We start from the raw sequence: 55464 nt of genomic DNA, 5'->3' as shown, positions 1-55464 counted from the left end.
TGTCCTGGGCGTTCTGGTTGATGCGCTGTTGCAGAATGGCCAGGCGCTGCTTCTTCACGTCCATGGGCACATCATCGGGCAGGTCTGCCGCCGGGGTGCCGGGGCGGGCGCTGTAGATAAAGCTGAAGGACATGTCGAAGCCGATCTCGTGGATCAGATCCATGGTGTCTTCGAAATCCCGGTCGGTTTCACCGGGGAAGCCGATGATGAAATCCGAGCTAAAGGAAATGTCCGGACGAATGCGCTTGAGCTTGCGTAGCTTGCTCTTGTACTCCAGCACCATGTGGTTGCGCTTCATCATGGCGAGAATACGGTCAGAGCCGGACTGCACTGGCAGGTGCAGGTGGCTGACCAGCTCGGGGACTTCTTCGTATACCTGAATCAGCGCATCAGAAAACTCCACCGGGTGGCTGGTGGTGTAACGGATGCGGTCGATACCGTCGATATCGCGGATCAACAGGATCAGGTCGGCCAGGTCCAGGGTTTCACCGTTGGCCCCCTGGCCCCGATAGGCGTTCACATTCTGGCCCAGCAGATTCACCTCGCGCACGCCCATTTCCGCCAGATGCTCAATCTCGTCGAGCACGGGTTGCACCGGGCGGCTGACCTCTTCACCACGGGTGTAGGGCACCACGCAGAAAGTACAGTACTTTGAGCAGCCTTCCATGATGGACACGAAAGCGGTGGGGCCATCGACGCTGGGTTCAGGCAGATTGTCGAACTTTTCGATCTCCGGGAAGGTCACATCAATGGCCAGCTCACGGGTGCTGGCGGCCTTGGTGATGAGACCGGGCAGGCGATGCAGGGTCTGGGGGCCAAAAACCACGTCTACGTAGGGGGCACGTTCGCGGATGGCTTCCCCTTCCTGGCTGGCCACACAGCCGCCCACGCCGATGATCATGTCGGGGTTGGCGTCCTTGAGCTTTTTCCAGCGCCCCAGTTGGTGAAACACCTTTTCCTGGGCCTTCTCACGGATGGAGCAGGTGTTGAGCAGCAGCACATCCGCTTCGTCGGGATTGTCGGTTTGCTCAAGGCTGTGGCTGGATTCGAGCAGGTCCACCATGCGGGTGGAATCGTACTCGTTCATCTGGCAGCCGTGGGTCTGGATAAAAAGCTTGCGTGCCAAGGGGCACCTCCATCACGGGGCAGCGAGCCGGTTTGGCTTGCCTAACCGTTGAATAGCGTCAAAATAGGCGCGGATTATACCAACCGGAGCGATCATGCGAAAACTGCCGTACATCCTGTCATTGTTAGTGCTGATTCTACTCGCAGGGTGCGACAAGCCGGAAAGCGATCTTCCCGTTAATACTCGTCTGGGTGGTGAGTTTTCACTTACTGACCAGGATGGAAAGCCGTTTTCACAGGATAATCTCAAAGGCCAGGTGTCTATCCTTTTCTTCGGATACACCCATTGTCCGGACATCTGCCCGGCGGTGTTGGCACGTGTAGCTCAGGTCTATCGGAACCTGGATGAGGCCGGGCTGGCGGATCGGGTGCAGCCGGTGTTTATTACTTTCGACCCGGAACGGGATACAGCCGAGCACCTGAAGGAGTACCTGCCCTGGTTCAAGGCTGAGATGGTCGGTCTGACGGGCTCTCTGGCAGAGATACGACAAGTCGCTGAGCAATACGGGGTGGTTTTTATCAAAGGAGATGAGGAAGAGAATTACCTCTTCACCCACAGCGACTATATCTACCTGCTGGATGACCAGGCGCGAGTACGCAAACTCTACCCGGCGGATTTCAATATTGATGAGGTGGCTGCGGATGCAGAAAGTCTTCTCTAAAGGGGCCGTTCTGGCCGGCGCGATGCTTTGGGCGGCAACCGCTCAGGCAGAGCTTGTGCTCGATGAGGCCTGGTTACGGGCGGTACCGCCGGTGTCCCCCTCCATGGCGGGTTATGTAACGGTGACCAACACCGGCGATGCGGCGGTGGTGATCACCGGTGCCCGGAGCGACTTTGCCGGTCACGTCATGCTGCACGACATGTCTATGCAGGAGGATGGCACCCGTGCCATGCGTCATTTGCACGAGGTGATGGTCCCCGCAGGGGGGAGTGTGTCCTTTGCCCCCGGAGGCATGCACCTTATGTTGATGCATCTTTCCAGGGTGCCTGCAGAGGGGGAGCGTGCCAGCCTGTGCCTTGAGCTCAGGAATGATACGTCTGTCTGCGCGGACTTTACGGTCAGCAGAACGTCCCCATTTGAGGCTTGATGGTGACAGCGTGATCGGCATAATGTCGCCTTTTTGTCGTATTTCCAAGTAAGGAAAACGACGTATATCGATGGGGTGATTATGAAGAGAGCATTTTCTGCCGCGCTGATGTTTGGCCTGGTGACCGGACCAGTCTGGGCTGAAACGCCGGATAGCGACGTTGAGCAGCGGCTCAAGGCATATGAGCAGCGACTCGAACAGCTGGAACAACAACAGCTGGAAGGGGCACTGGATGAGGAAGAGCGGATCACCATCAATGGGTTCCTGTCTGCCGGGATGAGCATTGCTGATGCGCCGACCGAAACTGGCGATGCCACCTATATTGACGGCTCTGGCGATAAATGGAGCCATGATTCTCTTACCCGCGCTGGCGTGCAGTTCAACGCCAAAATCAATGACAAAGCGCAGGCCGTGGTACAGCTGTTTGCATCGGGTGAAGAAGATTTCGATGCGGAAATCCAGTGGGCATATCTGGATTACGCCCTGACGGACACTGTCAGCGCCAAGGCTGGCCGCATTGTGGCCCCCTTCTATATGCATTCCCAGTACGTGGATGTAGGTTACGCCTACCCGTGGGTAACCCCTCCGGCAGAGGTGTACCTGCTGGCCCCGGTCAAAACCATGGAAGGTATGGAACTTGCTTGGTCCTTTGCCACCGGGCCGGTGTACCACCGTGTCTCTGGTTTCTGGGGCTCCAGTACCGTTGATGCTGGTGCCCGGGCAGGGAACGCCCAGTTTCAGGCGGATGATATCAGCGGCGTCAATCTGACCAGTCGCTGGAGCGACTGGACATTCCGGGCTGCGTACTCTGGGGCGGCTCTGAGTGTGCCTCAGGATGATCTTGCGGCGGTGGGTACTCCTCCTACTCTGAGTATCGATGATGTTTATACCTACTTCGCTGGAGTAGGTCTGCAATATGACGATGGCAGCTGGTTTTTCTCAAGTGAAATGGCGCGAGTGAGCTTCAGTAACTGGTATCCCACCAGTGAAAGTGGCTACGTGAGCGTGGGGAAGTATCTTGGTAAATGGATGCCTTTGGTCACTTGGTCTGCGATTTATCCCAAGGCGCTGGATGATGAATTGCCGCAGCAGCTGAATGACTTTCTTGCCGAAAGACAGAAGAGCTGGACTGCTGGTTTACGTTACTCGCTGACGGAATCGGTCGCCCTCAAAGGGGAGTACAGCTATTACTACGATTTCGCAGATGAAGAGGTGACGACTACTGGCTTCTTCGTGACAGATGGTACGCCTCTGAAAGAGGACAATCCCACTGTCGTTCGCCTGTCTGTCGATCTGGTTTTTTAAGGGGGAAGAAAGGTGAAAAAAGGATTATTAGCCAGTTTCCTGATCATGGCAGGAACACTTTTCAGCTCCCTGGTAGTTGCGGGTCCCGTGGTGGTGGTTAGTCAGGAAAGTGCGATTGACTCACTCTCACAGAACCAGGTACGCCAGATTTTCAATGGCCAGCTGCGCCGGGTTTCCGGGATATCCGTAAAGCCGCTCGACCTGCCGAACGGCAGCGCTTCTCGCGATGCGTTCTATCAGCAAGTCACTGGCAAGTCTGCAGAGCAGATGAAAAGTTACTGGGCCCGGATGATCTTTACCGGTCGTGGTATGCCGCCTCGTGAAGTTTCCAGTGAGCGTGAACTGGGAATGTTGGTGGGGAGTGATCCCGGTTTCATCGGGTATGTGGAGGAGTCCCGCGTGCCTGCCGGCCTGCGGCTGGTGTTTCGCCCCTGAGATTCACTCCTGAAAAAAAGCCCGCACTTGTGCGGGCTTTTTTGTATTGGGGGCCGGATGCATGATCGAAGGCGTGATGGCTTTGGGCGAGTCTCCTACCGGGCTGTAGGCCATTCACCACTGTTGCAACGCCCGGAGGCGCCCTAGACTGGGTGCATGAAACGCACCCTTTTCTTTTTTATCCTGACTTGCGTGTCGGTAGCGCACGGCGACTGCAGGGATCTTGCTGCGCCCAGAGCGGTGGAATCCCCGGTCGCCGACCAATGGACCCTGGGCTCGCTTAACCTGTGGCGGCTTCGGGATACCGTCCGTGATAGCAAGCTCGATGACCCGATTTCCTCTGCGTTGCTGGAGCGTCGTCTTGAGGCGATTGCGGACACGGTGGTGCAGTCATTGAAAGCGCCCCATCTTCTGGCGGTGCAGGAGGTGGAAAATCGTGAGCTACTGGAGGCATTGGTCGTCCGGCTGGCAAAACGTGGCTGGTATTACCGGGCTGTCCTGCTGGAAGGAAATGATCCTTCCGGGATGGATGTGGGGTTGCTGTATCGGCGGCCAATCCAGGTGGGTTCGGTGGAAGGCTTGTTTGCCGATGACGCTTTTCAGGAGCATGCCCTGTACTCGCGCCCGCCATTGCGCGTATCGCTTACGGCACCCGTGAGTGCGCAGTTGGTGGTGGTGCATTTACGTAGTGCACGGGATCTGCAGGCCCCGCGCGTGTTGGAGAAGCGCGCGAAACAGGCTGAGCGGTTGGCAATGTGGGTACAGTCACAGACTGAGCCCGTCATTGTGGCTGGGGACTTTAATTCGAGTTGGGGAACAGGCGCGTTTTCTGACAGCTACCACCGCTTTGCTTCGGCTGGGCTATTCAATCTCTGGGAGTGGATCCCGTCTGCCGAACGCTACAGCTACCGGTATCGCTGCCGTCCACAGGCGATCGATCACATCTGGATTTCCCCTGGCCTGAAGCAGCGAGTGCAAAGGGTGTCAGTCAGTCGAGGGCATGCGGGCCGTTATCGAGCGTTGTACGGTTCCGACGGCGTGTCGCCGGTGTCAGACCACGACGCACTGGTGGTGTATTTTGAGACTGAGCAGTAAAGCTTTGGGAAGGTTTGTAGCGGAAGAAAATAAAAAGACGCCGCGGGGTTGCTTGCGTGTTTGCGAGGACCAGGGAGAGCCCCGCGGCGTTGAAACTGTGGGCAGCCGAGGCTGCCCTGTCGTGCCTTCGATATTCAGAGACTTAGATATCGAAAGAGTAACCTACTACGAACAGCGGATCCTGATCGTCGAAGTCGTTATCGCTGTCAACAACTTTGGAAACAGTGAAGGTCAGGTTCTCAACCGGAGAGTAGCTCAGGTCAACGTGGGTGTAGTCCTGATCGTCGGCATCGAACATGAAGGTACCGGCGGTGACACCAAAGTTCTCGTACTCGTAGCCCAGAGTCAGGTACACGTCATCCCCGAAGTTCTCTTCGTCAGAGTCGCTCAGGTCATTAGCGCTGATGTAACCGGTAACGGTGAAGCCGGCCATGCCTACGCTGGCAATCAGTTCTGCCAGCTCACCTGCGCCCACGTCGGCTTCAGGGTAGACATAGGTCCAGTAGGAGATGTCATAGCTCAGGCCGCCAGCTTCGCCGCCGAAACCTGCGTAAAAATCAGTCTCGGTAGAGGTGGTGCCAAAACCGGAAACGCTCGCAGTTTCTTCGACCAGGTCGATGTCACCCTCGCCAGTAAATGCAACAGGAGTACCTGCAGAAGAAACCCAGGTGCCCGCATAGAAGCCCGCTTCAGTGGTGAAATCCAGGCTGCCGGAAACGTTGGCAGTACCAGCGGATACGTCCTGACCACGCCACAGGTACATGCTGGCAATGCCCAGGCTGCCGCTGACTTCTGCAGCAGCGATGGCCGGAGCCATAACGCTTGCTGCGGCAACAGCTGAAGCAATGACGGTTTTCTTCAGACCAAATACGTTTTTCATGTGCAACCCTCTTAACAAGTCTAATTTGTTCAATGTGCGCTGGTGGCGCACCGCCTATCAGGCTCGCAAGAGATAATGCAGAGAGTGTGCCAGTTTTTATAATTATAAATAAAACAATGAGTTGGGTTTCTGGTGGGGGAGGATGAGCGCCGTCATCCTTTGGCAATATCAGAATCGGTGCACCGCTATGGTGCTGTGCACCGATCGAGAGCGTTGATTATGGGCATTCCCAGTCAACTTGCACTGCATCGGCGCTCTTACCGTTGCTGTCAGTCAAGGAGAGCCCGCATTGGGAGTGGCTGTAGTCAAACTTGGCTTGATAATGCTCGCCAGCCACGGCTTCAAACTGCAGGGCAATCTTGCAGCGGTCACGGGACATGCCTGCACCGCTTTGCTGGTTGTAGCTCACGCCTATACGGGCCTGGCTTGACGCCTTCAGCGTGGTGCTGACCTCGACACTTTTCTTCATGGTCTCCAGCAGATCGTTCATGGCATCGCCCCCAATGGGTTTCTGCGCGATGGAGTACTCTGTGGCCTGAAAACCTTCACCGGGAACACAGATGGAAGGTTGGGCTGGGGTGTTGTTGCTGCTGAATGTGATGTCGGCAATGTCATCACCATAGGGCGGCTGATAGCTGAAATGCTGGCAGCCAGCGAGCGCCATGGCGCAAGTGATGAAAGCAAGGCGTTTCATAGGAGGTTCCCGTTTTCAAAGTTGGTCCAAGTGTAAGGCAGTGGTGGGTCAGACCCAACCCGTGCCGCAAAGCTTAACCTAATGCAAAAGCGGCGCCAGAGCGGTCAGACCTGCGGCGGAAACCAGAACTGGATAGCCTCACGGGTCAATGCTGCGCGCTGGTTGGCGCTGGGAAGCCAGTTGCCTGCGTTGGCGGTCATGCCGGTGAGAAATTCGAAAAGGGGAAGGTGCTGGCGAAGCACCCGATGGTGACGGTGGGAGATGACCGGATTGAAGTAGCCGAAGAAGTCCAGCATCTGTCTTGGGTTCTTGCGGACCCACAGCCACGACCCCATCTCGAGAGTGAAGGGGAGAAAAGTATGCTCAGGGATTTTTTCCTGAGCATCGTCGTAGAGGTAATCCCACAGGTCACCATGGGTAGTGTAATTCACGGATTGGGGCTCGATCAGATAAGGGTGGTGGTGGGGATAGGTGGTTTCGAATATCTGTTTGAGTCGAAATACCTCACCGATATGCGGGATGGGACGATGACTGCGTGCATAGCAGCACCAGATCCGGTCCCGTCGGCCAAAGCCACTGTGGCAATCGATACTCATGGAAAAGGGAGCCGGGAACAGCTTCTCCTGAACCACCCGAATCATCGCCTGGGCTTCGGGTTCCATTGGCGCGCCGCTTTTGCCCCGGTACCAAGGCAGGTGGCGGCTGATACGATGGCCACCGACCAGAAACGGCACCTTCCCCATGGCATCGATGGGCGCATTGCGCATGAGATCTACCCCATTGGGGTTGCTGCGGGTACGTTGCCAGATGCCGCCGGGATTGATCATGGGCATGAAGACCAGGCGGACCTGCTCCAGCCTGCGATGTAGCTGGTCATCCCACTGCAGGCGATGTATCAGGCTGTGCAGCCAGGACATCAGGACCTGACTCCCGATACGTTCCACGCCGTGCACGCCACCAAAGAAACCAATCACCGGCACCCTCGGAGAGGTTGAGCCCATCTCGATGACCTTGACCGGCAAGGACAGTTCGCCCATGGGAACCTGGTGCACCGTCTCTACTCGCAGGTACCGCTCGCCTTCACGGATGAGTGATTCCAGATGGAGGAGCTCCGGGAGGTGGCGTTGCAGCAGGTAGAGGCGATCTTCCATAGGTGGGGGGAGGGCAGGGCGGAAAGTGTCAGGCAGATTACCGCACGCAAGTAACAGAAATGTGACGTCACCGGTCGGAAGTGCAGCCGCATACAACGCAGGAGGTATCCATGCCCGAACCTGCAACCCGCTTTTCACCAACCTGTCAGCGCGCTGTCATCCTCCAGGCCTAGCGTGGCGATAACGGGATTGATCAGATACCAGGAACGTCTGCGATGACACTCACTCTGGATTCTGCGTTTACCTTGCGAACCGGCGATATCCTGTTGTTCTCCGGGCGTGGTTTTACCAGCGAGGTAATTCGGGTGTTTACCCGAAGCCCCTGGAGCCATATCGGTATGGTGGTGTTCCTGCCGGAGAGTCGGGAACCTCTGGTGCTGGAATCGACCACCTTGGGTGAATCGGTCGACGTGCGACTGGGGAAGCCGGTGGCGGGTGTGTCGTTGGTGTCGTTGTCGACCAAGCTGAAGGATTATCCTGGCTCGGTGGTATTACGGCGGCGACATGGTCCGGATCTGTCCGATTCCCAGGAGAAGCTGCTGCAGCGCCTGCTCAGACGGCTGATGCATCGCCCCTACAAAAATTATCTGTTATGCAATGCCATTGATGTGCTGACGGCCTACCAGCGAAAACCGGACCAGCGAGGGTGGTTCTGTTCCGAACTGGTGGCAGAGTTGTATCGCCGACTGGGGTGGCTACCCCGGGATACCCGGTCCAGCACCCTGGTGCCGGGTCATTTTGGCTCCCGGCACATGCGATTGCTGAATGGCAAGCTGGGGCAGGCCCAATGGCTGAAGCGCGGGAAAGGTTGCGAGCAGCTCAAAGCCAGCGCCGGGTTCTGCGACAGTAATCCTGCCACGCCTCGCCAAATTTTTCGGAATGAAAGGCTTCTTCCGCTGCAATCACATGGGAATGAATGACCCAGACGACGGGGGCCAGCATCAGCAGCATGCCTGCACTGTGTTGGCTCAGTGCCATGGCGGCTGCCAAACAGGTAAAGCCCAGATAGATGGGATTACGGCTGAGCGTGAATACCCCGCTGGTAAGCAGTGTGCTGGCAGCACGGTGGGGCATGACTGTTGTTTTGGCCATGCGCAGCTGCACCACAGCCGAGAGCACCAGCAGTGCGCCAATGACAGCGAGCGCCAGCATTAGCCAGACATCGCCAGTGAAGCGAATCGCTGGAAAGTGGATGGCGCGGTCAAGCCCATAGCCCATGAGCAGTCCGCCAAGATAGAGGGCGGGCGGGGGCATCATTACCTGGGGATGTTCAAGTGACATGAGCGGAATACAGGTTGCCTTTTGGAAGTTCCAGTGTAGCGGAGCGAGAGGGACGACTGAATGGCGTCCTGAATCGGTCAGCAAAAACTTTTCGGAGGTTCCTATTGATCGATTTAAAAAAACTGGGGTATGGTAATTCCAATCCCGCCAAAGCGGGAGTGATCGCGATCAAAAGCTGTAACAGCTAAATGCAACTGAACCGCCAAAAGGCTTAAAACCAGGGCGGCAGGGGGCACGCGTCACTCTCGCAATTTCAGACCCGACGCTCGCCTTAATGCCGCCAAACCAACGCAACCGTACCGTCTAACGGCACAGGGGATACGCATGGAAGAGCGCGCGGCCAGACTTCACAGCCTTTCCACTAACCACTACGCGAGCGCCAGCCAGAACGACAGCACCATCGAACTAGAACAGAAAAAAACCTACGTCATCGATACCAACGTCCTGATCCACGACCCTAACTCCTTATTGAACTTTGAAGAACACCGCGTGGTGATCCCCATGACGGTGCTGGAAGAGCTGGACAAGCTGAAAAGCGGCAAGTCACATACGGCGGCAGACTGCCGGGCAGCCATTCGGCAGATCGACAAGGTATTGGGTCATGCCTCCCCTGAGCAAGTTGAAGCAGGTATCCCCATCCCCCGTGGGCCAGATAACTCAACCCAGGGCACCCTTACCGTGCTGATGTCGTCCCTGGACGATGTGAAGGCGCCATTGCCCGACCATCTCAACGACAATCGTATTATCAATGATGTATTCGGCATGAAGGCTCAGGCTCCTGATGAGCGCTTCATCCTGGTCACAAAGGACATCAATATGCGCCTCAAGGCGCGGGCCTGTGGTATCGAATCAGAGGACTACCATAACGATCAGCTGGTCACGGACATCAAGCAGCTGACCCGGGGCTATTTCGAAGTGCCAGGTTCCTTTTGGGATCAGGTGACGCAAGTAGAGACTGAACAGGACGGAGCCGATACCCTGCATTACCTGTCCCACGGTTTGCTGGTCAGTGAAATTCTTGGCGAGGAGGTTTACCCCAACCAGTACATCATTGATGAGCAGGGCTTCGTTGGCCGTGTCATGCACATCGAGAATGGTGTTGTTACGCTCAAACATTACAAGGCTGACAGTATGCTGGAGCAGGAGGCATGGGGGTTGAAACCCATGAACATTCAGCAGGCTATTGCCTTGCAGTTGCTGTTGGACCCGGATGTGCATCTGGTTAATCTCACCGGAGCCGCCGGTTCCGGCAAAACCATTCTGGCGCTGGCTGCGGCCATCGAAATGACAGTGGAGCAGAAACGCTTCAACAAGATTATTGCCACCCGCTCCACTCCGCCGCTGGCAGAAGATCACGGCTTCTTGCCGGGCACGGAAGAAGAGAAGATGGATCCTTGGCTGGGGGCGATCAATGACAATATCGAGGCGCTGCACCTGAACGACGAGAATCCTTCGGGCAGTATTCAATATGTGAAAGAGCGAGCCAATATCCAGTTCAAGGCCATGAACTACATCCGTGGCCGCAGCTTTCAGAAATCCCTGATCCTTATTGATGAAAGCCAGAACCTGACTCCCCATCAGATGAAGGCGATCATTACCCGGGCCGGGGAAGGATCGAAAGTGGTCTGTCTCGGTAATCTGGCTCAGATCGACACCCCGTATCTATCCCCCACCAGCTCCGGACTGACCTACATGACTGAACGCTTCAAGCGCTTTGTCCATGGCGGGTCGGTGCAGCTCAATGGGGTGCCGCGTTCGTTGCTGGCGGAATATGCGGAGTCGTTCCTCTAGTTAACAGTTAATAGTGAACAGTTAACAGCGAAACATTCGCGGTAGTCTTTATCTTTTTTCCAACGAAAGAGGCCGCGCCCAAACTTTGGGCGCGGCCTTTTTGTTTTCAGATCACAGCAATGCTGGTTCGCGTCGCTGTTAACTGTTCACTATTAACTGTTAACTGACTCCAACGCTTTTTTGCACGCTTCCGACTCGTAAAAATCATCCAGCGACCAGGTAATAAACGGTTCCAGTACGCCTTGTTCAACCAATATGGATGCGCCTTTGGCGAGGGCGGGGGCGGTGAATTCACGAATTTTATCTTCGCTGATCTGCATGCCTGAAAGGATGTCCGCCAGCGTTTTTTCGCACAGGGCATCCACTGCTGCCTTGATGCCAACACTGATCAGACGACGGGTGTAATCGAGCCGGGCGCTTTCATCGCCAATCTGGCAACCTTGCTCCACCAGATCCTTGACGGTGCCATTCGGGATCTGTGCAAGATAGTCGGCGGGTTTAAGCGGTGCCACGCGGCGATAACCATCGCGGGCCAGTTGTTCGATACGCTCGTTAGTCAGCTGTTTGTTGAGCCATTGCTCGCCGGTCCTCAGGGTTTCGCGAATATTCTTTTGCAAATAGCCGCGAATGGATTCCTCCATGCCTCCCATGGCCTTGCCGACCACGCTCTTGCGGCCGATCTTCATCATGCTGCTGACGCCGGGCAGTTTGGCCAAGGCGTTTTCTTCCAGCAGGAAATTCTTGATGCCGGTGTACAGCATCTCGCTGACCATTTCGCTGACAAGAGGATGATTCATGCCTGCGTGAATCGCTTTCTCTCGCAGAGCCTTGAGTTGCAGAGACTTCTCCAGCACCGCCTCGAAGTGTGCTTCGCTGAGTAACTCTCCGACAGTGGCGTCATCGTTCTCGGCTGCCTGCAGTACGGCTTCGGTGGTTTGTACGATGACGTCTTGCAGCCCCTGGGCACTGTTGGCCTCCACTACCCACTGTTCTACTACCTGGCTCAGGCTTTCGCTGTCTACCAGTTTGCCAATCGGCGTATCACCCAGGCTGGCGCTGGCTTGCGACATGAGCGTTTGCCAGTGATCAGGGTTTTGCAATTGTTGGGTCAGGTGGGTCTTGTGGGCATCGCGCAGGGCGCTAATCAGTTCAGAAGACGACATGGTGACAAGCCTCGTTTTTATTGATTCAGAGCAATGCTCGTTGTTGCGTCAAATTGTTCAATGGCGGCGTAGTTTGAGTGTTGACCATCTTGCCCGGTAATCGGGCCTTGGTCATTGACTGTATATTGCGTTATCCATGGGGATCTGTATGCAACTGCGAGGACAAGTTAAAGGGGCGCTACTGCTAACGGGTATGTTGCTGGGAAGTCCATTGTTGGCTCACGAAGCGGGTGATTTCATTGTGCGAGCTGGTGCAATCAAGGTGGATCCAGATGCCAGCAGCGATGCCTTCAATCCGGCGTTGCCTGCTGTCGGAGGCCTGGAAGTCGATGTTGATGATGACACCCAGCTGGGACTGACATTCGCGTATATGGTGAATGATTCCTTTGCTGTCGAGCTGGTGGGTGCCACCCCGTTTACCCATGATATTTTGCTCGATACCGGGGGTGGCGTTGTCATCGGTGAAACCAGTCACCTGCCTCCAACACTACTGGCTCAATACTATGCGCCGCAAATGGGCCCCATGCGGGCTTATGTCGGAGCGGGTTTGAACTACACGATCTTCTTTGATGACAGTATCGATGATGATGTGGTCAGCCCGTTGCTGGGTGGTGCCGACGCTGATGTAAAACTCAGTAATTCCCTGGGTTTTGCTTGGGAAGTGGGGGCGGATTTCGACCTCACTGACAACTGGCTTTTCAATGTCAGTGTCTGGAACATTGATATTGATACTGAAGCAAGGCTGTACGTGAATGATGCCCGGGTGGACAAGATCGATGTGGAGATTGATCCGTGGGTGTATATGGTGGGGCTGGGTTACCGGTTCTAGTGGCGCAGGACGCTTGAGGTCTGACGCCGGCTGCGAAGCCGCTGTAGGGGCTAGCCTGAGCGAGGAGTGAGTTTCGAGTTGCGAGAAGCGAGTTTCGAAAGGCAAAACCATAGATCATGGAAATAGGTTTGGATCTTGATCTTCGAGACGCGCTTCTGGAATTCTTGCCTCGCTTGGGCCCGGATCGCTTGCTGGCAGCCTTCTACAGCAGGTTCTGGCAAGTGTTTTTTACCGATGCAAAAAGGCCCGCCCGGTTTTCCCGGCGGGCCTTCTTTGTCTCAGGCCTCAGGCGTTTCCAGTGTGTCCGGGAACTGTTGTTTGAACACCTCATAGCCGCCATCCAGGCTGACGGCCTGAAAACCTTGCTCCGTCAGCCAGTCCGCCGCGCCCTGGCTGCTGTTGCCATGGTAACAGTAGACTACCAGCGGCAACCCCTTGTCGGTGTCAGCAAGGAATTGGTCAACGTTGGCGTTGGTAAGGTGTACGGCGTCTCGCAGGTGGCCGGCGGCGTAGCTGTGCGGGTCACGAATGTCCACAAACAGCGATTCACCGGCATCAAAGCGAGCCTTGCCTTCCTGGGCACTAATTCGCTCAGGCATTGCTGGTTTCCTTTTCCTGCAGCAAATCGGCTGGCGGGTACTCGCATTCCAGTTTCATGCTGATGGCATTTTCCAGCTCGGGAAGCAGGAAGGCGTCATCTTCACAGGCAAAGCTGATGGACATGCCGCTGGCGCCAGCACGGCCGGTACGGCCAATACGGTGGACGTAGTCTTCCGGATCTTCCGGCAGGTTGTAATTCACCACATGGGAGACGCCATCAATGTGGATGCCTCGCCCGGCTACGTCGGTGGCGATCAGTACCTGCAGATCCCCGGAGCGGAAACGCTCCAGGGTTTTCATCCGTTGGTTCTGCGGTACATCCCCGGAGATCATCGATACCTTCAGGCCTTTCTTGTGCAGACGATCGTTGATGCGGCGCGTGATATCCCGACGGTTGGCAAAGACAATGACTTTGTCCATCTTCATGCCGGTGATCAGGTTGTACAGCAGCTTGAATTTGTCATCGGTGTTGGTGATGTAGACCTTCTGCTCCACCCGTTCGGTAGTGACCTGAGCAGGCTCGATTTCCACCACTTCAGCATCCTGAGTCCAGCGGCGGGCCAGGTTCATCACGTCTTCGTTAAAGGTGGCGGAGAACAGCAAGGTCTGCCGGTGTTTGCTACGGGGGGTCATGCTGACGATGCGTTTCACGTCGGGAATGAATCCCATGTCCAGCATGCGGTCAGCTTCATCCAATACCAGGAATTCTACCCGGTCGAGCCACAGGTCGCGGCGCTTGGCAAAATCCAGTAGACGACCCGGTGTTGCCACCAGAATATCGATTTCGCGGCTCTGCAGGCGTTCCTGTTGGCGGTTGAAGTTCATTCCCCCCACTACACTCATGACCTGCAGATTGGTGTGCTTGGTCAGCCCCTTGGCATCTTTCTCGATCTGCATCGCCAGTTCACGGGTCGGCGCAACGATCAGGGCGCGAGGCTCGCCGGCATAACGGGGCACCTCCAGCGGGTTTTTCAGCAAGTCATTGATGACCGTCAGCAGGAAGGCTGCGGTCTTGCCGGTGCCGGTCTGTGCCCGGCCAATGGCGTCAGCGCCTGCCAGGGTGTGCTCCAGCACCTCAGCCTGAATGGGGGTGCAGTACTGGAAACCAAGATCGGCGATGCCGCGCATCAGGCGCAGATCCAGATCAAAGTCGTGGAAGCGGCGTTCGCCGTCTTTTTCAGGCACCTGGAACTGATCCAGGGTCCAGGCATTAGCCTTGTCTTTTTGCATGTATTCGCTCAGTCTGAATGCGAGTGGTTGTTGTACTTTGTCTGCATTTCGGCAGAGATGGCGTTCTGCGGCACCGGGTTATATTTTGTGTGTCGGGTGCCCGGATCCTCGCCATAACCACGCATTGTAGAAAAAATAGCCAGCGCTGTCAGAGGATCTTTAGCGATGAACGTCTTGCGTGGATGCATTGTAGTGTTTTGGCTGGGGGTACTGTTAGCCATTTTCATGGATTTACCGGCCCCATTTGATCGCATGCTGCTGATTGCCGGGGCAGTCATTGCTATTTTGCATGTGCTGGAACTGGTCGGCTTTGCCTTCTGGATACGCCGGCACGGTGTGTTTCACTGGCGCGATGCCTTGATGACCATGCTGTTCGGGGTGCTGTTTTTGAAACCGAGGATGCACGCGGTACGCAGGGCTGCGCGGGCCTAGTCAGTTATTGGGCGTTTGCTTGCGGCGTTCAGCAACGGGCGTAGATCACCCGAACACCAATACCTTGTTGTTGGCGGGTAGATCGTATTCAGCCACCAGTTTTCGCTGCTGGCGGGAAAACAACTCCTCGATCCACTCCTGATCCCGGATTCCCCGTTGCGGATCAATGTCTTTCAGCCACTCGTCAAAACGGGCGTTGGAGCCGCTGGTAAAGTGGCCGGCCACCTTGAAAGGGCCGTACACCACAAAACACCCCTTGTCTTTCAGGTGCTCACAACCCGCAGTGATGAACCTAACAACCTCTTCCCTGGACATGATATGCAGGGTGTTGGCGGTATACAGGTAGTCGAATTGCTGATCAGGCCAGCGCCCGCTGACGTCCAGTTCAAGGGGAGGCAGGGCACGGCTTTCGGGTTCCTGCAGCCACTGGCGCACGCCGGGTAGATTGTCAGCTACATCGGAGGGTTGCCAGTTCAGGTGAGGGAGCTGCGCTGACAACCAGGCAGCATGCTGCCCGGTGCCTGCGCCGATTTCCAGTAGCGTCCCACCGACCTGGCAGTGTTGCTGCAACACCGCCAGAATTGGGCCTTTGTTGTTTTCACAGGCCTGTGAGAAGGGGCGCTCGCCGGTCATCCGTTACTTGCTCATGTACTTCTGGCCCATGGCGATCAGCTTTTGGTAGCTGGTCGGAAGCAGGCGCTGCATGGTGTCGACGGCGACGGCATCGGAGCCGATCAGTACACGGCGCTTGTTACCGCGCACACCCTTGAGGATGGTGCTAGCGGCTTCTTCCGGGGTGGTGCGGAACAGTTTTTCGAAATCCTGAATGGATTTCTCCTTGTTGGCACCGGTGATGCGCTCTACACCGTCGGTCATCCGTGCTGCTTTGGCAATGTTGGTCTTGATGCCACCTGGGTGAACGGAAGTGCAGGATACCGGGCTGCCTTCCATCTCCAGCTCGATACGCAGAGATTCGGTGAAGCCGCGCACCGCGAATTTGGCGGCGTTGTAGGCGGATTGGGTGGGGATACCCACCAGGCCGAAGATCGAGGAGATGTTGATGATGTGGCCTTCGCCGGCCTGCTTCAGGTAAGGCAAGAATGCCTTGGTGCCGTACACCACGCCCCAGAAGTTGATGTTCATCAACCACTCGAAATCGTCGTAGTTCATGTCTTCCACGGTGGCACCCAGCGCCACGCCGGCGTTATTGAAGATCAGGTTAGCGTAGCCGAAATGATTGACCACATCGTCAGCAAAATCGTAGAACGCCTGGCGATCAGCCACATCCAGTACGCGAGTCATCAGGCGGTCTTCCGCCAGCCCCAGATCCTTGGCGGTTTGTTTCAGGCCAGCCTCATTGATATCAGACAGGGCGAGTTTGGCACCGGAGGCTGCCAGTTCCTTGGCCAGGGCACGACCGATGCCAGAGCCGGCACCGGTGATAACAGCAACTTTGTCTTTGAAATTCTTCATGATGACTCCTTGATCCTCTCCCGAAAGAGACAGCGTAAAAGGTGTTTCAAACTGGATGCCCGGGAATGGCGCTGACTTGCCAGACATTCACCCTGATGGTAGGTGGCAGCACCTTGCCGGGTGCAGCTGTCAGCGTGCTTTCCTGAGCATTTCATTCAGGTTGGCAAGGAGTGTAGACACTTTGTCACTGCAGAATGGGCCAATCCTGTCGGACAGGGGGAGGGTGGGGGTGGCAGTAACGCCGGCGTCTGCCGGCGCTAGGGTATTCTGATCAGGCCAAGGCCTGGGGGCAGGGCTCTGTCAGTGGTGAGGCAATAGCAGCATGACTGCGCTCCATCAGGCTCAGCAGTTCACTTTCGTCATGGCCTGTCACGGCAAGCGGGGCGTGCAGAGTCAGCGTTGCCTGGTGACCCGGCTGCAGGCGAATGGTACCTGGAGGCAGGATATCGAAGGTGCCGGTGAGGGTAACGGGCAGTACGGGCAACTGCAGTTCCTGGGCCATCTTGAAGGCCCCTTTCTTGAAGGGCTTGAGTTGTCCGTCTCGACTGCGGGTACCCTCCGGGAAAAACACCACGCTGGCGCCATTGTTCAATCTGGCTCGTGCGGCATTGAGGCTGGCAATGGCGGCCTGGCTGTCTGAGCGATTGATAAAGATGTGGCCGAGCTTCTCGCAGCAGATACCAATGATCGGCACCTTGCGCAGCTCATGCTTCATGACCCAGCGAAAATCCATTCCCAGATAGCCATACAGCACAAAAATATCGAACTGGCTCAGGTGGTTTGCCACGATCACGTAGCTCTGTTCGGGTTGCAGGTGATGCTGGCCGTAGATGTCCACGCGTACGCCACTATACAGAAGGCACAGTCTGGCCCAGGGGACGGCAGTATAGCGAGCGACACGATCTGCGGGGAGGAAAGGCACCAAGGCAAGACAGATCACGCCACACACCAGTGTGGTGATTGCCATCAGCGGCACAAAGACCAGCCAGCTATATATGAAGAAAAGCAACCGGGACATGAATGGCCCCCTCCATTTTCCAGTAAGAAGCTATGGTAGCGGAGGGTTGGCCGAAAATGACAGATGGAAACTTACTTTGTTACGTTTTCATGATTTTGGCTGGCCAGCGATATTGGTGGTGCTGTCAGGCCGGCCGGGGCCACGGAGCAGATCCAGATAGTCGTAATACTGATTCTGGTATTCCGGTTTAAGGATGATCCGGCGTAAACGCTCCAGAGTGAAGTAGGGGGCGTCGCGCAGCAGAATATTGGCGATCCAGGCAGGAATATAGCCGCCGGGGTCGAGAATCAGTTCGTAGGTCATTTCGACCTGATCATCCCCCAAGCGTCTAAAACCCAGCTTGCCCCACATCTCCGGGAAGCGGATGTAGTCATTATTGGGCGGAAGGGCGTCGGGTTGGTTAATCAGTTCAATCATCACTGACTCCTCCTCCGTCGTCACTTTCTGCTGCACGTCGGCTTGCAGAACGGCTTCACGGTCAGCCAGTGGCCAAGGCAGTTGAGTGGTGAACCGGAGGCTGCGATCCAGAGGGCCTCGACGATCAAACTCTTCTGCACTGTCGACGAAATGCAGCCATTTGGGGTAGCTGCCGTAATCGTTGAGCACTGCGGCCAGGGCGAATTCATCTTTCAGTTCAAATCTGGTGACACCGCGAAAGGTTTTCAGGCGGGATTCATCCCGATGCTTCATGTACACCTGAATCTCATTACGGTCGCTGACCAGTTTCCAGTCCGTGTCATTCTCGTCAGCAAAGGCAGGGGATAGCAGCAGCACGCAAAGCAATGCGAGCCCGATTCGCAACACGCGTTCCATGGTCGGGAGGGATGTCCTTAATGTTATTTTTGGCATATCAACTGAGATCATTATGACACCAATCATCACACTGTGAACATATTGTGATCACTTTCTGTGATCTCCGTTTCCCGGTTCAGATAGTCGGCCCCGTTCCTGTGGGTTAACGGCAGGCAATTTTATGAACCCACCTATCAGCTCTGGGGGCGTCTCAAATGGGTGACCCAAGGTAGAAAATGGGTAACGCCCGGTCTGGTTTAACGCGCCCATTCGTGGACAATAGGCGCTCCAAATAGACACCGTATTGTTGTAGACAAGAATGAAGCGTTTTTTCCATTTGTTGGTGGGGGCTGCGTTGGTGGCTGGCTATTTTGCCGCATCACCTGCGCATATCTGGGAACCTGTGCCTGATATGGAGGTGCCTGCGCCGAGTACGGCACCGGAACATGATCACTGGCTGACCGAATTTGCCTCAGATGCGGATACGCCACTGGTGCATGCGCCGGCCATGGTTGAGCTGCCTGACGGACAACTGCGGGCCTTCTGGTTTGCTGGCACCCGTGAAGGTGCTGCAGATGTGAATATTCACAGCGCCGTATTTGACCCGGCAGCAGGCACCTGGTCTGACGAGGCCGTAGTGGTTACCCGCGAACAGATCAGTGACGGCTGGGGGCGGCATGTGCGCAAGCTGGGCAATGCGGTTCCGGTGCTGGATGATGACGGGCGTATGCGCTTGTTCGTGGTGGCCGTCAGCTTTGGCGGCTGGGCCGCCAGCCGCGTGGTGGTCATGGAATCCTTTGATCAGGGTGCCAGCTGGCGTTTCGATCGGCCTCTGGTTACTTCTCCGCTGCTCAATATCAGTACCCTGGTGAAGACCCCGCCGCTGCGCTACAGCGATGGCTCCATCGGCTTGCCTGTCTACCACGAGATGATCGGCAAGTTTGGCGAAATCCTGCGCCTGGATGCCAATAGTCAGGTGCTGGGCCGGGCTCGGATTGGGCATGGTCGCAAAGCCATTCAGCCCTTGGTACTGGTGGATTCCCCGCAAAGTGCGGTGGCGTTTCTCCGCAATGAAAATGAACCCAACAACGGTTACCTGTTCCAGTCCGTCAGCCGTGACGGTGGTTGGCACTGGGATGCGTTGAGCTATTCCCCCCTGGAGAACCCCAGTGCAGCGTTGGGTGGCGTGGCGATGGGACCGGGGCACTGGCTGGTGGTGGCGAACTGCAACCGGGAAGAGCGGGACGACCTGTGTGTGCGTGAAACCCGTGATGGTGGTGAACAGTGGCAGACACGCTGGGTGTTGCATGACCGGGCTGAGTGGCGTGACCAGACTCTGGACGTTGATGACTACGGGGCATTGATTCAGGAAGAGATGACCGAAGGTTCCCCCGTCGAGAACCCGCAACAGTTACTGGAAAGGGTGATACACAATAAATGTGACAAGCGCCGGGGATGCCGCTTTCAGTATGACTATCCCTACATGGTACGCGCCCGAAACGGAGACCTGCATATCCTTTATACCTGGAATAAAAGCGCTATCCGCCACGCCTGGTTAAAAGCGCAGGGGGAGAATGAGGTGAAGGAATCACTGCCGGAAGGAGCTGCCAATAATGACCATTGATCTATTTATTGCAGCACTGGTGCTGGTGGCAGTGCAGTTACGCATTTCGGCAGCGCTGATGCCAATGCGCGCCCGTATCGTATTGGCTCTGGTGGTCTTTATCTGGTCACTGTTGCCCTATCCATGGGGGCCTGCAGCCTGGGTGCTCAGCTATCTGTCCAGTTTCAGCGTGACCTCAGGTCTGCTGGCGGTATTGGCCATCAAGCACCGGATTACCGGCATCTACTGGTTGCCTGTCAGCCAGCTCAGGGGAGCCTGTGTATTGCTGGTGGTGCTGGCGCTGTGGTTCTATCCCGGCAGCATGGGCTTCGTGTACCAGGATCCCTACGCGCTGGGCTATGGTGACTTTGCATTCAGCACAGCATTGTTGCTGGTGGGCATGGTGGCCTGGGTGATGCGCGCCTATGCCTCCTGCCTGATTCTGGTGGCCGCGCAATTTGCGTTCCGTCTGGATCTGCTGGCAACGGACAATCTGTGGGACTATCTGATCGATCCCTGGCTGGTGTTCTGGGCCGCAGGCTGGTTGATCCGGGATCGCTTGCTGCAATCCCGGAGCGCTGCGGATCAGTCAGCGGAAGACGGTGCCGGCCACAAGGATGCGGCAAGATAACCCACCGCAAACATCAGCAGATTACCGATCAAACCGGTGTAGTAGAGATCAAAGGGGGCGCTGACGGCATCCGGCAGCAGCCCCTTGTTGGTCAGCACCGTCCAGCTGGTAAAAACCAGTGTGCAGGCAATACCGCACCAGGCCGCTCTGGCATCGCCACGTTGGCTGAAGAAGCCCAGCAAATACAGACCCAGCATGCCGCCACCGAGCAGGGAAACCAGAATGGTGGAAGTATCCTGCAGGGTTTTAGTCTCGGCATTGTTGAGCCACAGCGCGCCGCCGATCATGAATACGGTTACCACTACGGCAATAGCCCAGGCCACGCGCAGATAATGCCGGTCGCTCTCACCCGGGCGGAGGTGGCGACGATACAAGTCCACCACGCTCACCGTTGTCACAGAGTTGATGCTGGAATCCAGCGAGCTCATGGCGGCGGCCAGGGCGGCGGCGATCACCAGCCCGGCAATACCTGCAGGGAGATAAGCCGTAATGAAATGCGGCATCAGGGTTTCTGCCCGAGCGTCCCCTTGCAGGATGGCGCTGGCCTGTACGTCTGGATAGACCTGAAAAAATACCCACAGGGCGGTGCCCAGAAACATGTAGAACGCCCAGATCGGCAGGGCAGTAAACAAGTACACCCACAAGCCACGGCGGGCTTCCTGAGTGGATTGCGATGCACAATAACGCTGCACGGTGTTCTGGTTGCTGGAGTATTCGGTAAGCCAATTGGTCAGCCCGATCAACAGCATCATGGTGGCGGTTTTCTCGCTAAGAGAGAACGACCAGGAGGTCTCGCCGGGGGCACCATTTTCCCAGGGGGCGAGGGCAAACTTGCCTGCAGTACCAGCAAGTTCGAAGACCTGATTCAGCCCGCCGGGCAGGGCATCCAGAATGACCCACAAACAGACCACACCGCCCAGCAGCAAAATCACGGTCTGCAAGACGTCAGTCCAGATTACCGCATCGATTCCGCCAATAACGGTGTAGAGGCCGACAAACAGGCCGCCAAGAATAATCGCGGTGGTGGGCGCTACGCCGGTGACCTCCTGGATCAGTAGTGACAACAGCCACAGGATCATGGCCAGGCGCACCAGTTGGGCAACCAGAAAGGCGATTGCACCGTAGACCCGGATGGAAGGGCCGTAACGCATTTCCAGAAATTCGTAGGCGCTGGTCATGTTGCCGCGCCGGAAAAAGGGGAGGAATACGAATGCTGCCACCAGGATGGCAGGCAACAAAGCCAGATTGGGCAGATAACGGAGCCAGTCTGTCTTGAAGGCATCTGCCGGATAGGCAAGGAAAGTGATGGAGCTGATGGAGGTTCCCACCAGTGACAGGCCGATTACCCAGCCACGAAAGCGGCGACCGCCCACGAAATATTCTTCGGTGCTGGTGTTCTTGCGGGAAAAGTAGATGCCGATGCCAAGCACGACACAAAGATAGCCGGCCAGGACGATCCAGTCTGCGATTGCCAGTTTCATTGTTGTTATTCCGGTTCAGACAACAGGGCAGGCAACATGTCGCGGGTGCAGCATGTTGCCTGCTGCGAGATGCGTTTATTGTTCGATGTAAACGTTATCCGCCTGTTCGCCGCGATCAGACATGCGAGTATCGAATCGCACCTTGGTGCCGGTGCGCAGGCTGCGGCGACCACCGTTCTGCACGGCCTTGAAGTGAACAAACAGCTCTTCGCCCTTGTCGGTCAGGATGAAGCCAAAGCCCTTGTTCGGGTTGAACCACTTCACTTCACCGCGCTGCTGGCCATTACCACCAGGAAGCGGAAGTGGCAGTTTGCTGGGAATCAGCTTGCCGAAGGGGATCAGCGGTAGCAGGTAGAGTGCCGCGGGTAGCCACATCCACCATTGGTCGCCGAACACGCGGTTGCCGTGGCTGGCCACCAGACCGGCCAAATAGAAGAATACTGCCACGTGCAGAGGCAGGCGCTCGGCGCTGTCGCGCAGACACACCAGGTTGACGGCGGCAGCGAGCAGCAGGCCAAGGCCGGTTTGCTGACTGTGTACATTGGAAATTTGTACAAAAGCCAGGTTCTCGTGAATGGTGACGATGGCCATTTCAGGCGCGAACAGCAGCCAGGCACCGGGAATGGCAAGCAAAAGCGCCGCAACAGCATAAAACGCGGTCAAAGGTTTAGAAAGATTCATGGAATTGACGTTACCTTGTAGATATTGAGAGTTAACTAAACGTGATACAAAACCCACCGGGATAGAGGCGGGGTTGCTCGATCAGGGCATTAAAAGAGGCAAAACAAGCCGCAAAGCGCCCTGTACGACCGTGCAACTCGCGCATTGTACCCAAGCCTGTGCGGAAACTCATGTGGAGAGCCATTGTCTGATTATCCCTTTCTCGCTATCCCCTACCTGACGGCTCTGGAAGACAGTGGGGCGGTGGTCGCCGAGCGTGGCTGGCAGCCGCGACATCTCGAGCTGGAACAGGGCTGGATGCCGTTGTATCTGCGTAACCAGTCCCGCGGTGAGTATGTGTTCGATTTCAGCTGGGCCGAGGCATATCAGCGCCATGGTCTGGCGTACTACCCGAAGCTGGTGACGGCGGTCCCCTTTACGCCAGTGGCCGGGCCGCGATGGCGAGGCTCGCCAGACCCCGCCCTGTTGTGGGAAGGGGTTCGACAGCAGATGGCTGAAACGGGTGCCAGCGGTTGGCACCTGCTGTTCCCCGATCAGGATTGCCGTGAGGCGCTGGCTGATCTGCCTCTGGTGGCGAGGCAGGCGTGCCATTTTCGTTGGTTTAACCGCGACTATGCCGACTTTGATGACTACCTGGGCCGTTTTCAATCCCGCAAACGGAAGAACCTGCGCAAGGAGCGGCAGCGGGTGGTGGAGCAGGGTGTCAACGTGGAACGGATCAGCGGCTCAGCCATTCGCCGTGAGCAATGGCGGATTTTCTACCAGTGCTATGCCAGTACTTACCTGAAACGGGGGCAGTTCCCCTATCTTGATGAGGGCTTCTTTCTGCAACTGGCACAGACCATGGCGTCTCAAATCATGTTGGTACTAGCCTACCGGGGGGAGCAGCCGCTGGCGGCGGCGCTGTACTTCCAGGATTCGCAACAGCTGTATGGGCGCTACTGGGGTTGTCTTGAGGAGGTGGACGGCCTTCATTTCGAGCTGTGTTACTACCAGGGCATTGAACATGCCATAGAGAACGGTTTGCAGGTGTTTGATCCCGGGGTGCAGGGTGAGCACAAGATTCTGCGCGGGTTTGAGCCGGTGATTACCTGGTCTCTGCATCACCTGCGGGAACCCGCTTTTCAGAACGCCATCGCGGATTTTTGTCGGGAAGAGGCGGCGCAGGTACATCGTTATCGGGAGGAGGCGATGACATTGTTGCCGTTCAGAAAGGATGGGGGGTGATCAGTTTCGAGTTACGAGTACCGAGTTTCGAAAACCAAAAGACAACAACCAAGGGCGAGGTTTGAGGTTTTGCCTTTCGCAACTCGGTACTCGAAACTCGCTTCTGGAACCCTTGTCTTGCTAAGGCGAGCTGAGCTCCTACGGGGAGTATGGCGAGCAGATGAATGGCGCGAAAAGGCGTCAGGCTCCTACGCCGCCACCTGCTCATCACGCTGGTAAAGGATCGACATGGTGATGAGGTCGCAGGGGTCGGCGCGGGGGTGTTCCGGAGACTTTGGCCCCAGCTCACTGGTTACATCGTCCATCTCACTGGCTTGCGGGTCGTTGAGATCGGCCAGAAACTCCCACACCCGGCCATCACCATCCACCAGTGTGCCGGTATAGACGCCTTCATCAAAAAGGCAAACGCTGGAGAACACCGTGTGGTCCAGATCAAGCCCTTGCTGGTTGACCCACTGGGCGAGGGCAGGGTTCAGGTCGCCACTGCGCACCTGACGCGTGAGATGATCCACGGCAGCCCAAGCGTTACGGGTACTGGCTTTATTGAGTTCCATGCTGCTCACCCTTGCTCCGTGTTGCTACCCTCTTTATGCCTCAAGTATGCCTCTTTGCCGAGGGGCAGAGGAATACGCAGGCCAATCTCTCTCATCGATCCTGACGTGAGAGTTGGCATTATTGTGATTGTACAAACGTGCCACCCCTAGAGGTTGACGCTGAAAGTAGTGTAAGTGATCTCCTACTTTTGAAGCGGGTTCATGCAGGGAACAGCGACTAACGGTTGTGAAAAAGCGGCGGAAGGGGGCATTCCAGCAGGCTGCCCAAAGCCCGCAAAAGCTCCCGCTCTGCGGTTTTCAGCTTGCCATCGGCCAGGGCCAGATCGACAGCACAATCGATTACAGGGCCCTTTAGGAGTGGTGAAAGGTCGGCCAGCCGGTCCACGGCCTGAAACAGCTTGTCGCTACTGCAGTGACTCAGGGGAAGCAAGCTGCGGCCTGCGGGTAGCAGGCTTCCCGCATGCTGACGGAAAAGCGCTTCGGCTTTTGATTGCGGGGCACCGCCTGCCCAGACTAATACCGAGAACAGTTGCTGCAGTTCCTGGGCTACCGCGCCAAGGCGGTGGAAGCGGGTGTGGCGGTTTCGCCCTGCCTTTTCATCCAGCTGCTGGCGAGCCAGCGCAAGTAACGTCCACTCGAACAGGCTGAATTGTTTGTCCGCGTGGCACAGGGCGTTGAGTTGATCCAGAAATTGCCGGCGAGTAGCGGCCGGCAGGCTCTTCAGGCTGGGTAGTGCCATGTCGATCAAAGGCAGCCGGGTTTCCGGTCCAAGTTCGGCCAGCGCACGCGTGAGTGATTGCAATGCTTCGGAATCGTCCAGCTGACAATGCGCAAGCTGTGCGGCACTGTCGTAGTGGCTGCCAGCCAGTACCAGGGCGAACAACATTTGCCGGGCCCCTTCGGGTGTGTGTGTTTGCTCTCTCACTGTATCGGGCAGTGTTTGCAGTAGCTGCTGGGCATAATCCATGTCGCCCAGTTGCACCGTGCCGACCTGCCGGGAAGGCCTGTAGGTTTCCACGGCGGGGGCGTTGGCAGCGAAGCCACTCACGCCTTCCGGGGTTGGCGGTGCTGGTTGCGCCGGGGATGCTTGGGCCGACTGTCTGGCCCGGGTTCTTGCCCGGGCAACCCAGTCCGGCCCCAGTGCTTCCAGGCGCTCATCCAGCGATGGATGGGTGGCCAGCAACTGTTTGAGTTTCATGGGGATGGAGGGCGCAAAACTCATGTGGCTCATGTCTTCCGCGTGGGGGGAGGCAAGGTAGGAGCCTCCGTCGTTGCGGATGTGAATCAGCGCGCCGGCCAGCCCGGCCGGATTGCGGGTGAACTGCACAGCAGAGGCGTCGGCCAGCAATTCACGCTGACGGCTGATGGCGGCCTTGATCAACCGGCCAAAGAACAGCCCCACATAGCCGATCACAATGAGGGCGAGGCCGAGCACGGGTAGTCCATTCCCTTTGCTGCGGGACGACGAGTAGGAGCGATGAGATCGGCGGGAACTATCCAGCAGATATTCGCCAATTTTACCCACTGCCAAAATGCCGGCCAGTACCGCCACCATTCGCAAGTTGATGCGGATATCCGCATTGAGAATATGGCTGAACTCATGTCCCATCACTGCCTGCAGTTCATCCCTGGAAAAACGATCAAGGGCTCCGCGGGTGACAGCGATGACCGCCTCTGAGGGGCGGAAGCCGGCGGCGAATGCGTTAATGGTGCTTTCCTGATCCATCACATAAACCTGTGGGACAGGGATGCCGGAGGCGATACTCATTTCCTCCACCACATTCAGCAACTGACGTTCCGCCTTGTCGCTGGTGCCGGTGTTGATCAGCCTGCCACCGAGCATTTCTGCAAGGGCGGTGCCGCCTTTGCGCAGTTGCCAACTTTTCAGCAGGCAGCCAAACACAATCACGGCGAAGGTGAGCAGGGCGGTCCAGTAAATGATCGGGTTAAACAGGATATGCCCGCCTTCGGTAGAAGGCCGCACACCGGATAAACCAAGCGTTAGTACAACAGCGGCAGTGGCGCTGGCCACCACTGCAAGGATGGCAAGGCAAAAATAAAGCACCAATAGTCCGGTACGGCGCTTTGCTTTCTGTTGATGCTGGAAAAAATCCATGGGTCAGCCGACCCTAAAAGCTGACTTTGGTGGCCTGCCTTGCGGCTTCATTTTCGATTTTCAGCAGCTGGGCTTCCTGGAAGCTGCCGAACAGCCCGCCAATAAAGTTCTGTGGGAACTGTTCACGGTAGGTGTTGTAGTTCATCACTGCATCATTGAATGCCTGACGGGCAAAACCAATCCGGTTTTCGGTGCTGGTCAGCTCTTCCATTAGCTGGGACATCGTGTCGTTGGCTTTCAAATCCGGATAGTTCTCGCTCAGGGCGAAAAAGTTGGCCAGAGAACCGGAAAGCAGGGATTCCGCCTTGCCCAGCTGGGCGACGGCATTGGCATCATCGGGGTGTGCCGCTGCAGCCTGCTTGGCACTCACGGCTTGATTGCGAGCTTCGATCACCTGAGTGAGCGTTTCTTTTTCATGGCTCATGTAAGCCTTGGCCGTTTCCACCAGATTGGGGATTAGATCGTGGCGGCGCTGCAGCTGTACATCGATCTGGGCAAAACCGTTCTTGAAGCGGTTCTTGAGTGCGATCAAACGGTTATAGATAGCGATGATGTAAACGACGATGGCGACGATAACGCCCAAAAAAATCAGCATGCCCATGACGGGTAATCCTTCCCCAAGCGAAAAATGTTGTGGGTATAACCTACTGCAAAAGTACGAATGGGGAAAGGCGGTTCTGCGTTGCTGGCCCGGGGGTATTCAGCACTTTTCCGGGAGTGTAGGTATGGCCGAGCCTCGAAGGAAGCAGTTTCGAGTTGCGAGTCACGAGTTTCGAAAATCTGAAAATCCGGGTTTGGAAGCGGGTTTGGGGCTTTGAATTTCGAAACTCGTTACTCGCAACTCGCTTCTTCAGTACTTGATGCCCCACTTACGATACAGGAAGCCCATAATCCAGGCGGGGCCGATCATCAGGTATTGGATGTCTTCGAAGAAGGAGGGTTTCTTGCCTTCCACCTTGTGCCCCCAGAATTGACCGATCCAGGCCAGCACAAATACCACCAGGGAGAATAGCCAGATGGTGATGCCAGCGCGCTCCAGCAGTGACAGGGCCACCAGGCACATCAGGCTGAACGCCAGCATGCCCACGGCAATGGGTAGCGACAGGCGGGCGTAATATAAGGTGACCCCTACCAGTGCCAGACAGGCCCAGAAGCCGTTAAACACGGGGGCAGGAATGGCCCACAGGAAGCCGACGATGGTAAAGAAAATGACGGGTACACAGATAAAGTGCACCTTCTTGTTGGTGGGATTTTGGTGACTCTCGCCATAGGCGTCGAGCCAGTCATCCATGCTGCGGGTTGCCATGTTTCTCTCCCTTTTTTGGCCGTTAAGGAGAGTATTGCACTGCTGCTTCAGATCGTGAAGGTTTGTCGCGAGTTACGAGTTACGAGTTACGAGTTACGAAAAGCGAATGCCTGCGTGTCTTTTGACTTTCGCAACTCGAAACTCGTATCTCGAAACTGTGCTTTTTACGCCCCTAGCCAGACCGCCACGTCAGTGGGCTTGATCGGCAGGTAGTGGTCCACCAGCAGGGCGGTGAACAGTGCGAACAGGTAGGTGATGGAGTAACCGAAGGTTTTCATGGGCAGCTTCGGATCATCGGAAAAGCGCAGGCGCACCGCATGGTAAAGGAACACCAGGCCCAGAATCAGGGCTGCGAGCAGGTAGATCAGGTCGCTCATTCCGGTGAGATAAGGCAGCAGCGTGCAAATGAACAGCAGGATGGTGTAGTACAGCACCGATTCACGGGTAAACGGGATGCCGTGCGTCACCGGCAGCATGGGAATGTCTGCCTTGGCGTATTCGTCCTTGCGGTGAATGGCCAGCGCCCAGAAATGTGGTGGGGTCCAGACGAAAATAATCAGCACCAGCAGCCAGGCGTAGGGGTGCACATCACCGGTTACCGCAGCCCAGCCCAACAGGGGGGGGATGGCACCGGCGATACCGCCGATCACAATGTTCTGTGGGGTGGCCCGCTTCAGGTACAGGGTATAGATGAAGGCGTAGCCTACGAAGCCGAACAGGGTCAGCCAGGCGGTGAGCGGGTTGACCAGGAAATACAGCATCACCATGGAAGCACCGGCAAGCAGTACCGCGAAGGTAATGGCCGCTTTGGGGCTCAGCTTGCCAGCGACCAACGGGCGCTTTTCGGTACGGGTCATGATCGCATCAATCTTCTGATCCATGATCTGGTTGATGGCGGCTGAAGACATCATCGCCAGTGTCAGACCAATAAATGCAGGAACGAAGATATCCAGCGGTACCATGCCGGGCGGGTCTGTGGCGAGGAACATGCCAGCTACCGCAGTCACCATCAGCAGCATCACAACGCCGGGTTTGGTCAGGGCCAGATAATCACGCCAGGTAGTGGTTTCGCTCATGACTGGGCTCCTTCCTTTCGCGGGCTGCGCATACCGCATTTCACGTTGATGGCACGGATAAACAGCACCAGAACGGCGAGCAGTATGACAGCCACAAAATTATGGGCTACCGCCACATCCAATGGCACGGCAAAAACAACGTTGCTGATGCCCAGCGCGAGTTGCAGGGTTAATAGCCCAAGCAGAATCAGGGCAAAGTTGCGGAAGAATACGCTGCGGGCGCGTATCAGGATCTTGGCGACCAGAGCCAAAACCAACAGGGTGACCAGAATGGCACCAAAACGATGCATGACATGAATGGTAGTACGGGCTTCATTGTCGAGAACGCCGTACTCGTAGTCGGGCTGGTCGTGTTCATGTCCCCAGAAAATAAACGCTTCATCGAAATCCAGCCGCTCCTGCCAGCCTTCTTCGCAAATGGGGAGTTCGGTACAGGCTACCGCAGCATAGTTGCTGGCGGTCCAGCCGCCGAGCGCAATTTGCAGGATAACGGCGGCAAGTGTCAGGGAAGCCAGTGGTTTGAGCATCCTCACATCGCAGTCATTCAGGAAGCTGGGCCAGCGAAATACCCTGGCCGTAAGCAGAACCAACAGGGTAAAGGTGGTGAAGCCACCCAGTAGATGCAGCATCACGATGGTGGGTTGCAGGCCCATTGTCACCGTCCACATGCCCAGTATGCCCTGGAAAATCACCAGTGCGACCAGAAACAGGGGGAGCTTCAGCGGTTGCTTTTCCCGTTTGCGGTTAACAAAGGACAGTGCCGCAATAATGATGATGACCAGGCCCAAAGTGGAAGCAAAGTAACGGTGGACCATCTCCGGGACGGTTTTGTGTGCCTCGCGAAGGCTGCCGGGCTCGGTTTCATTGGTGGTGTTGACGTGGTCGATGGCCTTGCGGACGTCCAGATGGCCGTAGCAACCCGGCCAGTCGGGGCAGCCAAGACCAGCGTCGGACAGGCGCGTCCAGGCGCCCAGAGTGATAACGCCCGCAGCCAGAATGACGGCAAAAATACAGAAGCCGCGCAGCCAGCGCTGCGATGCAGTAGGGGTTTGCATAAGCCGATTAACCGATCAGAGACCCTTTAAGGGTGCGTTTGAGGTCCAAACGGATGTTCTCCGCTTCTTCCAGTGTGGCTTCCATGTTCTCGTGCGTGGGATAACGCATGAAAATCTGGCCGTCCGGGCTGACCAGAAAGATATCGCCGATGGGCTGGCTGGTGTTGGGGCTGTAGACCGGTTCCAGTGCACCTTGAACCGTTGCCAGGTCGGCATCGATGGAAATCATGCCTTCCACGTTGTCGTCCAGGAACTCTGTCAGGCTGTCGGCAGCGGGGGCGGTATGAACGATGACCCGGCGTACCCGGTCGATATCTTCGCCCAGAGCCAGGCGCACCTGACGAATCTGATAATAGAGGCCGTTCTTGCAGCGGGTGTCACACTCGCTGTCTGCTATATAAAGGATGGACCACATGCCTTGGGTGTCATCGGCGTCAAACAGATGTCCGGCACCATCGTTGGCCTGTAGAGCCGCAATATCAATATGGGGAATGAGTAGCTGGCCCTTGTTCTGGCGTGGCAGTTCCCATGGGTTGATCAGGAAGCGGCCAGCCAGGGCAAACAGCACAAAGGGGCTGATGATGGCGACCAGGGTAACGATGTTTTTCGTTTTCGGTGACATATCAGTGTCTGTTCTCCGCAGTGTCGCAGCTGGTTGCGGACACTTTATTGTAGCTTGCCGGTCAGGCGGCGTTTCTGGGCTCGGGTGCCGGCGAATAGAAAAATCACCAGCGCAGCGATGGCAAGCCCCAGCCATTGCAAGGCATAGGCCTTGTGTTGTTGCGGGCCCATAACAGTAATGTCTTGCCAGTGTCGAGGCAGGGGGGAGAGCCCGCCCAGCGACAGTTCCGGTTTCACCCGGATTTCAAAGGGCGCCAATTCTACCCCAAGTTTTTCGCCAATGGCGTGAAAATCCACTTTTTGTACCCGCAGGGGCCACTGATTGTCGGGCAATTGTTCGTCTTTCAGCACAAACGCCTCCCCGGGGGATTGGTAGACGGTGCCCTCGAGCTCAATTTCGCCTTCCGCAACGGGTATCTCGGGTAGTACATCGCGTCGGGCGCCCCGGGGCAGCCACCCCCGGTTGACCAGCACCCACAGTCCTTCCCTGGTCTGCATGGGGCTGAGCAGATGGTATCCCGCCACCCCGTTGAGTATGCGGTTATCCAGCAAAACCGGATGAGCATTGTCTATCTGGCCCTCCAGCCGGGCACGGCGATGCTGTGGGGAGGGGGTAGCGAGCAAGGAGGAAAGGTTGGCGGGTGGGAGTTTGGCCTGCTGTTGTTGGCTCTCCAACCAAACCCGTTTCTCCTCGGCGCGTTCCAGCTGCCACCAGCTCAGGCGCAGGCAGGTGCCGATCACGATAAAAACGGCGATCAACGCCAGGTAGGCTTTGAGGCGAGTGCGCGTTGCCATAGGGAATCTCAGCCTGGGGCATTTGGGCTGCCGGTCTTTTGTGTGCAGCGAGGCAGCGGATGATTACAATGGCGGCACATTCTACATAGGACTGCCCGGTGCGGCCATGTGCGCGTAACCGGTTGAGGAGCGACGGCTATATATGTGGTGGGTAAAGCTGATTGTTATTGTGCTGCTACTGGCGGCGGTGTTTTCTCTGGGGCGGGCATTGATGGCGCTGGTTCGGGGGGAGAAGGGTGAAAACAAATCCAAAACCATGCGGGCGTTGGCCTGGCGGGTTGGCTTCTCTGCTTTGGTTTTCCTTTTTATTTTGTTCAGCATGTTGATGGGCTGGATCACGCCCCATGATGTGAATCCGAACCTTTTGCATGGGAAGCCTATTCATCAACAGGCTCCGGCGGAAAACGGCGCGGCAGAGTAAAATACCGGTAAAACTGTGCGGCCAGGGCGAACCTGGTGGTGCGCGGAGACTCTATAGCCCCGTGATCTGCTTTTTTCAGGAGTCGGCAATGGTGGTTATGCGTTTGATATTACTGGTGTTTGTGCGCCTGGTGGCTCGTGCTGAGCGCCTGGCGCAGCAGCGAATGGGTGCTGATATGGGCATATTCCAGGACTCAGTTGCAGGCAGGGTGGCGAATTTTTCCCGGAATAGGGAACTTTTTACGCAGCCCCGTGACTAATACCACGTAACAACGTTTTCTCCTCATAAAGATATATCAGGCAACCCCTAAGGGCGTACGATGGCATCGGCGCCCTGTTTTTTTGCCTGTTTGGTGCCCTTCTGGGGTTTTCTGGGTTCTCGCAAGGCGTATTTATCCCCCTCTGCCAGTGCCTTTGCGGGCTTGAGGGCGCGGCCGCGCTCGAGAAATTTATTTGTCTCTTGGCGGCGCGGGCGGGAAGGGCAGAGTGGCAATGTTGGGTCCCCTGGCCTCAGAAATCTTCATCGGGCCTTCTTTTTTCACCTCATCAATGCGGATGATGGCGTGGGTCGGAATGTAGGAACGAATCACATCCGTGAATTCGCTTTTCAGTTTTTCCTCTGCCGGGTCCACCACCACACCCGAGCGCTCCCCAAACCGGAATTCTTCCACCTCGATAAAGCCGTACAGATCGCTCTGGTATATCTGTCCGGCATAGATTTCGTAAGTTTTTCCATTGTTCAGGAATATCACTCGGTAAATCTGGCGATCTTCAGGCGTGGCAGGCATGGAAAGGTCCGCTGGATTGCAGAAAAAGGCGGCGGAGTCTAGCACAAAATGTCACGCTGCATCTGCCTGAAATGCTTGATAAACCCTACCGTTTGGCTGGACTTTGCCCATGCGAATGACTAGAGTTGGCGCCCATAAATGCAATAGGGCATTTTGCCGCACCCTGGTCAAACTGATGGATCCCCAGCTGTTGGGAACTAGCTGGTTGATTTCATTGGTATTGCGCCTGTGCGACGGCAGTAAATGACCACCCCCTTGGTCACTGTGGTCCACAGTTGGGTGTAGCGGATTCTCTGCGCATCAATCCTGAAACTTCGCTTTCCAGGTGCCGGTAACGGCAAAGAACAAGCGTGCCCATAGAGGCATCGCTGGGGAAAACAGGGAGCAAACGCATGCAGTCAACTCTGTTCCACCGCGCGGCGGCGGGTCTAACGGCACTGATGATCAGTGGCATGACCTACGCCAGCGACTGGACCGAACGTTCCAACCTTGACCTGCGACCCGGTGTTACCGAGGTCAGCCAGGATATTCAAGATCTTCACACCACCGTTCTCTGGATTGTGACCGTTATCGGTCTGCTGGTGTTCGGCCTGATCGTGGTTTCCATGATCCGCCATCGCCGCTCCAAGAACCCGAATCCTGCCACCTTCCACGAGCATGTACTGCTGGAAGTCCTGTGGACCGTGATTCCCTTTATCATCCTGATCGCCATGGCTGTGCCCGCCACCCGCGTGCTGGTTCAGTTGGATGATACGGCCGAATCAGCGTTGACCGTGAAGGTGACCGGCTACCGCTGGAAGTGGAGCTACGAATACCTGACGTACGAAGACGACAATGATATTGGTGTGTCCTTCTTCTCCAACCTGGCGACCCCGCCCGAGCAGTACAACAACCCCGTATTGTCCGGCGGACTGTTCCCCTACGGTACTGCCAAAGACCTGGTCGGCAAGGAAGCTCCCGAGAAGGATCACAACTATCAGCTGACCGTTGATAACAAGCTGGTTATCCCGTCAGGCCAGAAGGTTCGGTTCCTGGTGACCTCTGATGACGTCATCCACTCCTTCTGGATCCCGGACTTCGGCGGCAAGAAGGACGCGATTCCCGGTTTCGTGAATGAGATGTGGGCGCTGGTGCCGGAAGGTAAGGAAGGCACCTACTACGGTCAGTGTGCTGAGCTGTGTGGCAAGAACCACGCCTTCATGCCGATTGCGGTAGAAGTGGTAACCCAGGACGACTTCAAAGCCTGGATTGCTGAAGAGAAAGAGAAGGCGGCTTCTGGGCCGGATCTGACTCCGTTCTCCGATCTTGATCAGGCCATGGAAGAGGGTCAGCAGGTTTACGCTTCTGCCTGTGCTCTGTGTCACGGTGCCAACGGTGAAGGCGGCATCGGTCTGCCGTTTGCCGGTACCGACTTTGCCACCAAGAGTGAGCACCTGAACGAACATATCGACGTGCTGGTGAATGGCCGTGCTGCCATGCCTGCATTCAAGGCTCAGCTGACTCCGCGCCAGATTGCGGCGGTAGTTACCTACGAGCGTAACGCTTTCGGCAACGACACCGGCGATCTGATTCAGCCCGCCGATGTTAACGACCACGAATAAGGGAGGGGATAGCAATGTCTACTGCAGCTGCAACCCATGATGATCACCACGATCATCACCACGCCCCGACCGGCCTGAAACGCTGGCTGTTCAGCACCAACCACAAAGATATCGGTACCCTGTACCTGTGGTTCAGCTTCGCCATGTTCCTGGTTGGCGGCTTCATGGCCATGGTAATTCGTGCCGAGCTTCTCGAGCCCGGCATGCAGTTCGTGGATCCGGAGTTCTTCAACCAGATGACCACCGTACACGGTCTGGTCATGGTGTTTGGTGCGGTTATGCCCGCCACGGTTGGCCTGGCCAACTGGATGATCCCGCTGATGATTGGTGCGCCGGATATGGCGCTGCCGCGGATGAACAACTGGTCCTTCTGGATCCTGCCGTTCGCCTTCGGCATCCTGATCTTCGCCGTGCTGATGAGCGCCTTCGGTGCCGGTAACCCCAGCGCGCCGAACTTCGGCTGGACCTTCTACGCGCCGCTGTCTACCAAGTACGGTCCGGCGTCTACCGACCTGTTCATCCTGTCCGTTCACATGATGGGTATTTCCTCCATCATGGGTGCGATCAACGTGGTGGTAACCGTCTTCAACATGCGTGCCCCTGGCATGACCCTGATGAAGATGCCGCTGTTCGTATGGACCTGGCTGATCACTGCCTTCCTGCTGATTGCCGTGATTCCGGTACTGGCAGGCGTGGTGACCATGATGCTGACTGACCGTCACTTCGGCACCAGCTTCTTCGATGCCGCTGGCGGCGGTGACCCGGTTCTGTTCCAGCACGTGTTCTGGTTCTTCGGGCACCCCGAGGTGTACATCATGATCCTGCCGAGCTTCGGTATCGTGTCAGCGATCATTCCGGCCTTCGCCCGCAAGCCGCTGTTCGGTTACGCCTCCATGGTGTACGCGACCGCGTCCATCGCGCTGCTGTCCTTCGTAGTATGGGCGCACCACATGTTCACCGTGGGCATGCCGCTGGCCGGCACCCTGTTCTTCATGTACATGACCATGCTGATCTCCGTGCCCACCGGCGTGAAGGTGTTCAACTGGGTCGCTACCATGTGGCGCGGTTCCATGACCTTCGAGCTGCCGATGAAGTGGGCGATTGCCTTCGTGATCCTGTTCACTTGTGGTGGTCTGTCTGGCCTGATGCTGGCGATCACTCCGGTAGACTTCCAGTACCATGACACCTACTTCGTAGTGGCTCACTTCCACTATGTGCTGGTGACCGGTGCCATCTTCTCCATCTTCGCTGCTGCTTACTACTGGCTGCCAAAGTGGTCCGGTGTGATGCCCAGCAAGCTGCTTGGCGAGCTGCACTTCTGGAACTCACTGATTTCTGCGAACCTGCTGTTCTTCCCGATGCACTTCGTGGGTCTGGCGGGCATGCCGCGTCGTTACGCTGACTACGCGCTGCAGTTTGCGGATTACAACTTCTGGATTTCCATTGGTGGCTTCTGGTTCGGTCTGTCCCAGGTGATCTTCCTGGTGGTCGCAGTACGCTGTGCCATGAAGAAAGGCGAGCCGGCTCCGGCCAAGCCCTGGGAAGGTGCAGAAGGTCTGGAATGGGAAGTGCCGTCTCCGGCGCCGTTCCACACTTTTGACACCCCGCCGGTGGTCAAGTAACAGACGCGTAGCGAGGGCACTATGAGCGAGAATCAGCCACTCAGCGTAGAGCAGCGCAACAAGCGTACGCTGAAAAAGCTGGTGATCTGGGCCATAGCCATGTTTGGCTTTGCCTTTCTCATGGTGCCTTTTTACAACGTGATCTGTGATATCACTGGACTAAATGGCAAGACATCCAGTACGGCCGCCACCGATGCTCCGGCAGAGGTTGTTGAAGACCGTACCGTGACAGTGGAATTCATTACCCAGAAAGGGGATGGCATCAGCGGTGAATTCACCTCTGAGACCAAGCGGGTAAAGGTACATCCGGGTGAAATCACCTTGGTTCACTTTTATGCCAGCAATCCCACGGATTCGGACATGGTGACCCAGAGCATCCCATCGGTAAGCCCGGGGATAGCGGCGCGCTACCTGCACAAGACCCAGTGTTTCTGCTTCGACCAGCAGACTCTGGCAGCAGGTGAACGCAAGGACATGCCGATGATCTTCTATCTGGATCCGGAAATTCCCAGTCACATTAACCAATTCACTCTGTCATATACGATTTTTGATGTGACGGAGCGGGTCGCCGGTAAAAACAACAGCGTGGCTGTGAACTGATAACAGCCGGTTGTAGAGGAGAATTTTAATGGCTACTGACAAGTATTACGTACCGGAAAGCAGCCCCTGGCCGCTGACCGCTTCTATCGGTCTGTGCATGACCGCAGTGGGCGGTGCCCACTTTATCCAGCAAAGCACCATGGCTGATATGGAGCCGAGCTTCTCGGGCAAGCCCCTGTTCTTCCTGGGTCTGGCCTGGCTGCTGGTAGTGGTGGCCTTGTGGTGGCGTGACACCATCAAGGAATCTGTCACCGGGTTGCACAGCAACCAGCTGGGCGGCTCTTACCGCCAGGGTATGCTGTGGTTCATCTTCTCCGAGGTGATGTTCTTTGCGGCTTTCTTCGGTGCCATGTTCTACACCCGCTGGCTGATCATTCCGTGGCTGGGCGGTGAGGGCTCCAATGCCATGACTCACGAGCTGCTGTGGCCTGAATTCCAGCCCATGTGGCCGCTCACAGAAACCCCTGATGGCACCACCACCACCCCCATGGGGGCGTGGGGCTTGCCTGCGATCAACACCGCTATCCTGCTGGTGTCCTCTATTACCCTGACCATTGCCCACCATGCCTTGCTGGAAGGCAAGCGCGGCACCCTGATCCTGTTCCAGGCAATGACTGTGGCACTGGGTGTCATCTTCCTGGGCCTGCAGGCTCTGGAATATGTTCACGCCTATGACATGGGGCTGACTCTGGATGCGGGTATCTATGGCAGCTTGTTCTTCCTGTTGACCGGTTTCCACGGTGCCCACGTGACCATCGGTACCATCTTCCTGCTGGTAACCCTGATTCGAGTGATCAAGGGACACTTCAGTGAAGACAACTGCTTTGCCTGGGAAGCGGGTGCTTGGTACTGGCACTTTGTGGACGTGGTATGGCTGTTCCTGTTCGTGACGGTGTACTGGTTGTAAGAGCCGCTACACGCGTCACGCAACAAGCAGCACGCAAAACGCGCCCTTCGGGGCGCGTTTTTTTTGGTTCCTTGCAGATTTGAGAGAAGGTTGCGGGTTTCTGGTTGGACGTCAGATGTCTGACCAGCCTGTTTTCTCACCAATCCACAATGAATCTTTCGGGGGAAAGACGGACACTGGATCAGAAAAAATAACCGTATACCCAATTTGGGGTATGACGGTTTGATGACGCTTTTGTATTGTGTCCGGGAAAGTCTAATGAAGGGGTCCGGTGCGGGTTTGCCGGAAATAATTGTTCTGGAGGGATCATGAAGTCTCTATTTAGTGTTTCTGCTGTGGCTTGCGCCATCATGCTGTCTGGCTGTGCCAACAAGGAAGTGAACGAAACGGCGACGCCGGATGACATAAAGCTGCCGGTTTGGGTACTTAACCCTCCTAATCAGGAGCAATTTGTGGGTACTGATTGCATGGCGTTCAACGGCAACATGAACATCACCAAGCAGGCTTCATCCGCTAATTCGCGCCTTGAGTTGGCCAACCAGATTGGGGTGGCTGTGGATGGTCTGGCTGAAACCATGGCCAACCGGACCGGTGTGGGCAATGGCGAAACCGCTGAAGGTTCCGATTTTACCTCTGTATCTGAGCAGTTGACTCAACAGAGCCTGAATGGCTCGGTGCTGGAAGCCGTGGATTTCGGCACGATCGAAGGCAAGACCCAGCTGTGCACCATGTGGGTATTGAATGGTGAGCGTTCCAAGGCCCTGTTCAAAAACCTGGTGAAGGCCAGTGGTGCCAGTCTGAATGCCCAGGATGAGGATGTGCTGTATCAGAAATTCCTTTCCTCCCAGGCCCGTGAGCGTCTGGACGCAGCGCGTAACCGCAGCAACTAAAACAGCTGCCGTTTTTGTATGGCTGGCTCCTGAGGGTGGAGTCAGCCGGTTTTATCTTTTCGCTTGAGAATACGTTGGGGACACATGTACAAGAAAATTATTGCCACTACCTCCTTGCTGCTTGCTGCACAGCAGGCTGCTGCCCTGGAAGAGTTCTACACCGCGCCAGGTGCTCGCGCCATGGCCATGGGTGGAGCCTTTACTGCTGTGGCTGCTGACAGCAGCACCATTTGGTACAACCCTGCCGGTTTGGGTTTTCTGCCCAGCAATGCCATGGATATCACTGCTGATTACGGTAGCGTGATCGTGGGTGAAGAAGACCCGGTACTTAACGCCGATGGCAAGTATGAGCTGTACAAGACGGATAACGAGCTGAAGTACCTGGGCTTTAGTGGTAAAGGCTTTGGTATTGCCTACTTCCGTCCCTATGATTTCAATACGTTGGCCACGACTGATAGCGGCCAGAATGTTCGAGTGCGTACTGAATATCAGGAGCTGAAGTTCGGTTTCGGTTTTGACATGAACGAATATGTCGCGATTGGCGGCACGATTGACATGGTCATGCAGGATACCGACTCAAACTGTAATTCCTGTGACGAGTCTGATGGTGAATCCGCTATGGGGTTCACCCTCGGCGCGCTTGGTAAATGGACGCTGGATGAAGCGAGTCACACAGTATTCCAGGCCGGTGCCACTTTCCGTTCGGATACAGATGTGGATGTGGTTCTGGGTGATTTGGAAGACCTGCCAAACCGACCGGAAGTCTTGAGCCTGGGCGTTGCGCTGAAGCGCCCCTTCACCCTCGGTGGCTGGTCGTTGCATGCGACCGGAACCGTACAGCGTGATGATATTTCTTACGCCAAAGTGCGCTACCTGGGGCAGAGCACGCCGATTGCGGTGGATCACGAGCGGACTGCCTATGGTGTGGAAATGCAGTTCATTACTCCCGCAAATCACAACTTCTTTGTTCGCTTGGGTGGCTATGAGTCTGAAGCTGATGGCGGTGACTCGGCATTCAAACCTTATTCTGAAGGGGTTGAGGCGAATACCGCAGGCTTGGGCGTGATGTTCGAAAGCTGGGTAATCGATTACGCCATTGAGAACCGTACTATCCTGAAATCAGACTTCTCCAACGTCGATGATCAGGACGAGACGCTGTACAGCTTCTCTATTTCCCGAGTACTTTGATGGGTTGCGGCCACCGGGGGGAGGTGGCCGCATTTGCTATTGGGGAGAGTCATGATCAGATCATGTTTGCTTGTTGCTGGGTTGATGCTGTCTGGCGTGTCTTTCGCAGACGATAACCAAGCGCTGGAATATTATCAGCAGGGATATCGTGCGGAGTCCCGTGGCAGCACAGAAGAAGCCATTTCACTCTATCGCAAGGCGTTGGCCGAGCGTTCCTACGATGGCCGGATCACTATTCCCGGCAAGGTTCACTACGAGTGGTACGAGACCCCTCGGGGGATGGCGCGCCGAAAAGTTGAGAGCGGCGGCAGCAGCGAGCCTTACTATCCTGAGCAGCGGATGAATGCGCTGCTTGCCAAGGTCGAACGCGAACGCCGTGAGCTGCAGAACGATGAGCAGCGTCGCCAGAAATTCATGAATCCGCCGCAGTTGCTGGTGACGGCAGAATTGCTGGATGCCGGCAATGACAAGGCCATCGATGGTGGCGAAAGCGGCAAGCTTTTGGTGACGGTTCAGAACAACGGACAAAGCCGTGCGGATCAGGTTGTCCTCAAGCTGGATTCCAACAGCTACGCCCTGCAGCATGATTCCAGCGTTAGCATCGGCAGCATTGAGCCGGGCAAAAGTCTGGTGCGAGCGATTCCCTATCAAGCAGGGAAAACCCTGCGTGATGGTCCTCTCAAGCTGAAAATTTCCGCCAGGGAAAAAGACGGCTTCGATTCCCGAGATCTTTCCCTGGAAACCCTGGCGAGAGCCTTTCAACCCGCCAAGCTACAAATTGCCAGACAGGAAATTCGCCGTGGCGAAGGCAGCCTTCTGCTTGTCAGCTATGACATTGTTAACCAGGGCAAAGGGGTGGCAAGAGACGTGACCGTGGCGATGACGACTGATGATCGGGTCATTCTTCGCAACGAATCAGATTTGAAGAAAAGAATCGGCACACTGGCACCCAATGAAATGCGCACTGTGGAAGTAGGACTTTATACCAGTCTGCGCAGTGGTGATGGATTGAAGCTGGCTCTGCAAGTGACTGAGGCGGATAACGCTGGGGGCTTGAGCCAGCGTCTGGCTCTGAATGTGCCCGACGCTTCTTCTGGTGGGATGGGAATGGGGTCAGTGGCCTACACCCCTGTTGCCGCTCCGGTGGCGATTGATAATGTGGGTTTGGATATTCCTTCCGGCGCGGTTCGTGAGGATATGGCCGTTGGTGTCATCATTGGTAACAGCAACTACCAGAATCTGGATCCGGTTCGCTATGCCGCTCAGGATGCCCGTACAGTGTCCGATTATGTGGTCAAGGCCATGGGCTATTCCCGGGATAATGTACGGCTTGAGCGGGATATGACTTCCAGGGAATTCCGGCGTCTGTTCGGCACGCGAGAGCGAAGCTTCAAAGATGGAGCGCTGTACCGTCATGTGGAATTGAATGCACGTCGACAAGAAAATCCGCCAGTTTTTATTTATTACTCTGGGCATGGAGCTCCATCTTTGGATGGGGAGGGTAAGGCCTACCTCGTGCCTGTGGATACTCCCCTGCGTGATCTGGCCTATGACGGTTTCCCTCTGGATGATTTCTACGCAAGCGTTGCGGCATTGCCCAGTAACAATGTGACTGTTGTTATTGATTCCTGTTTTTCTGGCAATCCCAATGACAGCATGCTCCAGAAAGACATCAGCCCGGCACTGTTGAAACCGGCGGACACCATCACCCCCGTTGGTATGGGTAATGCCTCAGTATTCACCAGTACTTCGCCTGATCAGGTCAGTTACTGGTATAGCGAAGCCCGGCATAGTCTGTTTACCTATTATTTCCTCAAAGGGTTGAGAGGGAGTGCGGATGGTGATCGTGACCATCGTATTACCAGTGGGGAATTGCATGAGTATCTCAGTTGGAATGTGGCCAACTATATTCTCAAGGCGAATAAACCCAGCGATCAGACACCCCAGTTGGTGGGAGATAGCCATCGGGTAATGGCCGTTTATGCGGGAGCGCGATAGTGCCGCTGAATAACTGGCTGATGACTGGTCTGGCGATGGCGTTATTGTCCGCCCATCCGTCAGCGTTGGCCTGGTTTGGTAAAAACAAGGATGACGACAAGGTCTATGCGTCATCCTGTGCCCAGACCCTCGCCGAGGTAGATGGCGTTGTGATCGTGCGTGGCTATGGGCAGGGGGCAAGTTTCCAGCAGGCCAAGGTGGAAGCATTAAAGGATATTTCTGAGCGCATCAGTGTTCAGGTGACAGGTAAGAGTGTCTCCCGATCCCAGCTTCAAAACGGCCAGGAAAGCAGTTCGTTCCAGTCTTCGGCACAGATCGATACCCAGCTGCGTATTCAGCAGGCGATACAGGTTTGCTCCGATAATGAGGACCCATCCGGTGATTGGCATGTGGTGTTCGAGTTCGATACTCGCAGTGCGGTACAGCAGCTGGCAGCTTCGCTAAACCGCAAGCTTGCGGGCAAGCCGGTTCGGCTGGAAGGCAATGAGTACCTGCTGGGTTCGCAACTGGTTAACGAGCTTCGTTCCAGTCTGCGTGATGGCCGAGGTCAGGACGCGCAGGCTCTGCTGCTTTCTCTGAAGCGTCAGCATGGTGGCTGGTATCTGGCGGCCGGGGATCAGCAGGTTCGTCTTACCGATGATGATATCTTTCAGAGCATGCATTTCCCCGGTTCCTCCGAGTTGATCTTGTCACTGATCAAGACGGCAGATACTGGCCGACAGCTTGATCAATTACTGGCGGGGGATCAGTTTTCCCTGCGTGTGGATAGCACCCTCGAAGGTTTTCTGTCGGTGTTCAATATCTATGCGGATGGGCGGGTCTCTGTCCTGACTGCCAATCAGCCAATTGATGAAGGTGGTTTGAAAATTCTGCCGGGTGGCAACATGACCTATGAGGCGGGATTACTGGAACGCGGCAAAGCCGCCAAGGATGTCTACCTGGCGATAGTGACCAACGAACGTATCCAGTCCGCCACGATTCATCACCTGCGCGAGAGCCGAGGCATGGTGGAAGGGGAGTCCAGCTACCAGCTCCATCGCTTGTTTAACGTGCTCAATGATTCACACCCCAGTGTGAGTTCCCTGGTCATCACGACCCTGCCTCTTTGAGGATGGATTGCGTCATGCTGCGAAAAACATTTCTGTGTCTGAGCCTTACTCTGATTCCGCTTGTTCATGCCGATGATTTTTCCCAATGGAAAGCGGCCCATGAACAAAACTTTCAGGCTCACTTGAGTAGCCAGCAGAAGCAGTTCAGGAAAATGCTTGAGGATGACTGGGCGGCATTTACCGGGCAGCAGGGTGAAGTGCGTGATCCTGTGCCAAAGCCGGTGGATCCTCCTGTGTTGGTGAAGGAAGACGAACCCGAGCCGCAGCCCGCGCCAAAACCTCCTGAGCCGAAGCCTCCCGCCCCGGTTGTGCCCCCAGCGGGTGATACCGTGTTGTTCATCGGTCATCGTCTGACGCCGCCCTCGTGGTCCGTCTCCCTGCCGGGCAATTACCGTTCAGAAGCCGCGTTGGTCGATGCGTACACCGCATTGGCAACCAGTGATTATCAGGCCACGCTGAGCTGGCTGGAAAATAACAGGAAGGCATTGTCCCTGGGTGATTGGGGGCTTTGGCAGCTGATCCGCATGGTTACAGAAGGCCACGCCGCGCGTGCGGATGACGCCACCCTGATGCAGTGGTTCCTGTTGGTAGAAATGGGACGAGATGTACGTCTCGGCTATGCAGATCAGCAGGTGGTATTGCTGACCCACGTCCAGCAAATGCTCTATGGACGGAGTTACTACACGCTTGATGGGCAGAAATATTATGATCTGGCGGATGCGATTGAGGGTGGTGTTTCGCTGCATATTCATGGCGAGCAAAGTGATGCTGATTCGTTTGATCTGGCGTTCCATCAGCATCCGGTGACGAACCCTGATTATGGTCAGCGCGAACTTCGTCACGGCGATAACCAGCTGACTTTCGAGTTTGATCGGGAGCTGGCCCGCTACTATGGCAATTATCCAATCATGGATCTGAAATATTACTTTGCCGCGCCGTTCAGTGATTCTGTATTGGCCTCTTTGCAGTCTTCCTGGGCCAGCCTTGATGATCGCTATGAGAGCGACCTGGACAAGTTGAATGCGCTGATGCAGCTGATTCAGTTTGGCCTGGTATACGAAACCGACCAGGAGCAGTTTGGCCGTGAGCATTATCAACTGCCGGAAGAGCTGTTGTTCAATCCCGCTGCGGACTGCGAAGATCGGGCGATTTTCTTCACCAAGGCGGTGAGGGTACTGTTCCGGATGGATACGGTGGGTTTGCTATATCCTGGGCATGTTGCTGCTGCCGTTGCCCTGCCAGGTTCAGGCAGCCGCCTGACATTTGCCGGGCGGTCCTACCTGGTGACTGATCCAACCTATATCGGCTCACGCGCGGGGGATTCCATGCCCAAATACCAAAGAGCCTCTCCCGAGGTCATTACTTTCTGAATAGAAAGGGCAGATCTGTAGGAACCTCGCTCGAGAGGCGAACCCGAGCCTTGGCGAGGCTGCCACTTGCGTGTTTTCGCGGCTCAAGCGCCGCTCCTACGTGGGACTGCAGGGCTTCATCTCTTTGTAGGAGCGGCACTTGAGCCGCGAAAATATACGCGAATCGCGGCCGAACCCGGAGGAGATAGCACGCCTTCTCCTACTGTCCTCAGCAACGCATTAAGTGCGTTCGCTTTTTTGACGTTTCTCAGCGAATGCCGAATACATCGATGATGGTCTGGGTGGCGTCAATTACCCGGACCACCTCGTTGTCGATGATCACGTCGCTGACACCATCAATATGACGAATGTCGTCGTACACAGGCAGGCGCTGGCCGTTGTAATACAGGTCATCAGGCAGGCGTTGGCCTTTTTGCAACTTCTTTTGCCAGCCCGGAGGCAGTTTGCCGCCTCGCGCCACTTTCTTCTGTAAACCCGGTGGCAGGGATTCATAGTCGCGGCGGCTTAGATGTTGGCGCAGGGCTTCGCGTTCGCGCTGACTATAACGATAATCGGAATAATCGCGGTCGCGGCGGCTCTCCACCAGTTGTATCCGGGTATTGTCCTCGCGCTGGGCATTTTCCCAAGGCGGCCGAGCCTGGCTGAGGCCGGGAGTGGCGCTGAGCCCAAGCAGGGCGGTAAGGGTAAGCACGGAAGTCGTCTTCATGGGGTTCTCCTTATTCTCCGACCGTTCTGTCTGTCAGGTCTGACTTTCTATTCTGGCAATGGTGCCGCTGGAACGGGAACAAAATGTGTCTGGATGTGGCTGCAGTCACAAAGAATAGGGATTCAGGATGGAAGCAAAATGTGCAAACAAGGCGTAGGGAATGTGAAAAAGGGTAAAACGGGGGCAACCAGTTTCGAGGTACGAGAAGCGAGTTTCGAAAGGCAAAACCCCTGAACCTCGTGCCTGATTGTTGTCTTTTGATTTTCGAGACTCGGTACTCGAAACTCGCTTCTGGAATCCTTACCTCGCTTGGGCTCGGATCGCCTGCAGGTGGTGCGGGCGTTACTCCGCTGCGCTACATTCCTGTGACGGATGCTAGCGAGCGGTTCCGCGACGCAAAAAGGCCCGCCCGGCATCCGGGCAGAACTTTTACGCCAAGCGTTCGCGAAGCCATGCCCCGATATCGCGAATCTGTTCCAGGCACACCATGTGTTCCATGGGGTAGGTGCGATATTCGGGTGACAGGCCCATCTGCTTCAGGCTGGCGGCTGCCCGCTGGCCCAGTTGTTCGGGGACCACAGGGTCCATACTGCCGTGGCATACCATGACCGGGAGCTGAGCATTCGCGTCGTTCAGGGTAACCGGCATGGCCATGTAGGTGGACAGGGTGAGCAGACCGGCTAGGGGCTTGGGGTGTCGCAGGGCGCACTGGTAGGCGACAGCGCCACCCTGTGAGAAGCCGGCAACAATGATTCGTTCGGAAGGAATACCGCGATCCATCTCCCGTGCGATCAGCGCGTCTACTGCATCGGCGGAGGCCTGTACGCCGTTTTCGTCCACCTTGCGGTCGATATCCATGGCAAGGATGTCGTACCAGGCAGGCATGATCATGCCGCCATTCACGGTGACCGGAATTTCCGGTGCATGAGGAAACAGAAAACGCACGGGCAGGTCTGCCGGCAGCTGCAACTCAGGAACGATAGGCTCGAAGTCATGACCGCTGGCCCCCAGACCATGCAGCCAGATCACACTGGCGGTGGCGGGTTGTTTTAGCTCGATTTCGATGCATTCCAGCAAGGTCATGATCATTCTCCTCCAGCAACGATGACCCGCACCGCATTGAGTTGACATTGGGCATTGGAGAGCAGCTTTTCCAGCTGTGCGGTCTGGTTTTCCAGGGCGGTCACTTCTTCTTCGCGCACCGCCGGATTCTTGGCTTGCAAGGCTTTCAGACGCGCCAGCTCATGGGACTGCTCCTTGCGCATGGCTTCCAGAGAGGAGGCAATGATGGCCTCGGCTTCCTTGGCGGCGGCAGCTTCATTGCCCTTGAGCAACTTCTCCAGCAGAGGTTTCTGACTGGAGACGATCTTGCGACTCAGCGGCTTGTCCATTTTGTGGCATTGCTGGCTCAGGCCGTCATGGCTGATGGCCTGGCTGATGTTCTTGCCGTTGCCATCAAGCAGGTGGCGGATCACGGTGCAGGGCAGGAAGCGGTCTGCCTGCAGGTGGCGCGGGGCCATGGATTCCACCGTGTAGATGGCTTCGATCAGCAGGGTGCCGGCTTTAATGCGTGGGTTCTTGAGCAGGCTGACGGCCGCCTTGCCGCGGTCTTCGCCCAGCAGCATTTCCATGCTGCCGGTGACCATGGGATGTTCCCAGGTCATGAACTGCATGTCGTCCCGACTCAGGGCGGTGGCGCGATCATCGGTCATGGTGATGCCTTCGTCCGGCAGGCCCGGGAAGGCGTCACGCATGTGTGGGCCGGGCTTGAGGATCACAGCGGTGTCGGAATGTTCTTCCTGATCCACACCATAGCGATCAAACACACGTTGCATGAAGGGTAGCGGCGATGAATCGTCTGCTTCCTGCAAGGCGGCTTTCAGCGCATCAGCCTTGTCGCTGTCGCAGGAGCTGAGTTCCAGCAGCCGGTCGCGGCCGGTTTCCATCAGCGTATGCAGTTCGTCGGTAATCACACGGGTCTCTTCGACCAGCGCATCGATAGCGGTGTATTCCGGATCGCTACTCAACAGCGGCTCCAGGGCATCGCGGCTGCGCAGGTAGATATCGTGGCCGGCCGGGTTGGTGTGCTCAAAGGCATTCATCCCCTCGTGGTACCAACGGTACAGCACTTCCTGGGCGTGGCCTTCAAAGTAGGGCACATGAATCTGGATGTCTTCACGCTGACCGATGCGGTCCAGACGGCCGATGCGTTGTTCCAGCAGATCCGGGTTAAGCGGCAGATCCAGCAATACCAGATGATGGGCGAACTGGAAGTTGCGGCCCTCGGAGCCGATTTCCGAGCAGATCAATGCTTGGGCACCATCCACTTCGTCGGCGAAGAAGGCGGCGGCGCGGTCGCGCTCGATCAGGTCCATATCTTCATGGAACATGGCGATATTCATGCCCAGCTTGTAATTACAGTGGGCGTGCAAGTCGCTGGCAGTATGGCGGCTGGCGCAGATCACCAGCACTTTGTCGTGACGGTGCTGCTTAAAGAATTGTTCCAGCCAGCTAACGCGCGGATCCAGAGCGCACCAGCGATCATCGTGATAGAGGCTCTCAGGGTGCAGTTGGCCCTCAAGAGACTCATCGCTGTCGTAGCGGTACTCATCCGGCAGTGGCAGTGGGTAGCCATGGACAGTGCGCAGTGGGAAGCCGGCAATGTTGTGGCGGGTGTTGCGGAACATCACCCGGCCGGGGCCGGAGCGATCCAGCAATTCTGCGAGCACGGCTTCCCGGTTATCGTCGTCAATATTCATGTCCGGCAGCAATGCCTGGGCGCGGCTGATCAGATCCGCGTCCCAGCTTGGCTGGTCATGCAGATCACCGGCCAGTTGGGCGATTTCCTGGTAGTGGCTCTGCTCTTCCCGGAAAGCGGCCAGGCTGGGGTAACGATCCGGGTCCAACAGTCGCAGGCGGGCGAAGTGGCTTTCCAGTCCCAGCTGCTCGGGGGTGGCGGTGAGCAGCAGCAGGCCGCGAGCCTGGCGAGCCACGGCCTCAACTCGAAGGTAACCCTCGCTGGGAGCGTCTTCACTCCATTCCAGATGATGTGCTTCATCCACTACCAGCAGATCCCAGTCTGCCGCCGCTAGCTCGTCGATATCACATTCGGCCAGGAAATCCGTGCTGCAGAGAATCAGTTGTTCGGTCAGGAAGGGGTTGTCCTGGTTGCTGGGAGCTTCGCCTTTCTCTTCGGCAATGCTTTCTTCCGCGATAATCTGCGCCAGCATGTCTTTGATACTGGTTTCCGGCTGCAGGGCGTCGAGGCGTTCACGGTCGAAAATGGAGAAGTGCAAGTTGAAGCGACGCACCATCTCCACAAACCACTGATGGACGAGGGCAGGGGGGACCACCACCAGCACCCGGCTGGCACGACCAGTGAGCAGCTGCTGGTGCAGAATCAGCCCGGCTTCGATGGTCTTGCCGAGACCGACCTCATCGGCCAGCAATACCCGTGGAGCGTAACGGTTGGCCACCTGATCGGCGATGTAGAGCTGATGCCCAATATGGTCGATACGCGGCCCGCGCAGGCCTTTGATGCGGGATTGCTGCTGCACACAGTGTGCATTCAGGGCATCGACGCGCAGCTCAAACCAGCGATTGGAGGAGAGCTGATTGGACAGAAGTCGGTCCATTGCGGAGTTGAGTCGCAGGGTGTGTCCCAGCAAGGTTTCCGGTACTGGTTGAATGTTGTCCGGCTCGCCAGCCGGGTGGGCCATGTACACCTTGAGACCGTTAAGCTCGTTCACCTCGGCAACTGTCAGCTCCAGCTCCCCTTCGGTGCGAATGGTGTCGCCGGTATCAAAGGTGACGCGGGACAGCGGCGCGTTGTTGATGGCGTAGGTGCGCTCTTCTTCTACTGCCGGGTATTCCACGGTGACAAGCCGGTAGTCCAGCTCCTTGATGATGCCGAGACCCAGTTCGGTTTCGGATTCACTTAGCCAGCGCTGGCCGGGGGTAAAGTCAGTCATGGTTACAGCCGGTTATTTTCTGGGAGCCGAATTATACGGGTTTGGCGCCGTTCCTTCGATGCTTTCCCGCTATTGAATCTGGTTTCGAAACCATCGACGAGTGGTTTCATCAGCAGGGAAATAATGTTCAATGCGTAATTCTTCCATGACGACGTCCAGCGCAGTGCCAAAGCTGGCGATGGTGGAGAAGCTGCGCAGGCGCTGCCCGGCGACTTCCAGTTCCAGTGTCAGCATGGGCTCCAGAGCCGAGGTTTCCGGGTAACGCTGGCGAAGCGAATCCAGATCGGCAAGTTCTCCCAGTGTTTCCAGTAGCCGGGCCAGGGCGGGGTCGGGCCTCGCTTGGTGGTCGCGCTGTATTCGTCGCAACAGGAAAGCGGCCACATCCTCCCAGTTGACCAGAAACGGGCGGTAGCCTTGCGGGTGAAATACCAGCTCAATCACATTGTGAGTCGGGGGGAGTGGGCCTCGCTCCTGGATCATCATGCTGACCAGTTGCAACTGTGATTCGTTGGCCATCAGCACATTCCAGTGAGCATCCAGGACGACCGCCGGGAACGGGTTGTGGTTGCTCAGCATGACCTCAAGGGCGGCCCGCACCGGGGCCATGGTTTCGCTATCAAGATCCGTTTCGGAAAAGGCCGGGGCATAGCCCGCGGAGAGCAGCAGCCGGTTGGTGTCGCGGCAACTCAGGGCCAGCTCGGATGCCAGCCGTTTCAGCATGGTGGGGCTGGGCTGGCTGCGGCCGGTTTCAATAAAACTCAGATGTCGGCTGGACACCTCAGCAAGCAGTGCCAGATCGAGCTGGCTGATCCGTCGTGATTGGCGCAGTTCCGCAAGTATCTGGCCGGTATGCATCTGGCATTTCCTGTTATTGGTTAATCCAGCATGTCCTGCCGGGTGTTTCTCCACCATTACCTCAGAGGTAATTGTTCTGCTTCCCCTGATTCATGATTCTGAATCTATCACTTTCCCTGAACCTGGAGGTGCAACATGCCCTGGATATCTCTGAAAAATGCTCTGTTGTTCAATGCGATCTGCTCAACGGTATTGGGTGCGGTGTTATTGCTGGCCCCTTCCGCTGTCATGCGACTGATGGGGGAATTCAATCCTCTCATCTTGATGGCCCTTGGTGGAGCCTTGTTGCTGTTTGCTGCGGATGTGGCCTTTGTCGCGACACGCCGTCCGATTTCGCCGCGCCTGGCCAGGTTGATCACCCTGGCAGATGCCGCCTGGATCATCGCCACCCCTGTGGTGATGGTGGTTGCGGCACCGTGGCTGGGGTTCTGGGGGTATGTGCTCCTGTTGGATATGGCTTTACTTGTTGCTTGTTGTGCGTATTGGCAGTACCGGGGTTTGCAAAAAATGACATTGGTCTAATCAACTTTGGCCGGGGCCTTGCCCCGGCACGATGAGGAGTCAAACGATGGTTGAGATAGCGGCAATCGGATTTTTGATCATGGGGCTTGTGGGGCTGTTTTCCCCCCAGCGAATTACTGCGCTGGTTGATATAGCCGAGCTTTCTGCGGCGGGAAGAAACGAAGTGCGCGCTGTCTATGGTGGCTTTGGCGTGGTGATAGGTGGGTTGCTGTTAGCCACGGCTTCGGAACCGGAGCTACATAAAGGCGTCGTCCTGACCGTTGCAGTGGCATTGCTGGGAATGGTGGCGGGGCGCTGCCTTTCCTGGGTTATTGAGCGGCGGATCGATGTCTTTCCGCTCTTGTTTATGGCGGGGGAGCTGCTCTTCGCGGGTGGATTGCTGCTGACACTATGAACAGCAGAGGGCGGTTTGCGTTATGCTGAAGCCTCTTTTTGGCAGTCATCAGCAATCATCATAAGAAACCATGGCCGATATTCTCCCCTTCAAGAAACCCGTTAAAAAAGCGCCGCGTAAAGGTATGTGCCAGCATGGGTTCCATAAATGGAAGGTGTGCAAGGAAAAGCAGTTTGATGTGAAACAGGGAAAACTGGTGACGGTATACCGCTGCGAACGGTGCGGAAAGCAGAAGGTGGCCGCTCATTAGACGGTGTTCAATTCGTGCCTGTCGATGCAGGTCATGCTCTAATGGTTAGCTATTCACCCCGGCGAGGCAGTCATGACCATCATTCTCCACCAGTTCCCGATTTCCCATTACTGTGAAAAAGTGCGCTGGGCGCTGGATTACAAAGGGCTGCCCTATCAGGTGAAAAATCACCTGCCGGGTCTGCACTTGAGAAAAATCCAGCAAATGGCACCGGGTAGTAGTGTGCCGTTGATCCGGTGTGGTGAGGATATTGTGCAGGGCTCGGCGGCGATCATTACCTATCTGGATCAGCATTTTCCTGAGCGCCCCCTCACGCCTGTGGCGGAGTCACAGCGGGAGGAAGCCCTGCGCTGGGAAGCATTCTGCGATGAACAGGTTGGCCCTCACGTGCGGCGCTACTGCTACCACACCTTGCTGGAGTATCCGGACCTGGTGATTCCGTTTTTTGCCCAGGGCGGCCCTTTTTGGGGAAAACTGTTTCTCAAAGGAGTTTTTCCCAAATTGCAGCTCTTGATGCGCAAAGGCATGAAAATTCGGGAGCCGGAAGTGACGGAAAGCCGCAAGTTGCTCGAGGAGTCCATCGAGGTTCTCGCCCGTGAATATGCAGAGCGCCCGTTTCTGGTAGGGGAGCAATTTACGCGTGCGGATCTTGCGGCTGCCAGCTTGTTGGGCCCCTTGATCATGCCGCCGGAGTACGGGCTGCAGTGGCCGGATACCATGCCTGAGCCACTGCAGAGTTGGGTTGACCAGCAGGCACCGTTACTTTCTCGCTATTCGCAACTGTACACTGATTTCCGTTAACGACCCGTTAAATTCCCGAGGTTACTCCAGCACCATAATCGCCTGGCCGGCATTGATTTGCTGGCCTTCCTGGCGGGTAATGGCAATCACCTTGCCGGACTCCGGGGCGTAGATTTCGATTTCCATTTTCATGGATTCGAGCACGGCCACCACGTCACCTTCGTTGACGGTGTCGCCTTCGGTAACGTTCAGCTTCCAGATATTTCCTGCTACCGGTGACTCCACCGGGGTGCCGTCCACGTCTTCCGTGCCGTTGTCCGCATCCAGATCCTGCTCGGACTGGAAGTTGATCTGACCGCTTTCCACCCAGCGTTGTAGCTCTTCATCAAAGGCCTGATTGCGGGCCTCGGTAAATTGCGAAATGTCTTGCTGGTTGTCATCCAGAAAACGCTGATACTCGCTCAGGTTGAAAGTGGTTTCCTCGATCTTGATGGGATATTCGCCCTTGGGGAAATCCCGGCGGATCTGGTTGAGTTCTTCGTGGCTTACCTCATAGAAACGGATCTGATCGAAGAAGCGCAGCAGCCAGGGCTGATCAAAGGCTTCGGTCTTGCGATAACGGTTCCACATCTGCAGGGTGCGGCCGACGAACTGGTAGCCGCCGGGGCCTTCCATGCCGTATACACACAAGTAGGCGCCGCCGATGCCCACGGAGTTTTCTGCGGTCCAGGTGCGTGCCGGATTGTATTTGGTGGTGACCAGACGATGGCGCGGATCGTAGGGTGTGGCCACCGGGGCGCCCAGATACACATCACCCAGCCCCATGACCACATAGCTGGCGCTGAACAATATGTCTTTCACATCATCGATGCTGTCCAGACCGTTGATACGGCGAATGAACTCCAGATTGGACGGGCACCAGGGGGCGTCCTTGCGTACCGACTGCATATATTTCTCAATGGCCTGATGACAGGCCTCGTCATCCCAGCTCAGCGGGATGTGCACGATACGGGAGGGCACCTCCAGATCCTTCTTTTCCTGCAGCGCTCGTTCAGCGCCGGCCAGGGTTTCCAGCAAGGCATCGCGAGGCAACACCTGCGGATCGAAATGGACCTGCAGGGAGCGAATCCCCGGGGTCAGCTCGATGACGCCATCCAGCTTCTGCTCTTCCAGCCACAGCATCAGGGCATCGGCGCGGAAACGCAGGCGCAGATCGAGCACCAGCGGCCCGTACTCCACCAGCAGGTAACGATCCCCTGCAGCACGGTAAACCACTTCTACACCGACTTCGTCTTCGGACAAGGTATTGAGAATCGGGGTGGTAATGGGCGCTGTTTCGGCGGTTGTGCACGGCTCTGTCAATGCACTGACACAGGCATCCTGCTCGGCAGCCAGAGCGTCGGCATCCGCAAGGCTGATGGCTTCAAAGCGCAGGGTGTCACCGGCTTTCAGCTGGCCCAGTTTCCAGCGGTCAGCCAGTACCACGGTGGCGGGGCAGACGAAGCCGCCCAGAGACGGACCATCGGGGCCGAGGATCACCGGCATATCGCCGGTAAAATCCACGGTGCCGACCGCGTAGGCATTATCGTGAATGTTGGACGGATGCATCCCGGCTTCACCGCCGTCACTGCGTGCCCAGCTCGGCTTGGGGCCCACCAAACGAATACCGGTACGGCTGGAGTTGTAGTGCACTTGCCAGTCGGTGGAGAAGAACATGGCCATGTCGTCATCGGTGAAAAAATCCGGTGCGCCATGGGGGCCGTAGATCACCCGCAGGGTCCACTGCTTGCCCAGCGATGGCTTCAGGCTTTGCGGGATGGCCGGTGCGCTGGAGCTGGCAGTGCCGCTATCTTTGCTAAAGTGCAGAACATCACCGGTGCGCAGGGCGCGGCCACCGTGGCCACCAAACTGGCCCAGCGTGAAGGTGCTGCGGGAGCCCAGATAGGGCGTGCATTGAATGCCACCAGCAATGGCAAGGTAGGCGCGTGCACCTTCTCCACATACCTTGCCCAGCTTGAGTGTTTGGCCCGGTCGTACGGTGATGGCTTCATAGCAATGCACAGGGGCACCATCCAGCGAGGCCTGCATGTCAGCACCGGTCAGGGCGATACGGGTCGCCTGATTGAATTTCAGGGTTGGGCCATTGAGGGTGAATTCCAGTCCGGCGGCATTGTCATCATTGCCAAGCAAACGGTTACCCAGACGGAAACTGAGATTATCGAACGGACCTGACGGTGGGACACCCACGGGCCAATAGCCACTGCGGCCGGGATAGTCTTGCACAGTGGTCATGGTGCCGCCGGCCACTACATCCAGAGTAAACGGTTGATAGCTGAAATCGTTAAGGTAGCGGGTGGTCATGTTGCCTTCCGCAAACACGGGATCAGCGAGAATGGCGCGCACGTATTCACGGTTGGTTTCGATGCCTTCCAGGGTGATGTGATCCAGCGTCTGACTCAGCTCGGCGAGGGCGCTGTCTCGATCTGCTGTGTGGATGATCACCTTGGCCAGCATCGGGTCGAATAATGGCGACACGGTGAGTCCGGCTTCCACCCAGTGATCAATGCGGCGTAACTGGCCATCCGCTTCCGGGAAAGACACGGCGGTGAGCAGTCCTGCGCTGGGTTGAAAATCCTTGTTGGGATCTTCCGCATACAAGCGGGCCTGAATGGAATGGCCGTTGGCAGTGAACGGTCCCAGTGTATCCAGTGCGGGCAGGTCGCCCGCGGCCAGCTTCACCATCCATTCGACCAGATCGACACCGTAAATCTGTTCGGTAACGCCATGCTCTACCTGCAAGCGGGTATTCACCTCGAGGAAGTAAAAGGCGTTGGTGTCCTGGTCGAGAATAAATTCCACGGTGCCAGCATTGCGGTACTGCACCGCTTCCATCAAGGCTCGGGCTGTTTCCTGTAGTTCACTGCGTACGGCATCGGGCAGGTTGGGTGCCGGCGTTTCCTCGAGGACTTTCTGGTGACGACGCTGAGCGGAGCAGTCGCGCTCGCCCAGGGTGACGGCCTTGCCTTTGCCATCGCCAAACACCTGCACTTCAATATGACGGGCTCGGGCAATGTATTTTTCAATAAAAACGCCATCGTTGGAAAAATTGTTGGCGCTCAGTCGGCGAACAGAATCCCATGCCTTGTCCAGGCTTTCGGCATTTTCACAAATCTGCATGCCAATGCCGCCACCACCAGCGGTGCTCTTGAGCATCACTGGGTAGCCGATCTTGTCAGCGGCTTTCAGTGCCGCGTCTTTATCGGTGAGCAAGTCGGTGCCAGGCAATAAGGGTACGCCGGTTTTTTCTGCCAGGGCGCGGGCGGTATGTTTGAGGCCGAAGGTATCCATTTGTTCGGGGGTGGGGCCAATAAAGGCAATGCCGCGGGCTTCGCAGCCTTTCACAAAGTCCGGGTTTTCACTGAGAAAACCGTAACCGGGGTGTACCGCTTGCACACCATGGGTTTCCATCAGAGCAAACAGTTTCTCCTGATTCAGATAGGTGTCACGAGCGCTTCCGTCACCCAGGCAGAAGGCCTCGTCAGCGTGGCTCACGTGTAGTGAATCCCGGTCCGCTTCGGCAAACACCGCCATGGCTTTTACGCCCAGCGATTGAAGGGTACGGGTGACACGGGTGGCAATGGCGCCGCGGTTGGCAATCAGAACCTTTTTGAACATGGCTGTCTCTCTTCGACAGGTGACGGGTCGTCCCGTCAGTAAAACCTTGGCCGCCGAGGCCGTCCCCGGGGTATAAGACCGGTGATCAATCGTTCCAGACCAGCACTTCAATGGGGGTCGGGTTGTAGCCGTTACACGGGTTGTTCAACTGTGGGCAGTTGGAAATCAGGATCACCGTGTCCATGCACGCGGTCAGTTCCACGTATTTGCCTGGCGCGGAAATACCGTCTTCGAACGTCAGCCCGCCCTCGGCGGTCACCGGCACATTCATGAAGAAGTTGATGTTGTGGGTGATGTCCTGCTTGCCGAGATGAAATTCCGGATGTTC

At 56.5% G+C, this 55464-nt stretch carries 54 protein-coding genes (2 of these 54 cut by a window edge); 25 read left to right on the top strand and 29 right to left on the bottom strand.

All coding sequences use genetic code 11. The features are described 5' to 3' along the window. A protein-coding gene (gene miaB / locus Y5S_RS03740) for a tRNA (N6-isopentenyl adenosine(37)-C2)-methylthiotransferase MiaB (protein ID WP_035230492.1) crosses the window boundary here: on the bottom strand, positions 1–1126 show its 5' portion. It extends 212 nt beyond the left edge of the window; 1126 of the gene's 1338 nt are visible here — the first part of the coding sequence; the start codon lies at positions 1124–1126; its stop codon lies beyond the left edge, outside the window. Positions 1127–1220: 94 nt separating this feature from the next. On the opposite strand from miaB, the gene Y5S_RS03735 reads away from it, so the two are divergent. The 5 genes from Y5S_RS03735 to Y5S_RS03715 all read left to right on the top strand — a co-directional run bounded on the left by Y5S_RS03735 (position 1221) and on the right by Y5S_RS03715 (position 5049). Continuing rightward, positions 1221–1787, top strand: coding sequence for an SCO family protein (locus tag Y5S_RS03735; RefSeq protein WP_035230491.1), 567 nt, complete (start codon positions 1221–1223; stop codon positions 1785–1787). Beyond that, the gene (locus Y5S_RS03730) at positions 1768–2214 is read left to right on the top strand and encodes a copper chaperone PCu(A)C (RefSeq protein ID WP_035230488.1); all 447 of its coding nucleotides are present in this window, start codon (positions 1768–1770) and stop codon (positions 2212–2214) included. Before Y5S_RS03735 ends, Y5S_RS03730 begins: the two co-directional genes overlap by 20 nt. Positions 2215–2295: 81 nt before the next feature. After that, on the top strand, positions 2296–3519 hold the full coding sequence (locus Y5S_RS03725; protein WP_035230486.1) for a hypothetical protein: 1224 nt from the start codon (positions 2296–2298) through the stop codon (positions 3517–3519). A gap of 12 nt (positions 3520–3531) precedes the next feature. Then, entirely contained in the window at positions 3532–3954 is a 423-nt protein-coding gene (locus Y5S_RS03720; RefSeq protein ID WP_231552616.1) for a type 2 periplasmic-binding domain-containing protein, read from the top strand. A 156-nt stretch (positions 3955–4110) separates the two neighbouring features. After that, positions 4111–5049 carry an endonuclease/exonuclease/phosphatase family protein gene (locus Y5S_RS03715; protein WP_035230481.1) on the top strand — a complete coding sequence of 313 codons (939 nt, stop codon included), beginning with the start codon at positions 4111–4113 and terminating at the stop codon, positions 5047–5049. A gap of 142 nt (positions 5050–5191) precedes the next feature. Here the strand turns inward: Y5S_RS03715 and Y5S_RS03710 are convergent, their stop codons facing one another. The 3 genes from Y5S_RS03710 to Y5S_RS03700 form a co-directional block, all read right to left on the bottom strand. Continuing rightward, positions 5192–5929 carry a TorF family putative porin gene (locus Y5S_RS03710; RefSeq protein WP_035230478.1) on the bottom strand — a complete coding sequence of 246 codons (738 nt, stop codon included), beginning with the start codon at positions 5927–5929 and terminating at the stop codon, positions 5192–5194. 217 nt (positions 5930–6146) lie between these two features. Then, positions 6147–6623 (bottom strand): hypothetical protein, encoded by a 477-nt coding sequence (locus Y5S_RS03705; protein WP_035230477.1) that lies wholly within the window; start codon positions 6621–6623, stop codon positions 6147–6149. Between the two features lie 104 nt (positions 6624–6727). After that, positions 6728–7774, bottom strand: coding sequence for a M14 family zinc carboxypeptidase (locus Y5S_RS03700; protein WP_052041372.1), 1047 nt, complete (start codon positions 7772–7774; stop codon positions 6728–6730). 215 nt (positions 7775–7989) lie between these two features. Here Y5S_RS03700 and Y5S_RS03695 point away from each other — a divergent pair, with 215 nt between their 5' ends. Continuing rightward, entirely contained in the window at positions 7990–8694 is a 705-nt protein-coding gene (locus Y5S_RS03695) for a C40 family peptidase (protein WP_035230474.1), read from the top strand. Here the strand turns inward: Y5S_RS03695 and Y5S_RS03690 are convergent. Next, the gene (locus Y5S_RS03690) at positions 8594–9055 is read right to left on the bottom strand and encodes a methyltransferase family protein (RefSeq protein WP_035230472.1); all 462 of its coding nucleotides are present in this window, start codon (positions 9053–9055) and stop codon (positions 8594–8596) included. The genes Y5S_RS03695 and Y5S_RS03690 overlap by 101 nt on opposite strands. A gap of 324 nt (positions 9056–9379) precedes the next feature. Between Y5S_RS03690 and Y5S_RS03685 the strand changes: the two genes are divergently transcribed. After that, positions 9380–10846: a PhoH family protein gene (locus Y5S_RS03685; protein WP_081939650.1), complete on the top strand. Its 1467-nt coding sequence runs from the start codon at positions 9380–9382 to the stop codon at positions 10844–10846. A 152-nt stretch (positions 10847–10998) separates the two neighbouring features. On the opposite strand, the gene Y5S_RS03680 is transcribed toward Y5S_RS03685, so the two are convergent. Further along, complete coding sequence (locus Y5S_RS03680; protein WP_035230470.1) at positions 10999–12009, bottom strand: hypothetical protein; 1011 nt, start codon at positions 12007–12009, stop codon at positions 10999–11001. 148 nt (positions 12010–12157) lie between these two features. Here Y5S_RS03680 and Y5S_RS03675 point away from each other — a divergent pair, with 148 nt between their 5' ends. Further along, positions 12158–12838 (top strand): OmpW/AlkL family protein, encoded by a 681-nt coding sequence (locus Y5S_RS03675; RefSeq protein ID WP_035230467.1) that lies wholly within the window; start codon positions 12158–12160, stop codon positions 12836–12838. A gap of 278 nt (positions 12839–13116) precedes the next feature. On the opposite strand, the gene glpE is transcribed toward Y5S_RS03675, so the two are convergent. Both glpE and rhlB read right to left on the bottom strand, forming a co-directional pair. Beyond that, the gene (glpE, locus tag Y5S_RS03670) at positions 13117–13437 is read right to left on the bottom strand and encodes a thiosulfate sulfurtransferase GlpE (RefSeq protein ID WP_035230465.1); all 321 of its coding nucleotides are present in this window, start codon (positions 13435–13437) and stop codon (positions 13117–13119) included. Continuing rightward, positions 13430–14668, bottom strand: coding sequence for an ATP-dependent RNA helicase RhlB (gene rhlB / locus Y5S_RS03665; RefSeq protein ID WP_035230463.1), 1239 nt, complete (start codon positions 14666–14668; stop codon positions 13430–13432). The genes glpE and rhlB overlap by 8 nt, the downstream gene beginning before the upstream one ends. Positions 14669–14833: 165 nt before the next feature. On the opposite strand from rhlB, the gene Y5S_RS03660 reads away from it, so the two are divergent. Beyond that, positions 14834–15100: a DUF1145 domain-containing protein gene (locus Y5S_RS03660; RefSeq protein ID WP_035230462.1), complete on the top strand. Its 267-nt coding sequence runs from the start codon at positions 14834–14836 to the stop codon at positions 15098–15100. A gap of 45 nt (positions 15101–15145) precedes the next feature. Here Y5S_RS03660 and Y5S_RS03655 read toward each other — a convergent pair whose 3' ends face one another. The 4 genes from Y5S_RS03655 to Y5S_RS03640 all read right to left on the bottom strand — a co-directional run bounded on the left by Y5S_RS03655 (position 15146) and on the right by Y5S_RS03640 (position 18404). After that, positions 15146–15733, bottom strand: coding sequence for a DUF938 domain-containing protein (locus tag Y5S_RS03655; protein ID WP_035230460.1), 588 nt, complete (start codon positions 15731–15733; stop codon positions 15146–15148). 3 nt (positions 15734–15736) lie between these two features. Further along, complete coding sequence (locus Y5S_RS03650; protein WP_035230458.1) at positions 15737–16573, bottom strand: SDR family NAD(P)-dependent oxidoreductase; 837 nt, start codon at positions 16571–16573, stop codon at positions 15737–15739. A gap of 271 nt (positions 16574–16844) precedes the next feature. Further along, entirely contained in the window at positions 16845–17591 is a 747-nt protein-coding gene (locus tag Y5S_RS03645; RefSeq protein WP_035230457.1) for a lysophospholipid acyltransferase family protein, read from the bottom strand. Between the two features lie 87 nt (positions 17592–17678). Further along, a complete protein-coding gene (locus tag Y5S_RS03640; RefSeq protein ID WP_052041371.1) occupies positions 17679–18404 on the bottom strand; it encodes an START domain-containing protein in 726 nt (241 codons plus the stop codon). A gap of 298 nt (positions 18405–18702) precedes the next feature. On the opposite strand from Y5S_RS03640, the gene Y5S_RS03635 reads away from it, so the two are divergent. Both Y5S_RS03635 and Y5S_RS03630 read left to right on the top strand, forming a co-directional pair. Then, positions 18703–20007, top strand: coding sequence for a sialidase family protein (locus tag Y5S_RS03635; RefSeq protein WP_081939649.1), 1305 nt, complete (start codon positions 18703–18705; stop codon positions 20005–20007). After that, positions 19997–20617, top strand: a complete 621-nt coding sequence (locus Y5S_RS03630; RefSeq protein ID WP_035230455.1) for a hypothetical protein — start codon at positions 19997–19999, stop codon at positions 20615–20617. Before Y5S_RS03635 ends, Y5S_RS03630 begins: the two co-directional genes overlap by 11 nt. Here Y5S_RS03630 and Y5S_RS03625 read toward each other — a convergent pair. After that, positions 20572–22098 carry a sodium:solute symporter gene (locus Y5S_RS03625; RefSeq protein ID WP_035230453.1) on the bottom strand — a complete coding sequence of 509 codons (1527 nt, stop codon included), beginning with the start codon at positions 22096–22098 and terminating at the stop codon, positions 20572–20574. The genes Y5S_RS03630 and Y5S_RS03625 overlap by 46 nt on opposite strands. A gap of 75 nt (positions 22099–22173) precedes the next feature. Further along, positions 22174–22779, bottom strand: a complete 606-nt coding sequence (locus Y5S_RS20075) for a cold shock domain-containing protein (RefSeq protein ID WP_081939648.1) — start codon at positions 22777–22779, stop codon at positions 22174–22176. A 183-nt stretch (positions 22780–22962) separates the two neighbouring features. Here Y5S_RS20075 and Y5S_RS03615 point away from each other — a divergent pair, with 183 nt between their 5' ends. After that, positions 22963–24006: a GNAT family N-acetyltransferase gene (locus tag Y5S_RS03615; RefSeq protein WP_035230451.1), complete on the top strand. Its 1044-nt coding sequence runs from the start codon at positions 22963–22965 to the stop codon at positions 24004–24006. Positions 24007–24194: 188 nt separating this feature from the next. On the opposite strand, the gene Y5S_RS03610 is transcribed toward Y5S_RS03615, so the two are convergent. The 8 genes from Y5S_RS03610 to Y5S_RS03575 all read right to left on the bottom strand — a co-directional run bounded on the left by Y5S_RS03610 (position 24195) and on the right by Y5S_RS03575 (position 31529). Continuing rightward, positions 24195–24560: a hypothetical protein gene (locus Y5S_RS03610; RefSeq protein WP_035230641.1), complete on the bottom strand. Its 366-nt coding sequence runs from the start codon at positions 24558–24560 to the stop codon at positions 24195–24197. A 217-nt stretch (positions 24561–24777) separates the two neighbouring features. After that, positions 24778–26676: a M48 family metallopeptidase gene (locus Y5S_RS03605; protein WP_035230449.1), complete on the bottom strand. Its 1899-nt coding sequence runs from the start codon at positions 26674–26676 to the stop codon at positions 24778–24780. A gap of 13 nt (positions 26677–26689) precedes the next feature. Next, complete coding sequence (locus Y5S_RS03600; RefSeq protein WP_035230447.1) at positions 26690–27277, bottom strand: LemA family protein; 588 nt, start codon at positions 27275–27277, stop codon at positions 26690–26692. A gap of 249 nt (positions 27278–27526) precedes the next feature. Then, positions 27527–27982, bottom strand: coding sequence for an Mpo1 family 2-hydroxy fatty acid dioxygenase (locus Y5S_RS03595; protein WP_035230446.1), 456 nt, complete (start codon positions 27980–27982; stop codon positions 27527–27529). 164 nt (positions 27983–28146) lie between these two features. Then, positions 28147–29058 (bottom strand): heme o synthase, encoded by a 912-nt coding sequence (gene cyoE / locus Y5S_RS03590; protein ID WP_035230445.1) that lies wholly within the window; start codon positions 29056–29058, stop codon positions 28147–28149. Next, on the bottom strand, positions 29055–30113 hold the full coding sequence (locus Y5S_RS03585; RefSeq protein WP_052041370.1) for a COX15/CtaA family protein: 1059 nt from the start codon (positions 30111–30113) through the stop codon (positions 29055–29057). Before Y5S_RS03585 ends, cyoE begins: the two co-directional genes overlap by 4 nt. Positions 30114–30120: 7 nt before the next feature. After that, positions 30121–30735 (bottom strand): hypothetical protein, encoded by a 615-nt coding sequence (locus Y5S_RS03580; protein WP_035230444.1) that lies wholly within the window; start codon positions 30733–30735, stop codon positions 30121–30123. 44 nt (positions 30736–30779) lie between these two features. Continuing rightward, the gene (locus tag Y5S_RS03575) at positions 30780–31529 is read right to left on the bottom strand and encodes an SURF1 family protein (RefSeq protein WP_035230443.1); all 750 of its coding nucleotides are present in this window, start codon (positions 31527–31529) and stop codon (positions 30780–30782) included. Positions 31530–31671: 142 nt separating this feature from the next. On the opposite strand from Y5S_RS03575, the gene Y5S_RS03570 reads away from it, so the two are divergent. Further along, positions 31672–31950 (top strand): twin transmembrane helix small protein, encoded by a 279-nt coding sequence (locus Y5S_RS03570; RefSeq protein WP_035230442.1) that lies wholly within the window; start codon positions 31672–31674, stop codon positions 31948–31950. Between the two features lie 448 nt (positions 31951–32398). Here the strand turns inward: Y5S_RS03570 and Y5S_RS03565 are convergent, their stop codons facing one another. Then, positions 32399–32737, bottom strand: a complete 339-nt coding sequence (locus Y5S_RS03565; RefSeq protein ID WP_035230441.1) for a DUF1820 family protein — start codon at positions 32735–32737, stop codon at positions 32399–32401. Positions 32738–33129: 392 nt separating this feature from the next. Here Y5S_RS03565 and coxB point away from each other — a divergent pair, with 392 nt between their 5' ends. The 9 genes from coxB to Y5S_RS03520 all read left to right on the top strand — a co-directional run bounded on the left by coxB (position 33130) and on the right by Y5S_RS03520 (position 44022). Continuing rightward, complete coding sequence (gene coxB / locus Y5S_RS03560) at positions 33130–34338, top strand: cytochrome c oxidase subunit II (protein WP_035230440.1); 1209 nt, start codon at positions 33130–33132, stop codon at positions 34336–34338. A 14-nt stretch (positions 34339–34352) separates the two neighbouring features. Then, positions 34353–35960 (top strand): cytochrome c oxidase subunit I, encoded by a 1608-nt coding sequence (ctaD, locus tag Y5S_RS03555; protein WP_035230439.1) that lies wholly within the window; start codon positions 34353–34355, stop codon positions 35958–35960. 21 nt (positions 35961–35981) lie between these two features. After that, positions 35982–36560, top strand: coding sequence for a cytochrome c oxidase assembly protein (locus tag Y5S_RS03550; protein WP_035230438.1), 579 nt, complete (start codon positions 35982–35984; stop codon positions 36558–36560). A gap of 28 nt (positions 36561–36588) precedes the next feature. Beyond that, entirely contained in the window at positions 36589–37467 is an 879-nt protein-coding gene (locus Y5S_RS03545) for a cytochrome c oxidase subunit 3 (protein WP_035230437.1), read from the top strand. A gap of 308 nt (positions 37468–37775) precedes the next feature. Continuing rightward, complete coding sequence (locus tag Y5S_RS03540; protein ID WP_035230436.1) at positions 37776–38357, top strand: hypothetical protein; 582 nt, start codon at positions 37776–37778, stop codon at positions 38355–38357. 84 nt (positions 38358–38441) lie between these two features. Further along, positions 38442–39545: a PorV/PorQ family protein gene (locus Y5S_RS03535; protein WP_035230435.1), complete on the top strand. Its 1104-nt coding sequence runs from the start codon at positions 38442–38444 to the stop codon at positions 39543–39545. Between the two features lie 51 nt (positions 39546–39596). Next, positions 39597–41543: a caspase family protein gene (locus Y5S_RS03530; protein ID WP_081939647.1), complete on the top strand. Its 1947-nt coding sequence runs from the start codon at positions 39597–39599 to the stop codon at positions 41541–41543. Further along, complete coding sequence (locus tag Y5S_RS03525) at positions 41543–42652, top strand: LPP20 family lipoprotein (protein WP_035230433.1); 1110 nt, start codon at positions 41543–41545, stop codon at positions 42650–42652. Before Y5S_RS03530 ends, Y5S_RS03525 begins: the two co-directional genes overlap by 1 nt. A gap of 14 nt (positions 42653–42666) precedes the next feature. Next, a complete protein-coding gene (locus tag Y5S_RS03520) occupies positions 42667–44022 on the top strand; it encodes a hypothetical protein (RefSeq protein WP_035230432.1) in 1356 nt (451 codons plus the stop codon). 247 nt (positions 44023–44269) lie between these two features. On the opposite strand, the gene Y5S_RS19820 is transcribed toward Y5S_RS03520, so the two are convergent. The 4 genes from Y5S_RS19820 to Y5S_RS03500 form a co-directional block, all read right to left on the bottom strand. Then, positions 44270–44728, bottom strand: coding sequence for a hypothetical protein (locus Y5S_RS19820; protein ID WP_231552615.1), 459 nt, complete (start codon positions 44726–44728; stop codon positions 44270–44272). Between the two features lie 429 nt (positions 44729–45157). Then, entirely contained in the window at positions 45158–45811 is a 654-nt protein-coding gene (locus tag Y5S_RS03510) for an alpha/beta hydrolase (protein WP_035230637.1), read from the bottom strand. 2 nt (positions 45812–45813) lie between these two features. Further along, complete coding sequence (gene rapA, locus Y5S_RS03505) at positions 45814–48699, bottom strand: RNA polymerase-associated protein RapA (RefSeq protein ID WP_035230431.1); 2886 nt, start codon at positions 48697–48699, stop codon at positions 45814–45816. 69 nt (positions 48700–48768) lie between these two features. Continuing rightward, entirely contained in the window at positions 48769–49554 is a 786-nt protein-coding gene (locus Y5S_RS03500; RefSeq protein ID WP_035230430.1) for a helix-turn-helix domain-containing protein, read from the bottom strand. Between the two features lie 135 nt (positions 49555–49689). Between Y5S_RS03500 and Y5S_RS03495 the strand changes: the two genes are divergently transcribed. The 3 genes from Y5S_RS03495 (at position 49690) to Y5S_RS03480 (ending at position 51521) form a co-directional block, all read left to right on the top strand. Then, entirely contained in the window at positions 49690–50076 is a 387-nt protein-coding gene (locus tag Y5S_RS03495; protein WP_035230429.1) for a hypothetical protein, read from the top strand. A 46-nt stretch (positions 50077–50122) separates the two neighbouring features. Continuing rightward, entirely contained in the window at positions 50123–50470 is a 348-nt protein-coding gene (locus tag Y5S_RS03490; protein WP_052041369.1) for a DUF4345 family protein, read from the top strand. A gap of 322 nt (positions 50471–50792) precedes the next feature. Next, positions 50793–51521 carry a glutathione S-transferase family protein gene (locus tag Y5S_RS03480; RefSeq protein WP_035230426.1) on the top strand — a complete coding sequence of 243 codons (729 nt, stop codon included), beginning with the start codon at positions 50793–50795 and terminating at the stop codon, positions 51519–51521. Positions 51522–51542: 21 nt separating this feature from the next. Here Y5S_RS03480 and uca read toward each other — a convergent pair whose 3' ends face one another. Together uca and Y5S_RS03470 are read right to left on the bottom strand one after the other, a co-directional pair. Continuing rightward, positions 51543–55136, bottom strand: a complete 3594-nt coding sequence (uca, locus tag Y5S_RS03475; RefSeq protein ID WP_035230425.1) for an urea carboxylase — start codon at positions 55134–55136, stop codon at positions 51543–51545. An 85-nt stretch (positions 55137–55221) separates the two neighbouring features. Beyond that, positions 55222–55464, bottom strand: the 3' end of a protein-coding gene (locus Y5S_RS03470) for an urea amidolyase associated protein UAAP2 (RefSeq protein WP_035230424.1). The gene runs 399 nt beyond the window's last position; 243 of the gene's 642 nt are visible here — the last part of the coding sequence; the start codon falls outside the window, past its right edge; the stop codon is at positions 55222–55224.

This window comes from Alcanivorax nanhaiticus (genome assembly GCF_000756665.1).
Lineage (GTDB): Bacteria > Pseudomonadota > Gammaproteobacteria > Pseudomonadales > Alcanivoracaceae > Alcanivorax > Alcanivorax nanhaiticus.
This window is presented reverse-complemented; position numbering and strand designations above follow the sequence as displayed.

What these genes read in the sequence shown, in the direction of transcription:
- Y5S_RS03735 (WP_035230491.1), top strand. Translation starts at nt 1,221, where the DNA reads ATGCGAAAACTGCCGTACATCCTGTCATTGTTAGTGCTGATTCTACTC.
- Y5S_RS03730 (WP_035230488.1), top strand. Translation starts at nt 1,768, where the DNA reads ATGCAGAAAGTCTTCTCTAAAGGGGCCGTTCTGGCCGGCGCGATGCTT.
- Y5S_RS03725 (WP_035230486.1), top strand. Translation starts at nt 2,296, where the DNA reads ATGAAGAGAGCATTTTCTGCCGCGCTGATGTTTGGCCTGGTGACCGGA.
- Y5S_RS03715 (WP_035230481.1), top strand. Translation starts at nt 4,111, where the DNA reads ATGAAACGCACCCTTTTCTTTTTTATCCTGACTTGCGTGTCGGTAGCG.
- Y5S_RS03710 (WP_035230478.1), bottom strand. Translation starts at nt 5,929, where the DNA reads ATGAAAAACGTATTTGGTCTGAAGAAAACCGTCATTGCTTCAGCTGTT.
- Y5S_RS03705 (WP_035230477.1), bottom strand. Translation starts at nt 6,623, where the DNA reads ATGAAACGCCTTGCTTTCATCACTTGCGCCATGGCGCTCGCTGGCTGC.
- Y5S_RS03700 (WP_052041372.1), bottom strand. Translation starts at nt 7,774, where the DNA reads ATGGAAGATCGCCTCTACCTGCTGCAACGCCACCTCCCGGAGCTCCTC.
- Y5S_RS03695 (WP_035230474.1), top strand. Translation starts at nt 7,990, where the DNA reads ATGACACTCACTCTGGATTCTGCGTTTACCTTGCGAACCGGCGATATC.
- Y5S_RS03690 (WP_035230472.1), bottom strand. Translation starts at nt 9,055, where the DNA reads ATGTCACTTGAACATCCCCAGGTAATGATGCCCCCGCCCGCCCTCTAT.
- Y5S_RS03685 (WP_081939650.1), top strand. Translation starts at nt 9,380, where the DNA reads ATGGAAGAGCGCGCGGCCAGACTTCACAGCCTTTCCACTAACCACTAC.
- Y5S_RS03680 (WP_035230470.1), bottom strand. Translation starts at nt 12,009, where the DNA reads ATGTCGTCTTCTGAACTGATTAGCGCCCTGCGCGATGCCCACAAGACC.
- Y5S_RS03675 (WP_035230467.1), top strand. Translation starts at nt 12,158, where the DNA reads ATGCAACTGCGAGGACAAGTTAAAGGGGCGCTACTGCTAACGGGTATG.
- glpE (WP_035230465.1), bottom strand. Translation starts at nt 13,437, where the DNA reads ATGCCTGAGCGAATTAGTGCCCAGGAAGGCAAGGCTCGCTTTGATGCC.
- rhlB (WP_035230463.1), bottom strand. Translation starts at nt 14,668, where the DNA reads ATGCAAAAAGACAAGGCTAATGCCTGGACCCTGGATCAGTTCCAGGTG.
- Y5S_RS03660 (WP_035230462.1), top strand. Translation starts at nt 14,834, where the DNA reads ATGAACGTCTTGCGTGGATGCATTGTAGTGTTTTGGCTGGGGGTACTG.
- Y5S_RS03655 (WP_035230460.1), bottom strand. Translation starts at nt 15,733, where the DNA reads ATGACCGGCGAGCGCCCCTTCTCACAGGCCTGTGAAAACAACAAAGGC.
- Y5S_RS03650 (WP_035230458.1), bottom strand. Translation starts at nt 16,573, where the DNA reads ATGAAGAATTTCAAAGACAAAGTTGCTGTTATCACCGGTGCCGGCTCT.
- Y5S_RS03645 (WP_035230457.1), bottom strand. Translation starts at nt 17,591, where the DNA reads ATGTCCCGGTTGCTTTTCTTCATATATAGCTGGCTGGTCTTTGTGCCG.
- Y5S_RS03640 (WP_052041371.1), bottom strand. Translation starts at nt 18,404, where the DNA reads ATGGAACGCGTGTTGCGAATCGGGCTCGCATTGCTTTGCGTGCTGCTG.
- Y5S_RS03635 (WP_081939649.1), top strand. Translation starts at nt 18,703, where the DNA reads ATGAAGCGTTTTTTCCATTTGTTGGTGGGGGCTGCGTTGGTGGCTGGC.
- Y5S_RS03630 (WP_035230455.1), top strand. Translation starts at nt 19,997, where the DNA reads ATGACCATTGATCTATTTATTGCAGCACTGGTGCTGGTGGCAGTGCAG.
- Y5S_RS03625 (WP_035230453.1), bottom strand. Translation starts at nt 22,098, where the DNA reads ATGAAACTGGCAATCGCAGACTGGATCGTCCTGGCCGGCTATCTTTGT.
- Y5S_RS20075 (WP_081939648.1), bottom strand. Translation starts at nt 22,779, where the DNA reads ATGAATCTTTCTAAACCTTTGACCGCGTTTTATGCTGTTGCGGCGCTT.
- Y5S_RS03610 (WP_035230641.1), bottom strand. Translation starts at nt 24,560, where the DNA reads ATGGAACTCAATAAAGCCAGTACCCGTAACGCTTGGGCTGCCGTGGAT.
- Y5S_RS03605 (WP_035230449.1), bottom strand. Translation starts at nt 26,676, where the DNA reads ATGGATTTTTTCCAGCATCAACAGAAAGCAAAGCGCCGTACCGGACTA.
- Y5S_RS03600 (WP_035230447.1), bottom strand. Translation starts at nt 27,277, where the DNA reads ATGGGCATGCTGATTTTTTTGGGCGTTATCGTCGCCATCGTCGTTTAC.
- Y5S_RS03595 (WP_035230446.1), bottom strand. Translation starts at nt 27,982, where the DNA reads ATGGCAACCCGCAGCATGGATGACTGGCTCGACGCCTATGGCGAGAGT.
- cyoE (WP_035230445.1), bottom strand. Translation starts at nt 29,058, where the DNA reads ATGAGCGAAACCACTACCTGGCGTGATTATCTGGCCCTGACCAAACCC.
- Y5S_RS03585 (WP_052041370.1), bottom strand. Translation starts at nt 30,113, where the DNA reads ATGCAAACCCCTACTGCATCGCAGCGCTGGCTGCGCGGCTTCTGTATT.
- Y5S_RS03580 (WP_035230444.1), bottom strand. Translation starts at nt 30,735, where the DNA reads ATGTCACCGAAAACGAAAAACATCGTTACCCTGGTCGCCATCATCAGC.
- Y5S_RS03575 (WP_035230443.1), bottom strand. Translation starts at nt 31,529, where the DNA reads ATGGCAACGCGCACTCGCCTCAAAGCCTACCTGGCGTTGATCGCCGTT.
- Y5S_RS03570 (WP_035230442.1), top strand. Translation starts at nt 31,672, where the DNA reads ATGTGGTGGGTAAAGCTGATTGTTATTGTGCTGCTACTGGCGGCGGTG.
- Y5S_RS03565 (WP_035230441.1), bottom strand. Translation starts at nt 32,737, where the DNA reads ATGCCTGCCACGCCTGAAGATCGCCAGATTTACCGAGTGATATTCCTG.
- coxB (WP_035230440.1), top strand. Translation starts at nt 33,130, where the DNA reads ATGCAGTCAACTCTGTTCCACCGCGCGGCGGCGGGTCTAACGGCACTG.
- ctaD (WP_035230439.1), top strand. Translation starts at nt 34,353, where the DNA reads ATGTCTACTGCAGCTGCAACCCATGATGATCACCACGATCATCACCAC.
- Y5S_RS03550 (WP_035230438.1), top strand. Translation starts at nt 35,982, where the DNA reads ATGAGCGAGAATCAGCCACTCAGCGTAGAGCAGCGCAACAAGCGTACG.
- Y5S_RS03545 (WP_035230437.1), top strand. Translation starts at nt 36,589, where the DNA reads ATGGCTACTGACAAGTATTACGTACCGGAAAGCAGCCCCTGGCCGCTG.
- Y5S_RS03540 (WP_035230436.1), top strand. Translation starts at nt 37,776, where the DNA reads ATGAAGTCTCTATTTAGTGTTTCTGCTGTGGCTTGCGCCATCATGCTG.
- Y5S_RS03535 (WP_035230435.1), top strand. Translation starts at nt 38,442, where the DNA reads ATGTACAAGAAAATTATTGCCACTACCTCCTTGCTGCTTGCTGCACAG.
- Y5S_RS03530 (WP_081939647.1), top strand. Translation starts at nt 39,597, where the DNA reads ATGATCAGATCATGTTTGCTTGTTGCTGGGTTGATGCTGTCTGGCGTG.
- Y5S_RS03520 (WP_035230432.1), top strand. Translation starts at nt 42,667, where the DNA reads ATGCTGCGAAAAACATTTCTGTGTCTGAGCCTTACTCTGATTCCGCTT.
- Y5S_RS19820 (WP_231552615.1), bottom strand. Translation starts at nt 44,728, where the DNA reads ATGAAGACGACTTCCGTGCTTACCCTTACCGCCCTGCTTGGGCTCAGC.
- Y5S_RS03510 (WP_035230637.1), bottom strand. Translation starts at nt 45,811, where the DNA reads ATGACCTTGCTGGAATGCATCGAAATCGAGCTAAAACAACCCGCCACC.
- rapA (WP_035230431.1), bottom strand. Translation starts at nt 48,699, where the DNA reads ATGACTGACTTTACCCCCGGCCAGCGCTGGCTAAGTGAATCCGAAACC.
- Y5S_RS03500 (WP_035230430.1), bottom strand. Translation starts at nt 49,554, where the DNA reads ATGCATACCGGCCAGATACTTGCGGAACTGCGCCAATCACGACGGATC.
- Y5S_RS03495 (WP_035230429.1), top strand. Translation starts at nt 49,690, where the DNA reads ATGCCCTGGATATCTCTGAAAAATGCTCTGTTGTTCAATGCGATCTGC.
- Y5S_RS03490 (WP_052041369.1), top strand. Translation starts at nt 50,123, where the DNA reads ATGGTTGAGATAGCGGCAATCGGATTTTTGATCATGGGGCTTGTGGGG.
- Y5S_RS03480 (WP_035230426.1), top strand. Translation starts at nt 50,793, where the DNA reads ATGACCATCATTCTCCACCAGTTCCCGATTTCCCATTACTGTGAAAAA.
- uca (WP_035230425.1), bottom strand. Translation starts at nt 55,136, where the DNA reads ATGTTCAAAAAGGTTCTGATTGCCAACCGCGGCGCCATTGCCACCCGT.